49 protein-coding genes and 1 rRNA gene (1 of these 50 cut by a window edge) are annotated in these 53,607 nt (G+C 54.7%); 6 read left to right on the top strand and 44 right to left on the bottom strand.

The window, feature by feature from the left end:
- The 4 genes from GSF01_RS14695 to GSF01_RS14680 all read right to left on the bottom strand — a co-directional run.
- Positions 1-309 (bottom strand): 16S ribosomal RNA (locus GSF01_RS14695); the annotation flags it as partial.
- Positions 310-739: 430 nt separating this feature from the next.
- Positions 740-1,513, bottom strand: coding sequence for a thiazole synthase (locus tag GSF01_RS14690; RefSeq protein ID WP_159885248.1), 774 nt, complete (start codon positions 1,511-1,513; stop codon positions 740-742).
- A 73-nt stretch (positions 1,514-1,586) separates the two neighbouring features.
- A complete protein-coding gene (gene thiS, locus GSF01_RS14685) occupies positions 1,587-1,787 on the bottom strand; it encodes a sulfur carrier protein ThiS (RefSeq protein ID WP_159885246.1) in 201 nt (66 codons plus the stop codon).
- Between the two features lie 286 nt (positions 1,788-2,073).
- The gene (locus GSF01_RS14680) at positions 2,074-2,958 is read right to left on the bottom strand and encodes a nucleotidyltransferase-like protein (RefSeq protein WP_159885244.1); all 885 of its coding nucleotides are present in this window, start codon (positions 2,956-2,958) and stop codon (positions 2,074-2,076) included.
- Positions 2,959-3,090: 132 nt separating this feature from the next.
- Here GSF01_RS14680 and GSF01_RS14675 point away from each other — a divergent pair, with 132 nt between their 5' ends.
- On the top strand, positions 3,091-3,483 hold the full coding sequence (locus GSF01_RS14675; RefSeq protein ID WP_159885242.1) for a DUF2614 family zinc ribbon-containing protein: 393 nt from the start codon (positions 3,091-3,093) through the stop codon (positions 3,481-3,483).
- A 61-nt stretch (positions 3,484-3,544) separates the two neighbouring features.
- Here the strand turns inward: GSF01_RS14675 and GSF01_RS14670 are convergent, their stop codons facing one another.
- The 24 genes from GSF01_RS14670 to GSF01_RS14570 form a co-directional block, all read right to left on the bottom strand.
- Entirely contained in the window at positions 3,545-5,287 is a 1,743-nt protein-coding gene (locus GSF01_RS14670) for a glycosyl hydrolase family 18 protein (protein WP_159885240.1), read from the bottom strand.
- A gap of 115 nt (positions 5,288-5,402) precedes the next feature.
- On the bottom strand, positions 5,403-5,831 hold the full coding sequence (gene perR, locus GSF01_RS14665) for a peroxide-responsive transcriptional repressor PerR (RefSeq protein WP_159885238.1): 429 nt from the start codon (positions 5,829-5,831) through the stop codon (positions 5,403-5,405).
- 63 nt (positions 5,832-5,894) lie between these two features.
- Positions 5,895-7,151 (bottom strand): DUF4097 family beta strand repeat-containing protein, encoded by a 1,257-nt coding sequence (locus tag GSF01_RS14660; RefSeq protein ID WP_159885236.1) that lies wholly within the window; start codon positions 7,149-7,151, stop codon positions 5,895-5,897.
- Between the two features lie 12 nt (positions 7,152-7,163).
- On the bottom strand, positions 7,164-7,796 hold the full coding sequence (locus tag GSF01_RS14655) for a hypothetical protein (protein ID WP_235941510.1): 633 nt from the start codon (positions 7,794-7,796) through the stop codon (positions 7,164-7,166).
- Between the two features lie 13 nt (positions 7,797-7,809).
- Positions 7,810-8,307 carry a zf-HC2 domain-containing protein gene (locus GSF01_RS14650; RefSeq protein WP_159885234.1) on the bottom strand — a complete coding sequence of 166 codons (498 nt, stop codon included), beginning with the start codon at positions 8,305-8,307 and terminating at the stop codon, positions 7,810-7,812.
- Positions 8,258-8,860, bottom strand: a complete 603-nt coding sequence (locus GSF01_RS14645; RefSeq protein ID WP_159885232.1) for an RNA polymerase sigma factor — start codon at positions 8,858-8,860, stop codon at positions 8,258-8,260. The genes GSF01_RS14650 and GSF01_RS14645 overlap by 50 nt, the downstream gene beginning before the upstream one ends.
- Before the next feature lie 94 nt (positions 8,861-8,954).
- Positions 8,955-9,656 carry an MgtC/SapB family protein gene (locus GSF01_RS14640; protein WP_159885230.1) on the bottom strand — a complete coding sequence of 234 codons (702 nt, stop codon included), beginning with the start codon at positions 9,654-9,656 and terminating at the stop codon, positions 8,955-8,957.
- Between the two features lie 112 nt (positions 9,657-9,768).
- Positions 9,769-10,227: a GNAT family N-acetyltransferase gene (locus GSF01_RS14635; protein WP_159885228.1), complete on the bottom strand. Its 459-nt coding sequence runs from the start codon at positions 10,225-10,227 to the stop codon at positions 9,769-9,771.
- 57 nt (positions 10,228-10,284) lie between these two features.
- Positions 10,285-11,751, bottom strand: coding sequence for an Asp-tRNA(Asn)/Glu-tRNA(Gln) amidotransferase subunit GatB (gatB, locus tag GSF01_RS14630; protein WP_159885226.1), 1,467 nt, complete (start codon positions 11,749-11,751; stop codon positions 10,285-10,287).
- Positions 11,752-11,769: 18 nt separating this feature from the next.
- Positions 11,770-13,227 (bottom strand): Asp-tRNA(Asn)/Glu-tRNA(Gln) amidotransferase subunit GatA, encoded by a 1,458-nt coding sequence (gatA, locus tag GSF01_RS14625; protein ID WP_159885224.1) that lies wholly within the window; start codon positions 13,225-13,227, stop codon positions 11,770-11,772.
- 31 nt (positions 13,228-13,258) lie between these two features.
- Positions 13,259-13,546 carry an Asp-tRNA(Asn)/Glu-tRNA(Gln) amidotransferase subunit GatC gene (gatC, locus tag GSF01_RS14620; protein WP_159885222.1) on the bottom strand — a complete coding sequence of 96 codons (288 nt, stop codon included), beginning with the start codon at positions 13,544-13,546 and terminating at the stop codon, positions 13,259-13,261.
- A 279-nt stretch (positions 13,547-13,825) separates the two neighbouring features.
- Positions 13,826-14,203 carry an ATPase gene (locus GSF01_RS14615; protein WP_159885220.1) on the bottom strand — a complete coding sequence of 126 codons (378 nt, stop codon included), beginning with the start codon at positions 14,201-14,203 and terminating at the stop codon, positions 13,826-13,828.
- A gap of 267 nt (positions 14,204-14,470) precedes the next feature.
- Positions 14,471-15,673: a M24 family metallopeptidase gene (locus tag GSF01_RS14610; RefSeq protein ID WP_159885218.1), complete on the bottom strand. Its 1,203-nt coding sequence runs from the start codon at positions 15,671-15,673 to the stop codon at positions 14,471-14,473.
- 242 nt (positions 15,674-15,915) lie between these two features.
- On the bottom strand, positions 15,916-16,515 hold the full coding sequence (locus GSF01_RS14605) for a hypothetical protein (protein WP_235941508.1): 600 nt from the start codon (positions 16,513-16,515) through the stop codon (positions 15,916-15,918).
- Positions 16,463-16,888 (bottom strand): hypothetical protein, encoded by a 426-nt coding sequence (locus tag GSF01_RS14600; protein WP_235941506.1) that lies wholly within the window; start codon positions 16,886-16,888, stop codon positions 16,463-16,465. Before GSF01_RS14600 ends, GSF01_RS14605 begins: the two co-directional genes overlap by 53 nt.
- 59 nt (positions 16,889-16,947) lie before the next feature.
- Entirely contained in the window at positions 16,948-17,106 is a 159-nt protein-coding gene (locus tag GSF01_RS29340) for a hypothetical protein (RefSeq protein ID WP_201305397.1), read from the bottom strand.
- A gap of 3 nt (positions 17,107-17,109) precedes the next feature.
- Positions 17,110-17,286 carry a hypothetical protein gene (locus GSF01_RS29335; protein ID WP_201305396.1) on the bottom strand — a complete coding sequence of 59 codons (177 nt, stop codon included), beginning with the start codon at positions 17,284-17,286 and terminating at the stop codon, positions 17,110-17,112.
- 47 nt (positions 17,287-17,333) lie between these two features.
- Entirely contained in the window at positions 17,334-17,474 is a 141-nt protein-coding gene (locus GSF01_RS29330) for a hypothetical protein (protein ID WP_201305395.1), read from the bottom strand.
- 24 nt (positions 17,475-17,498) lie between these two features.
- Positions 17,499-18,461 carry a hypothetical protein gene (locus tag GSF01_RS14595; RefSeq protein WP_159885216.1) on the bottom strand — a complete coding sequence of 321 codons (963 nt, stop codon included), beginning with the start codon at positions 18,459-18,461 and terminating at the stop codon, positions 17,499-17,501.
- 47 nt (positions 18,462-18,508) lie between these two features.
- Positions 18,509-19,513 (bottom strand): type II secretion system F family protein, encoded by a 1,005-nt coding sequence (locus GSF01_RS14590; protein WP_235941504.1) that lies wholly within the window; start codon positions 19,511-19,513, stop codon positions 18,509-18,511.
- On the bottom strand, positions 19,498-20,952 hold the full coding sequence (locus GSF01_RS14585) for an ATPase, T2SS/T4P/T4SS family (protein ID WP_235941503.1): 1,455 nt from the start codon (positions 20,950-20,952) through the stop codon (positions 19,498-19,500). The genes GSF01_RS14590 and GSF01_RS14585 overlap by 16 nt, the downstream gene beginning before the upstream one ends.
- A 15-nt stretch (positions 20,953-20,967) precedes the next feature.
- A complete protein-coding gene (locus GSF01_RS14580; protein ID WP_159885214.1) occupies positions 20,968-22,239 on the bottom strand; it encodes an AAA family ATPase in 1,272 nt (423 codons plus the stop codon).
- Positions 22,236-23,168, bottom strand: coding sequence for a CpaB family protein (locus tag GSF01_RS14575; RefSeq protein WP_159885212.1), 933 nt, complete (start codon positions 23,166-23,168; stop codon positions 22,236-22,238). Before GSF01_RS14575 ends, GSF01_RS14580 begins: the two co-directional genes overlap by 4 nt.
- A gap of 115 nt (positions 23,169-23,283) precedes the next feature.
- Complete coding sequence (locus GSF01_RS14570) at positions 23,284-25,089, bottom strand: serine/threonine-protein kinase (RefSeq protein ID WP_159885210.1); 1,806 nt, start codon at positions 25,087-25,089, stop codon at positions 23,284-23,286.
- A 314-nt stretch (positions 25,090-25,403) separates the two neighbouring features.
- On the opposite strand from GSF01_RS14570, the gene GSF01_RS14565 reads away from it, so the two are divergent.
- From GSF01_RS14565 to GSF01_RS14550, 4 genes are all read left to right on the top strand, one after another.
- Positions 25,404-26,369 carry a carbohydrate ABC transporter permease gene (locus tag GSF01_RS14565; protein WP_159885208.1) on the top strand — a complete coding sequence of 322 codons (966 nt, stop codon included), beginning with the start codon at positions 25,404-25,406 and terminating at the stop codon, positions 26,367-26,369.
- Entirely contained in the window at positions 26,366-27,187 is an 822-nt protein-coding gene (locus tag GSF01_RS14560; protein ID WP_159885206.1) for a carbohydrate ABC transporter permease, read from the top strand. Before GSF01_RS14565 ends, GSF01_RS14560 begins: the two co-directional genes overlap by 4 nt.
- A gap of 107 nt (positions 27,188-27,294) precedes the next feature.
- The gene (locus tag GSF01_RS14555; RefSeq protein ID WP_159885204.1) at positions 27,295-28,698 is read left to right on the top strand and encodes an ABC transporter substrate-binding protein; all 1,404 of its coding nucleotides are present in this window, start codon (positions 27,295-27,297) and stop codon (positions 28,696-28,698) included.
- 322 nt (positions 28,699-29,020) lie between these two features.
- Positions 29,021-29,395, top strand: coding sequence for an IS3 family transposase (locus GSF01_RS14550; protein ID WP_159885202.1), 375 nt, complete (start codon positions 29,021-29,023; stop codon positions 29,393-29,395).
- 225 nt (positions 29,396-29,620) lie between these two features.
- On the opposite strand, the gene GSF01_RS14545 is transcribed toward GSF01_RS14550, so the two are convergent.
- The 5 genes from GSF01_RS14545 to GSF01_RS14525 all read right to left on the bottom strand — a co-directional run bounded on the left by GSF01_RS14545 (position 29,621) and on the right by GSF01_RS14525 (position 39,871).
- Positions 29,621-30,613, bottom strand: a complete 993-nt coding sequence (locus tag GSF01_RS14545; RefSeq protein ID WP_159885200.1) for a zinc-dependent alcohol dehydrogenase family protein — start codon at positions 30,611-30,613, stop codon at positions 29,621-29,623.
- 58 nt (positions 30,614-30,671) lie between these two features.
- On the bottom strand, positions 30,672-31,460 hold the full coding sequence (locus GSF01_RS14540; RefSeq protein WP_159885198.1) for a helix-turn-helix transcriptional regulator: 789 nt from the start codon (positions 31,458-31,460) through the stop codon (positions 30,672-30,674).
- A gap of 98 nt (positions 31,461-31,558) precedes the next feature.
- The gene (locus GSF01_RS14535; RefSeq protein ID WP_159885196.1) at positions 31,559-32,095 is read right to left on the bottom strand and encodes an MFS transporter; all 537 of its coding nucleotides are present in this window, start codon (positions 32,093-32,095) and stop codon (positions 31,559-31,561) included.
- Between the two features lie 3 nt (positions 32,096-32,098).
- The gene (locus GSF01_RS14530) at positions 32,099-33,532 is read right to left on the bottom strand and encodes an FAD-binding oxidoreductase (RefSeq protein ID WP_159885194.1); all 1,434 of its coding nucleotides are present in this window, start codon (positions 33,530-33,532) and stop codon (positions 32,099-32,101) included.
- A gap of 195 nt (positions 33,533-33,727) precedes the next feature.
- Positions 33,728-39,871 (bottom strand): alpha-amylase family glycosyl hydrolase, encoded by a 6,144-nt coding sequence (locus GSF01_RS14525; protein ID WP_159885192.1) that lies wholly within the window; start codon positions 39,869-39,871, stop codon positions 33,728-33,730.
- Positions 39,872-40,114: 243 nt separating this feature from the next.
- Between GSF01_RS14525 and GSF01_RS14520 the strand changes: the two genes are divergently transcribed.
- Positions 40,115-40,270 carry a hypothetical protein gene (locus tag GSF01_RS14520; protein ID WP_159885190.1) on the top strand — a complete coding sequence of 52 codons (156 nt, stop codon included), beginning with the start codon at positions 40,115-40,117 and terminating at the stop codon, positions 40,268-40,270.
- Positions 40,271-40,368: 98 nt separating this feature from the next.
- Here GSF01_RS14520 and GSF01_RS14515 read toward each other — a convergent pair whose 3' ends face one another.
- From GSF01_RS14515 to GSF01_RS14465, 11 genes are all read right to left on the bottom strand, one after another.
- Positions 40,369-41,142 (bottom strand): alpha/beta hydrolase, encoded by a 774-nt coding sequence (locus GSF01_RS14515; protein WP_159885188.1) that lies wholly within the window; start codon positions 41,140-41,142, stop codon positions 40,369-40,371.
- 576 nt (positions 41,143-41,718) lie between these two features.
- Positions 41,719-42,009, bottom strand: coding sequence for a hypothetical protein (locus GSF01_RS14510; RefSeq protein WP_159885186.1), 291 nt, complete (start codon positions 42,007-42,009; stop codon positions 41,719-41,721).
- A gap of 64 nt (positions 42,010-42,073) precedes the next feature.
- The gene (locus tag GSF01_RS14505; RefSeq protein WP_159885184.1) at positions 42,074-42,673 is read right to left on the bottom strand and encodes a TetR family transcriptional regulator; all 600 of its coding nucleotides are present in this window, start codon (positions 42,671-42,673) and stop codon (positions 42,074-42,076) included.
- Positions 42,674-42,805: 132 nt separating this feature from the next.
- Positions 42,806-43,978 carry a YhgE/Pip domain-containing protein gene (locus tag GSF01_RS14500; RefSeq protein WP_159885182.1) on the bottom strand — a complete coding sequence of 391 codons (1,173 nt, stop codon included), beginning with the start codon at positions 43,976-43,978 and terminating at the stop codon, positions 42,806-42,808.
- Between the two features lie 393 nt (positions 43,979-44,371).
- Positions 44,372-46,198: a hypothetical protein gene (locus GSF01_RS14495; RefSeq protein WP_159885180.1), complete on the bottom strand. Its 1,827-nt coding sequence runs from the start codon at positions 46,196-46,198 to the stop codon at positions 44,372-44,374.
- The gene (locus GSF01_RS14490) at positions 46,188-48,146 is read right to left on the bottom strand and encodes an AAA family ATPase (protein WP_159885178.1); all 1,959 of its coding nucleotides are present in this window, start codon (positions 48,144-48,146) and stop codon (positions 46,188-46,190) included. Before GSF01_RS14490 ends, GSF01_RS14495 begins: the two co-directional genes overlap by 11 nt.
- Positions 48,146-49,438: a hypothetical protein gene (locus tag GSF01_RS14485; RefSeq protein WP_159885176.1), complete on the bottom strand. Its 1,293-nt coding sequence runs from the start codon at positions 49,436-49,438 to the stop codon at positions 48,146-48,148. The genes GSF01_RS14490 and GSF01_RS14485 overlap by 1 nt, the downstream gene beginning before the upstream one ends.
- Positions 49,439-50,155: 717 nt before the next feature.
- Complete coding sequence (gene garR / locus GSF01_RS14480) at positions 50,156-51,037, bottom strand: 2-hydroxy-3-oxopropionate reductase (protein WP_159885174.1); 882 nt, start codon at positions 51,035-51,037, stop codon at positions 50,156-50,158.
- Between the two features lie 50 nt (positions 51,038-51,087).
- Entirely contained in the window at positions 51,088-52,608 is a 1,521-nt protein-coding gene (garD, locus tag GSF01_RS14475) for a galactarate dehydratase (RefSeq protein ID WP_159885268.1), read from the bottom strand.
- 34 nt (positions 52,609-52,642) lie between these two features.
- The gene (locus GSF01_RS14470; RefSeq protein ID WP_159885172.1) at positions 52,643-53,539 is read right to left on the bottom strand and encodes a dihydrodipicolinate synthase family protein; all 897 of its coding nucleotides are present in this window, start codon (positions 53,537-53,539) and stop codon (positions 52,643-52,645) included.
- A 46-nt stretch (positions 53,540-53,585) separates the two neighbouring features.
- A protein-coding gene (locus tag GSF01_RS14465) for a glycoside hydrolase family 88/105 protein (protein ID WP_159885170.1) crosses the window boundary here: on the bottom strand, positions 53,586-53,607 show its 3' portion. The gene runs 1,076 nt beyond the window's last position; only the last 22 of its 1,098 coding nucleotides appear in the window; the start codon falls outside the window, past its right edge; its stop codon occupies positions 53,586-53,588.

Below are 53,607 nucleotides of genomic sequence, written 5' to 3'. Positions count from 1 at the left end.
ATCACCCTCTCAGGTCGGCTACGCATCGTCGCCTTGGTAGGCTTTTACCCCACCAACTAGCTAATGCGCCGCAGGCCCATCTGTAAGTCATAGGTTGCCCCATGTTTCATGATCTCTCCATGCGGAGAAACCAGCTATCCGGTCTTAGCTACCGTTTCCGGTAGTTATCCCAGTCTTACAGGCAGGTTGCCTACGTGTTACTCACCCGTCCGCCGCTAACTTATCCCCGAAGGAATAAGTCCGCTCGACTTGCATGTATTAGGCACGCCGCCAGCGTTCGTCCTGAGCCAGGATCAAACTCTCCATTAAGGTAGTCTTCTCAAGCCGAAGGCCGAAATGACTACAAGGTTTGTTCGACTTGCTCAAAAGTTACTGCTAGCGAGAATTTTCATTCTCTATTAACACTCACTCGTTGTTCAGTTTTCAAAGGACAATTCTTTCTTCCAAAGACATGCGTGTAAGCATTCTTTGCTTTGTCGCTTGTTGTTACCTTGTTTAGCGGCGACCTTTATAAGGTACCACATTCACCTATAACAATGCAAGCACTTTTTATTACCAAATTTCATATCCACTTGCGCTGCCTGCCTCTTAAGGACAAGTCCTTCTCAGCGGCGAAGACTAATTTATCACAGACACCATATCAAAGTCAAGCCTGTATTTAAAATTAATTTCTGTACACTTTATAGAAGGGGCAGCAGCCTGCAGCTTGCCGCCCCCTCCCTTTCTTACAGCCACCTGATTATTCGATCATTCCCTCTTCCGGACTGCTGGCCGATGCATACCGCTTTTTAGCAATTCGACCGGCAAGGAAGCCTTTCCTGCCCGCATCTACAGCGAGCTTGAAAGCCTCCGCCATCAGAGCTGGCTGCTGAGCCCCGGAGACGGCTGTATTCAGCAATACGCCATCAGCGCCTAGCTCCATGGCGAGCGCCGCATCGGAAGGGCCGCCAATACCGGCGTCCACAATAATCGGCACTTTAGCTTCTTCAATGATAAAACGAAGGTTGCCCGGATTAACAATTCCTTGTCCCGAGCCAATGGGAGATGCGCCAGGCATGACAGCGGCCGCTCCGGCTTCCTGCAGCTTACGGGCCAGAATCGGGTCGTCAGACGTGTAGGGAAGCACAATAAACCCTTCATCAACCAGAATCTTCGTCGCCTCGAGTGTACCTACCGGATCCGGAAGCAAAGTTCTCGGATCTCCGATGACCTCGACCTTAATCATGTCACAAAGCCCGGTGGCTTTGGCCAGGCGGGCGATACGCACCGCCTCTTCCACCGTATAAGCGCCAGCCGTATTGGGCAGAAGCGTAAATTTTTTCAAGTCTAGCGTCTCCAGAAAGTTAGGCGCATCCGGGTTGTCGATAGGCAGACGACGGATGGCAAAGGTAAGCACCTCGGCGTCCGAGGCGCGCACGGCTTCCCCTTGGACGTCCAGGGACGTGAACTTGCCGGTACCTAGCAGCAGCCGGGATTTAAACGCATAAGGGCCGATTTTCAATAGGTCGCTCATGATATAGTTTCTCCTTCCGATGTATAGATCCAAACCTTCTGCCCCGATTCTTGCGAGCAGAACAAATCCGAGGCTAGCCCCCTCCTACAAAATGCACGATCTCCACTTGATCCCCTGCTTGAAGCTCTACGCTCTCATAAGCATGGCGGTCTACGATATTCCGATTTAACTCGACGACCAGTATTTTATTCTCCAGCTTATAGAAAGCCAGTAATTCCGCTACGGTCGCGACACCGCTGACTTCCCGATCTTCCCCGTTTACAACCAGCTTCAACACCGCTCCTCCTTCCTAATATTGCGCGATAGAACCACGTATGTCGGACGACATAGAAAAAGCCAGCCTGGGAGGGCCGGCTGACTTCATGATCGGTTGCTTTTCAAGGCGTTCGAGCACTCGTCCACTTCCCTACGCTGGCATCATCCAGGACAAACCCGCGGCCGGTCTTTCCTGCCGCAAATCCGTCAATACAGGTTCCAAGGGTCAAAGAACAGCTTCTTTATCTCAGCCCCGCATCTTGAGGCTCCCCTAGTGGCTTATGAAATTGTTCTACACGATTATATCATACTGCCTGAGGTTTGACATCCCGATAGCGCAGCTCAAGCAAGCTCAGATCAGGATCTGCCGTATGCACGACCTCCACGGCCAGCGCTTTCCTCACCAGCTTATTGAGCAAAAGCGGAAGCTCCTCCTGAACGTCGGACAGCTTGGGAAGCATCTGAAGCTCCTGAATGCTCCAAGCTTCCTCGCGGCTTGCCAAAAGCGTAAGGAGCAGTTTGCAGCAACGTTCCATCTTGGACATAACGGAAAACTCACAGGCAAGCAGGACAAGCTGCACGCGCTGCTTCAAGGTTTCATTGCTCAGCGTAAGCTCCTCATACAGCTTGTAGACGCCCGGGTTGATCAGCCGCACTTGACTCCACACCGTAATCTCAGGATGATAGCCCGCCTCGACGATAACGATCCGTGCCCAGTGCTGAAGCGCCTCTAAAATATTATTGTAAGCATCCAGCACATGTTCACCGGCCAAATATTCCTTACTTTGCAAGTAGCTGCGAAGGAAGTGGGAAAACTCGATCAACAGCTTTTGCTCTCTCAGTTCCTCGGGAAACTCCAGCACCCGATGCCGCAAGCCTTCCAGATACATCTCGCGATCCAAAAGTATCTCCCCTTTTAAGATCCAGTATAGAACGTTACGCTGCTTGCCATGTAAAATCAGGTCTTCAAGCATCTTCGGGGTGATCCATCTTTCTTGTATCCGCAGATGGTCTTTTATATAATGAGTTTGTTGGTCCGCCCGTTCGGCTTGACGACTGACGACCAATAGCAGATAATCAAAACCGTCGGTTACTGCTGAATAAAGCGAAGGATTGTCTACTGCCAGTACACCTAACACGGCTTCGTCGCGCCGAAGCCTGTCCACATGCTGCTTGTTTAGAGATTCCATGAATGAAAAGCCTCCCTGACCATGGAATACGTAGGTTATCTTTCTGTAAGAACTATTTCTACATGCAGGGGCAGTTTCCTGCAAATATTTTGTGCCAGCACTCACAATTCTTGAATGAAAGAAGTGACGATTGTGCGATTCAGATCAAGCAAGGCGAATGAATTCCGGCTCTGGGGCCTGCTGCTTACGATGGGCGGCATGCTGCTGATGATCCTGGGATTAGCCGGTATCGTATTCGAATGGGGAGCAGCCGGCAGGCTGTTAGCCGCGATCGGCATGGTGATCGGAGCTATCTTGATGCTCGCCAGCATGGGCATCTACTTTGCCGCCGGGATGATGTCGACAAGCGCTGTTGTCGTCGTCTGCCCGGAGTGCGGCAAAGCTACCAAGATTATCGGCAAGACGGACCGCTGCATGTTTTGCAAAACGATACTGTCTTTGGATCCCGCCCATGCGCCATCCGAAGGAGCCCTTCCAGCCGAACCTGCTAAGGCCGGGCAGGAAAGTGCAAGCACGACGCCTTAAAACACCAAAAACGGCATGCCCGATTCTTGACCCGGGACATGCCGTTTTTGGTTGTCTTTTGCTATTTGGCCAACTCTTCTTTAACCCAATTCCATGCCTCGGGCACCTCAAAGCCTCTGCGCCAAGAAGCCACTCCGGCGAGCTCATATTTCCTCACGAGCCCCATTCGAGCACGAACGCTTGTCTCATCCTCAATCCATATTTTATTCAGCTTTCCGTCTTCTTTGTATTCGATATAGTTTTGCCCGGTCGACTCCGAATAGGTCGATTTGAGCTTCTGCTCACGGATAATCCGCTGAGGCATCTCCATAAAGACAGCCCGGGAGCTCACTGACGGCTTACCGTTCTTCGTAACCTCCGTCCAGACACGGGTATAGAACGGAACCCCGAGAATCAGCTTGGAGGGCGGGATTTTATCTTGACGGAGCAGGCCCAGGATCGACTCCTCCACCCACGGCAGCGAAGCTACCGAGCCGGCCTTGGGGCTGCTTGCCCAATGCTCGTCATAGGCCATGAGCATCATATAATCGACGGACTCGATCAGGGCACTGCGGTCATAGAACATAGACCACATCTCATTAGTCGACTTCGGCGTAACATCTATGGATATGATAAGTCCCTGTTCGTGCAGTAATGGGGTGAGCTCGCGGACAAATTGCACAAGATTCTGCTTATCCTTCAGTTCCACGTTCTCGAAGTCGATGTTAATGCCTTCCAGCCCATACATCTGAGAAAAGCTGAGCAACTGCTTGATCATCTTCATTCTTCTGTCATAAGTAGACAACGCTTCGGTTGTCCGCTTCGGATCGAATCCATTACTGAACAAGGCCCAGACATGATACCCGTTGGAATGCGCCCATCGGACATAAGCCGGGTCGGCCAGATTTTGAAGATTGCCCTCGCCATCCTGCAGATGGAACCAGGTTGGACTTACTACATTCACTCCCGGCATATCCGCAATTTTGGACGTGTCCGGATTTTTCGAAACGACGTGCTCCCAGGTAAGATTTATTTTGCCGGTTATGGGTCGCTTAGGCTGAAAGTCCTTCTCCTCGGCCTTAGCCGGAATCTTTTCTTCCCGGTCAAATACCGCATCGCTTTTGCGCACATATCCCCTGTGTCCATTCGTTAACTGCACCCGATACCATTCCGTTTCCTCCCCCCAGGCAATCAGAGCTTCCCCCTGCTTAAGGTCTGCCAGAATCGGCGATTTGATGGAGGGGTCCCGGCGCATAGCGACGGTTTTCTCAGGTTTGCCTGCATAGGAGGCGGCCCGAAGCCAACGGATCGTCTCTCCTTCATTAAATAGAAGCACCGCACCCGTCTCTTCGGATTCCCGCAGGTCAATCTGATAGAAGCTGCGAAGCGGATCGATCGGCAAATACAGCTTGCCGCCCGATTTCTCCAGCGGGAACTTCAAAGTGAACGGCTTCTCATTCACCATGCCGGTTAGCTCGCTAGTCCTCAGGCGAACGACTTTATTTTGAGTCGTAATAATGGTGGATTCCGTTTTCTGCTCATACACGACCAATGGGTCGATCCGCTCCTGTACGGTATCGAAGGACAGCTTCAATGATTCTTTGCTGCCGACAGCCGGGTCTTGAAGCATGCCCCCTTGATAGAATACCGGCTTGGGATTTCCGTCAAAAGTAGGCGGCTCGTGCTTGCCGCTCGGAACATACAGCATCCAATAATAAGCAGTAAGCATACACGCTATGACAAACGCAAGAAAGAGCAGCACCCCTCCCAAGACTCGCCGCTTCCTGCGACGGCCCGGTCCTGGCGGGTATGGATTCACATTCATGGGTTCACCTCTGAGAGCTCGCAATTATAAGAAATATCCTAAACATAAAATAAGACGCATCCGATCCGCAAGATTCGCGTTACCGAACACGTCTACTATACCGGAATGGGTACTATCATGTCGTCTTGCTCATACAGTCCGAGCATGTGCCATATACCTCGACACGATGGCTTTTCACACGGAATCCGGTCATCTCCCCAGCCGCCTGCTCCAGCTCATCCAGGGGCTTATAAGCAAAATCGACCAGCTTGCCGCACTCTTCGCACAAGGCATGGTAGTGATCGGACAGATCGGCATCGAACCGGCTGGAATGGTCCCCGTAGGTCATCTCTCGAACCAGGCCCGACTCCATAAATACTTTGAGATTGTTATATACGGTAGCCACGCTCATGCTAGGAAACTGTGGCGACAACGCCTTGTAGATATCATCTGCCGTCGGATGCGACATCGTGTTCAACAAATACGACAGGATCGCATGGCGCTGCGGGGTCATCCGGACACCCATGTTCTTCAGTTTGTCTAGCGCCTGCACCAACGCACTCATGGTGATCACCGCCTAACCGGGTAGAGTATATCACTTTATATTACCCGCATGGCAGACAGATTGTCAATTCAGACGCTGAACAGCCAACGCCCCTTTAGTCTCAGCAAGCACTCGGTACGTACCGCCTCCAACCGTCCCGCTAATAGATTTTTTGTCGACGGTTAGCGGCAAGTCGCTTTGAACGCTACCAAAGCCACCGACGCCCTCAACGGTATAACTGCCATCCGATGGAAGCAGAAGATCAAGCTTGCCATGCTTCGTCATGACATCCCAATTGCCCCCAATTCGCGAAGCCGCGATCTTGACGGAAGCGCTGGAGCTTTGCGTTCGAAGCTGCCCAAGCTCGCCGTCCACCCTTATCGCTCCATTGGTCATGTCGATCTCTACGTCTCCGCTATGCCCGGTAATTACCGACTCAGCGTTCGTCGCCTTCAGCCGCGCGGCTCCCCGATGCTCGGATACTTCAAGCGAGCCATTCGTGAGCTTGAGCGATAGGTCGCCTTCCGTCTTATCGGCCTTTAATTGACCGTTAGTCGCTTTCAACTCCACGGTTCCCGCCAGCTGCTGCACGGAAATTTCACCGTTGACGGCTTCCGCCACGAATCTCTCCCCGAGAAGCAATCTTGAAGCAACAATTTGACCGTTGACCAGACGGACGTCCCAGTCGGCTTGGAGGTTAGCCGGCACCGTAACGGTCATATCCATCCGGGGCTTTCGTCTGCCCATAACCTTGAAGCCATATTCCTTGGGGACCGTCCTGATCTCAAGGGTATCTCCCTCAAGCTGGTGATCCATTCGGGATGCGTCCGCAATATCGGCAGCTTCCTCTGCATTATCGGTGTTCACATACACGCTGAGCGACACCTCGATCTGCTCGACATTGCCGGGCTGGATCTTCATATTGCCGTTCGTGTTCACGATTTTGATCTGCTTGACATCGGCCGCAGGGATCTTCGTTACTCCTTTGTCAAACTTCTGGCCATCGCTAAATGCCTCGAAGACGCCGGCAATACTCGTACTCCCCAGACCCCTGAACCCTTCGAGACCTTTCCATACGCCCGGACTCTGAACAGTGACAATGACGACAGCGGCTACCACGACGGCGAAAATGATCCCTCCCAGATCCAGCCGCAGCGGACGTTCTTCCTGGCCATGGCGTCTATTGCTCAGAATATACTCGAATCCCAGCATAATGAACAGAACCGGCCACCAATGTACAAGCTTGGGAATCAGGCTAGTTCCAGCGAGCTTATCGGCCATCACCGCTCCGCCCACGAGAACAAGCACAAGAGCCGCCGTATATCGCCCTACCTTTAACATACGTAACACTCCCTATTTTTTCATCGATTCCCTGAAGAAGAGGAAAAGGCCGAGTCCGATCAACAGCAGGGCTCCCAAGGTAGAACTCATAAATTCAAAGACCTGATCCAGCCATTCCGGCCGGCCGGCCGCCAAAAATAACACGATGCCCGCGATAATCAACAGATACCCGAAGCTGTTGCCTCTCTTTCGCTTACCCTTCAAGTGCCCGTGGCTTCCGTCCGTCAAATCAAACCCGCGGCCTTCCGGATAATCTAGAGGCTCGCCCCATCCATTGACACGATCCGTCTGCTGCAGCGCATCGAAAATATTGTAGAAATACATGATCGGAAGCAGCAAGGAAAACAGCACGATGAGCGGGATGCTCTCACTGACAGCAAAATAGACGATGGCGAAAATGTCCAGCATAAACAACACCATGATGCCGAGTCCTCGCTGCATCAAGCCCAGATATAGCTGCCCGGTGCCCGGTATCATAAACGATAAAATCCCCGCAACCCATTTGCTCTTGCGCAGACGCATGGCCATATAGGGGTCGAAGGGCCGCTGCGCACCTTGACCCCAGCGCTCCATTCGTTCCCTCAGGAATTCGTCCTCGCTCCTGTCATCCATTGTATCCCTGCCGTTACCTTGATGATGTTCCATACCGCACCCCTCCTTAGGACAACAAGTGGCGAGAAACTGTCTCCACCGCTTGATAGAGCTGGGCCGCGCCGAAGCGGACTCCGCTCTCCAGCTCACTTGTATTCAACGACCTGATCTTACCGATAATACCGGAGGCGATAAATAGGAAAGTTGCTGCGGCAGCTACCATCCCGTTGGTTAGCTCACGCCTCCACCCCTGCGCAGCTGCAGGCGAGGACGGTGCCAGCCTTGTCGCCCTTGTCGAGGAGGCCGACATGGCGCCCGCATCCGATTGCTCGTCCGGCTCATTTCCCAATCTCAAGTCCCCCAGCACGCGCTCGGTTAGCTCCCCCGGAGCCTTCAGCAGCGGGAGCTCTTCGAGCTCAAGCTCGATATCGAGAAGGGCAGACAGACTGCCTCTGCAGTTCGGACATCTGCTCAGATGCGTACGGATCCGCCTTGCGTCCAGTTCGGGACAACGTTTATTCAGATAGTGCAGCAGCTCTTGATCGCTCAGATGCTTGCCAGTCATGCCCGCCCACCTCCAGCCATTTTTGTTTCAGCATCGATTTCCCCCGGTAAAGCCGGGTTTCCACCGTCTTGATCGGCAAGCCCGTCGCATCGGAAATTTCTTGATACGATAACTGCTTGTAATGATATAAATAAAGGACAAGCTTATATTTATCGGGAAGTGCGGCCAGCAGCTTCTGAACGGTCTGCCTCTCCTCCCTTTCAAGCACCCTGGCTTCGGGTTCCTCCTTGCGGTCTCCGAGCCAGCCCTTTACTTTATCCAATATCGCCTCGTAAGGCTTACGCTTCCGGGAACGACGATAATCCGCCACCAGGTTAACCGTCAGCCTGTAGATCCATGTCTTGAGCTGGGAATCGCCTCGGAACCGTTCAACAGCCCGAAACAGCTTGAGAAATACCTCCTGAGTCAAGTCCTCGGCAGTTTCCCGATGTTCAACCATTCGGTAAATCAGCGTATACACATAATCCTGGTGGCGCTCCATCAGGATGCGGTACGCCGCTTCTTCACCTTGACGGATCCGGTCGACCAACTGTTCATCCGTCATGTTTTCCATCGATTCACCGCCTTGGCTCTTTCTCTTATTTATTTAGACGTTAGCGCAGCCAGCTACCCCTTCACATTCCGACAAAAAAGACCGCGGCCATCCTCTATTCCATAGAAACAGCTTTAATGCCCTCAATAGCCAGCAGCTCCTCAACAGTTTGGGGCGTATGCATTTGTTTGGCCAGACGAACTTCCAGCTTGATCTGAATCATTCGGGACGCCTCATCACCGGACCCAGGCATCTCCTCAACCGACCATTTTTTAATATCGCAGCCCTTGCTGGCCAGCACGTGAGAGACCTTCCCAAGCAAGCTCGGAAGGTCAGCCGCCTCGAGCCGAATGCTGCGTGTTTTTTTATGGGCCATGTACCGCTTCTCCACCACGTGAAGGCCGAAGAGACTTATCAGGGCAAACAAGCAGGCAAGGCCGGCCGCATAGTAAAACCCCGCGCCTATGGCAAGTCCGATCGCAGCTACAACCCAGAGCGATGCAGCCGTGGTTAGCCCTGTAATGGCCTTGCCCGTGTAGAGAATGGTGCCTGCTCCTAAAAAGCCGATCCCGCTGATGACTTGCGCAGCCAGGCGGGCCGGGTCTCTCTGGACATGATCGAGCCTGCTAAAGTCGGCAAAGCCATACATCGACAGCAGCATAATTAAAGTCGAGCCTAGGCATACAAGCATATGCGTGCGCAAGCCCGCTGCCCGGCTGCTCTGCTCGCGCTCGAAGCCGATGAGACCGCCTAGCAGCATAGAGAGCAGCAGCCTGAGCGTAATATGAAACAAATCTATCGTCCAAGGATCATTCATATCCCATATCTCCTCCTGGTCTTACCGGATGTGACCCTTATTTTACCACGAACTGCCGCTCCCCATTGCTATATCCCATAAAAAAAGCCCTCCATAAAAAAAAGCCGCGGAGTCAAGCCTCCGTCAGCTTAATAAATTGAGTCATTGTAATGCCTGGCGCGATCAGATGCATCCGGGCAGGCTCGAATCCATGCTTCTCATACAAAGAGACAGCAGGCGTATTGCCTGTCCCCGTCGAGACGACGATGGCGCAGCCCGGAATGGCAAGACTCTCGACATGCCGCAGCAGCTTTCCTGCAATTCCTTGCCTGAAATGTCCCGGATCGACCATCATCCGGCAGATCGTCAGCTCTCGCGCGTTTTGCTTGCAGGCGATCGCTCCTACAAGTCGCTCGCCTGAGTAATACCCGAAGAAAGATTCGCCCGACTCCCGCAAGGTTTGAGGCGAATCGAACAAGGGGGGAATTTCATCAAAGCCTATGAGCTCGGCCTCTATACGGTAAGCCTTTTGCTGCAGCTCCAGCAGCGGCAGCAATTCATGAAGATTTTCCAGATCGATTGGCCGGATCACGTGCATCCTCCCTCGCTTGCCCCAAGCAGGCTGAGCTCCCCTGGAAGCTTAACCCGATTAACGATTTAGGCGGTCCAATATTAGCTTGTTAACCAATCCCGGATTGGCCTTGCCCTTCGTTTCCTTCATAATCTGTCCGACCAGGAAGCCGACGGCTTTGTCTTTGCCTGCTTTAAAGTCCGCAACCGACTGCGGATTTTTTTCCACGACCTGATCGACGATAGCCGCGATCGCTCCCTCATCGCTAATCTGCACCAGACCCTGCTCCTCTACGATGGCTTGCGGGCTTTTGCCTGTCTCAAGCATCGACTTGAACACGGTTTTGGCGATTTTGCTGCTGATGGTGCCCTTCTCGATCAGACCGATCATCTCGCCCAGTCCTTGACCTGTGATGCGCACATCCGCAAGCTCCAGGCTGTTCGCATTGAGATAACCCAGAAGCTCGCCCATAATCCAGTTGGATACGGCCTTGGCATCCTGAGTAAAGTTAAGGCTCTCCTCGAAGAAATCCGCGAGCTTCATGGAAGAAGTAATGACTTCGGCATCATAGCTCGGCAGACTGTATTGTTCCATATAGCGCTTCTTGCGTGCGTCCGGCAGCTCCGGAATCGTACTGCGCACGCGAGCCTTCCACTCTTCGTCGATGTGCATGGACACCAGATCCGGATCCGGGAAATACCTGTAGTCATGCGCCTGCTCTTTGCTGCGCATCGTCAGCGTCTTGCCCTGCGCCTCATCCCAGCGTCGCGTTTCCTGCACAACCTCGTCTCCGCTGTCCAGCACGTCGGCCTGCCGCCATTCTTCATATTCCAAGCCCCGCTGCACGCCGCGGAAGGAGTTCATGTTCTTCAGCTCCGCCTTCGTACCGAACTTCTCCTGGCCGAATGGGCGCAAACTGATATTCGCATCGCAGCGCAGCGAGCCTTCCTCCATCTTCACGTCAGACACATCGCAATATTGCATAATCGCCTTGATCTTCTCCAGATAGGCGCGCGCTTCCTCCGGCGAGCGGAGGTCCGGCTCCGAGACAATCTCGATCAAAGGCGTACCTACGCGGTTGAAGTCGACCAGCGAGGCATACCCGCCATCGACATGCGTAAGCTTCCCGGCATCCTCCTCCAGATGGACTCGGGTAATACCGATCCGCTTCGTATTGCCGCCGACCTCGATTTCGATCCAGCCGTGTTCGCCTACTGGCTTGTCGTATTGCGAGATTTGGTAAGCCTTCGGCGAGTCGGGATAAAAGTAGTTTTTGCGGTCAAACTTCGTATCTGTCGCCACCTGGCAGTTCAGAGCCATCGAAGCCTTGATCGCGTATTCCAGCGCCTGCTTGTTTAGAACCGGCAGGACTCCGGGATGCCCGAGACATACCGGACATGTATGGCTATTCGGCGGAGCTCCGAAGGAGGTGGAGCAGCCGCAGAAAATTTTGGATTTCGTGTGCAGTTCGACGTGCACCTCGAGACCGATCACGGTCTCATACTTGCTGGATGATGCTTGCTGGTTACCGGTTGCCGCTGTCATGTGAGGTTGCTCCTTTCCTTAAAGCTGCGGACGCTGCTTATGAAACTCGGTATGCTGCTCAAATGCATGAGCCGTGCGCAGCACCGTCGCTTCGTCCAGCGCCTTGCCGATAATTTGCAGACCTATCGGCAGGCCGTCAGCCATGCCGCAAGGTACGCTGATAGCAGGAACTCCTGCCAGGTTGACCGGTATGGTCAAGATATCGTTCAGGTACATGGTAAGCGGATCGCTTGTCTGCGAACCGATCTTGAATGCAGGCGTAGGAGCCGTCGGCCCTATCACTACATCGTAGTTCTCGAACACTTGGTCAAAATCCCGCTTAATTAGCGTCCGAACCTTCTGTGCCTTCAAATAGTAAGCATCGTAATAGCCGGAGCTCAGCGCATACGTCCCCAGCATGATGCGGCGCTTGACTTCGTCGCCGAAGCCTTCGCTGCGGCTTTTCAGATAAAGGTCCAGCAGGTTTTTCGGATTCTCCGCTCTAGCGCCATAGCGCACGCCGTCAAATCTGGCCAGGTTGGACGAGGCTTCGGACGAAGCCAGCAGGTAGTACGTAGCGACCGCGTATTCCGAATGAGGCAGCGACACTTCCTCGACGACAGCGCCGAGACCCTCAAGCGTCTTGAGTGCGCTCTGCACCGCTACCTTCACCTTCGGATCAATGCCTTGTCCCAAATATTCCTTAGGTACGGCTACGCGCAGTCCTTGAATATCGCCCGTCAGCGCGCTCAAATAGTCCGGGATCTCCACATTCAGCGAGGTCGAGTCGGACGGATCATGTCCGGCGATCGCCTGCAGCAGGTAGGCGCTATCCTCCACATTTTTCGTCAGCGGGCCGATCTGGTCCAGCGATGAGGCGAAGGCCACCAGGCCATAGCGCGAGACAAGGCCGTAAGTCGGCTTCAGTCCGACCACGCCGCAATAAGAAGCCGGCTGGCGGATAGAACCGCCCGTATCGGAGCCCAGCGAGAAGAATACCTCGCCTGCCGCGACTGACGCAGCGGATCCGCCGCTGGAGCCGCCTGGCACATATTCGGTATTCCACGGGTTGTAGGTAGGATAGAAGCTGGAATTCTCATTGGAGCCGCCCATAGCGAACTCGTCCATGTTCAGCTTGCCGATGGTGACCGCTTCGGCTTCCTGAAGCTTCTTGACCACCGTAGCATCATAGATCGGATTGTAATTACGCAAAAATTGGCTGGCGCAGGTTGTCGTCAGCCCTTCGGTTACGATATTATCTTTAACCCCGATCGGCAGCCCGAATAGCAGACCCCGGGAATCGGCGGTACCCAGCTTCTCGTCAAGCGCCCCGGCCTTGGCAAGCGCGCGCTCTTCATCCAAGGCCAGAAACGCCCGGACCTTGTCGTCCACCTCGGCGATCCGCTTGAACGATTCGTTCACCAGATCGGTGACGGTAATTTCTTTGGCATGCAGCTTGTTATGTACTTCCTGTAATCGCAGATTAAGCAGAGACAAGCGTGAATCCTCCCTTCAAATGTCGCGTTTCCTATTCCAGTACGGCCGGAACTTTGAATTGTCCGTCCTCTTCGTCCGGCGCGTTCAACAGCACTTTGTCGACGCCCAGGGACGGTTTAACCGCGTCTTCACGCATGACATTGACCAGAGGCATCGCATGGCTCGTCGGCTCCACATCATCGGTGTCCAGCTTCCCGAGCTGCTCCGCATAGTTAAGAATCGCGCTCAGCTGCTCCGCAAACTTCTCTTTCTCCTCTTTGCCCAGCTCCAAGCGGGCCAGCGCCGCTACATGCTCGACGTCCTTTACTGTAATACTCATTTCCTGCACCTCGCTTCTTGGCTGATCATTCCTATTATTATAGCTCAGTTACCTGTTGAACTCAATGTATAGGCGAGCGCGTCCAGCTGTTGCTATAATGGATTAAGCACCGCTAAAACCCGCTTTACCGACAGGAAAGCAACAGGATAAATTGCCCGCCATGCAGCTATGTTCCCTTCGGCTAAGCCGCTGTGTTTGTATAGAACGAAGAAGCCGGTCCTTCCTCGGGAAGGGACCGGCTTCTTCGAGCTGCCGCTGAGGCTGCCTTTTCTATGCTTATTAAATCCAGGCTTTCAAGTGAATCTGCCGGATGAAATCCTGATCGGACTGGACATCCTTGCTGGCCTCAGCCTGAACCTCTTCGACTTCGCCAGTCATGATCCGGTGAAATAACGCAGAATTCTTCGTGGCAAGCGCAAAATCAATCAGCGCCTCCCGCTCGATCCGGTCGGCCTCCAGCTTCAGCAGCGTCTCCTCCAGCTCCACATCGGCTCCCGGCACAAAATGATGCTTGTTGGTCTTCGGAACGCGTACGACATAATCGAACACATTGTCCGCATTGCGATCGTAAGCGATGATGTAACCGTATTCGCCGACAGGAAGATTTTGCTCGAAGCTGTCTCCGACTATAATGACTTTTTGCCCTAAACGCAGCATGCTTGTTCCCCTTTCGCTCATCCGTTCCCTGCTTGTTGATTCATGCTAGTACCGGCGCGATTGCTATATAGATGACTAGTGCGTATTCGTGTAGGAATAATTCATGAATCCAGCTTTCAACGTGTAAGTATCTATCATTTAATTCTACTAATCATATCATTTTTTGACAGGGTAAGCAATGAAATCGACCAAGCATTCGACAGCTAGGATAGAAGGCCGCAGCCGGGCTTGAGGAGCGCCTCTTCGAGCGGTTAACCATGGGGATGGCTACAGACGAATCAGCCCTTCCCGCGTCACGCTAAGCTTCTCGAAGCCGCTGTCCGTCACCGCATAGCTGTTCTCGATACCGACGACCCCGCGTCCCGGAAATGTAAATTTCGGCTCGATCGCAATGACCATGCCTGGCTGGAGCGCATAGCGGAAGCCTCGGGCCAATACAGGCCACTCATCGATTTCCAGGCCGATACCATGTCCAAGAAATCGGACCTGATCCGCTCCGAATCCCATGAAATGCTCGGACAAACCCGCTTCGTCCGCAAGCTTCAGCGATTCCGCGTACAGCTGCTCGCAGACCTCGCCCGGCCTAAGCATCGACTCCGCTTGGCGAATAATACGTTCGGAATGCCGGTAGGCTTGATCCAAGTCCTCGTCCAGCTTGCCGATCACGACCGTGCGCGTCTGATCTATGACATAGCCCTCCACACAGCAGCCGATGTCGATCAGGATCGGCTCATCGCGCTTGATGGGGCGAAGACTGACGCTTTGCGGACAGAAGGGTCCGAGGCCAAGCCCGCCTGCCGGTCCGTCGAAGTAGGTAGGTACCGCCGCTGCAGGTCCTGCTCCGATCATGCCCGTGATCACGGCCTGGTTGAACCCGCGCAGCCGCATGACGCCAATATGTCCCCTTTCGCGCATATAAGCCTCGATCCGGCTCATCATATCAAGCTCGCGGAGGCCGGGCTGCAGCCAGCCGAGGGCGTCCTCGAACGCTTCGTCAACCAGCCTCGCTGCCTGGCGGATATGGGACAGCTCCGCTTCCGTCTTGATCATGCGCAGCTCCCTGATCAGGGCGGAGCCGTCCTTCCACTGAACCGCAGGAAGCGCCTGCTGCAAACGCTGGAATTGCTGAACCGGCAGCACGTCGAACTCGGCGGCCAACAGCACCGCCCCATCCCCGAAGCCGGCGGAAAGCGCTGGGAACAAGCTGCCCAGCTGAACCGCCAGCTCGCGGAGCGAGCCGAGCGTCGCTACGGGCCAGACCGATTCTTCCATCGCCCTCGCTACGCTTCGTCTGACGAGATAGCGGGGTTCTCCCGCTGCCGGAACGACCAGATATCCGGTTTGCATCGACCCGGTTAAATAATACAGATCTACATTCTGCGCGATGAGCATGCCATCCAGTCCGCTTTCCTGCAGCTTGGCCTGCAGACGGTTTACCCGCCCCTCGTATTCCTGCTTATTCGTCCTCATCCTATGTGCCACGCCCTTCATCCGAGCCCCCGCTCAGGCGGGAAACCGTTCTTTTTCTTTACATTACCGGGTGCGGGGGCAAAATGCAAAGGACGAAGAAGCCGTTGTCGGTTCCTTCGCCTTATGTTGATTTCTGAGAATGGCCGTCCTGTACACGCGGTCTAATCAAGTCACCCCCCACGAGCATCCGCGAGTCACTACGAGTCCCGCGAGCGATTCCCGCTAACCTGCGAAGGGTTTGCCTACCGAAAGCGTACGCTGGCTACGCTGCTAATCACGATCGGCTCTTCGCGTCCCTGACCGAGCTGAGGCCGTCCGAGCTCAACGATCGCAACGACGGATGGGCCATAGATCGTAGCCTGTACGCTTCGCGTCGTCTGGCGAGAGGTTCCCGCATGTACCGTAATCGTCCGCGACAAGGTGTAGGGATAGGACGTGTGGGTTACAAACTCAAGCCGGTGAACGACAGGGGACGACTCCAGCGTACTTCCGGGCAGCGGCGTCAAATCGGCCGCCAACTTGAAATTGAGCCTGAGGTACTTGAAATAATTGTCTCGTCCTGCCGCCTCATCCCAGATAATTCGGCCCAGCGCGGCCTGTGCCGGATCGATGTTCATCGAAGCCGCTCGTGCCGCCTGGTCCAATCTGGGCTTCGATTTGGAGATGGTATGTGCGTGAAGCAGCCAGTTCCAGGCGAGTCCCCACAAGAGAACGGCCGGGATGATCGCAAGTAAGGCGGCGAGCAGTACGTGTACGCCGCCCCGTTCGCTATGGATGACGCTTTCCAGCCTATTCATACGCCTCGCTTCGGCCGTACAGCACGATGTGATAGAACCCTTCATGCTCGGAGGCCCCCCCTCCTCCCCGAATCGCCCGGACGATCCGCGTCATGTTCGGAGCCGGGTAGGTCAATTCCAGCCTCACGGTCGGATCGGCCGCATCTCTTCGAACCATTGTCGCGGTACTGCCTGTGTAAGAGGGATAGCCTGCCCCGTTCACGCTCACCGGCCCCATTCCCAGGCTGGCCAGCCGCCCGTTCAAGCGGCTGCGAACCTCGCCGCTGACATAGCCTACAGCTTCGGCTTCCTTCAGCGCATGATTGGCCAAGGTATTCAAATGGTTCGCCTTCATCGCGAACACAAAGAACGGCACGATGGCAAAGGAAAGAAACAACAGCACCGGCATAATCATCAGCGTCACCAGCACGTTAGACATTCCTTGCTCGTTTTTATGGAATCTCTTGACCGCCAACCGGGCCTTTGTCATCGGCTTGTTCAGTTGCTGACATAATCGAAGCTTCGGATTTTCCGGGTCATCGTGGCATGCCCGTCTCTCAACTGCTCCTGAACGCCGCCCTCGCCCGGCTTGAATATGAACAGGCAGATGCCAAACACGAGCACGACGAGCAGGCACATCGTAACGAGCTTGCTCATCGGTTACGGAGCGGTCGCGGTTACGCTGCCATCCGTCTGACTGACGGTTGCCGTTGAAATGCTTGTGTTGAGCGCGGTCCCCTTCGTACCAACCGCCGGACCGACTCGCGTTCCGGCCACAAACATAGCTGCTCCTCCAAGAAGAACGGTCAGCAGGCATGCAATCACTAATTTCCCCATAGATTCTCATCCTTTCGAATTATCCTTTTACTTTAGATTGTTGTTCATCATTCAAATGCATCTTGGATGCGCAATTGCGTTCGGCTGCCGGCCGAGCCCGCCGCCGGCGCCAGTTGGCCGCCCACTACATACAGCACGGTGCCTCCCAGCAGCACCGCGAGCAGGATCGCAATTACCAGTTTGGACACTTCACCACACTCCGTTTTCTCTTCTTAGCCTTCGAAGCTGGTCATCAGCTGTTCCGAGATGGTAATCAGCCAAGGGTAGAGGAACAGCATCACAATAACCGCGAAAGGCACCATAATATAGAAGCTGATCCATACGGGCGCATTCTCCAGCTGACGGTCGCGCTCGGCGCCAAGCGTCGCTTCGATTCCCGCGGTTTGTTCCTTTAATACTTTGGCTACCTCATGCGAATCGGCTCTGCTAACCGCCTCCAGCGCATTCACCAACGGGAAGGCTTCGGAAATGCCGACACGTTCGCGAAACTTACGAATAGCAAGCGTCCGATCCTTGCCCCACATCACCGCCAGCTCCTGCAGAGGCGGCTGGAGCAGCACTAGCGGCCGACCGGCGCGAACGAGCAGCTCCCGCATATCGGACCGCTCGCTGACACATACGGATAAGCGATGCGACAGCTTGGCAATCTCCATCAGCAGCCTGGCTCTCCGCGCCCGGACCGCTGCGGCCAGCCACCAAGGGGGCAGCAGCCACCCGGCCGATCCTGCCAGCAACAGCTTCAACAGCACGCGCCATGATCCGCTGGCGGCACCGGATACCGGCGCAAAGCCCGAGGGTGCAAGCAAGCCTTGCGAGAGCACAGCCAAAGCCAGCAGAGTCAGCGCCGACAGCAGCTGGACTTGTCCAAAACGCTTCCTTGTCCAGTATGCGGACAGTCCGGCAAGCCGCGCTTTCTCGTTGTAAGCCCGGGTCTGCTGCGCACGTTTTATCGAGGCTTGATTGAGCGATCGGCTCCGGGCAACGGGAGCTCTTCGCTCCCACCGCTCCCGCATGAAAATGAGCCGACTGCCATCAAAGCGGCGAAGCGAGCCGGCAGCCGTAAAAGCAAGGAGGCCGCTGCCAACCGCGAATAAGACCAGCCAGGCATAGCCGAAAAGCCCACCGGCCAAGCTCCAGTTCTGCACAGCACCGAGCGCTTCACCGCTTGCCCCCATGCGCTCACCTCCCTCCTAGGCAGATCGTGCATCCGACAAGCGTAGGCCTAATAGGCTCTTCTCCCTGTGCGGATGACCAGTACCATCGAAACAAACATAACGGCGAAAGAGAGCAGCAGCAGCAGCTTTCCCCCTGGCTCTACAAAATAACGGATGTAATTCACCGGATCGGCATATACGTTGAAGCCTATGACGAAGAAGGCGAATGCCACCATGAATGTCGTTCCTAGCCGGTACACCGTAATCATCGCCAACCGGTTTTCCTCATGGCGCTTGGACGCCTGCATTTTATTGACCAGATGATGCAGCGATTCGGTCATATCCGTCCCGTACTGCGCCCCGATCAACAGCAGATCTGTCAGGTCATGAGCCCATTCGTTATCCACGCGTCCGGCAAACTCGTACAGCGCCTGATCGATCGACTTCATATGCAGGCCGAGCTCCAATCGTCGCCACTCCGCACGCACCTCATCGGGCATCGTATCCGCACTGCTCACGATCATATCCGCAAGCGTCAGACGCGGACGGTAATGGCCGATCAGATTCTGTACAAGCATGATCATCCGCATGGCAATCCGACCTCGCTTGCGCATCACGCGGAAACGGATTAGAAAATAGGGGACGGAACCCGAAATAATGCCCACCATGCCGCTTAGCGACCAAATATGCGTACCCTGCAGCGGCAAAACTCCGATGGACAGCTGCCGGGATAAGCCCTGCAGAAGTGCGTCCGAGCCGAAAAAACCAACGAGCGCCAGCAGCCCCATCGCCAGCAAGACAGGCTCCACGCTAAGTGGAAGCTCAGCCAAATCCAGCTCTTCCCGTATATGCCGTATAGGCCGGGAAGCCAAGACCGATAAGCCCCGCCGGTCCTTCTTATGTCCTGTGTACCGGTATAGCGAGGGATGACGACGATGGTAGGTCCAGGCCGACATCAAGACACGGGCAAGCTGAAGCGACAGGCCAAGCGAGCCGATGATCCAAATGCCCAGCAGTGCGGGCTTCACCGATTCCATCCAAGCAAGCGGGTCCCCGGTCAGTCGTTCCAGCATTCGTTCCAAACCCCCAGCCCTTCGAAATCTCTGGCATCCGCCCCGTTGGCAAGCAAATGGTCAGTCAGAGACCGGCTGAACCGTTGACCGGTAAAGCTCCACGTCTGCTTCCGGTAGTTCCACTCGACGAGCGGCCGGACGGACACCTCTTGCCTCTCATCGACGGAGAGCTCCGTGATTTCTGTCACGACACGAACCGGCCGATCTCCTACCTGAACGATTCGCAGGAAGATCAGGATGTTGAAGGCCCGGGCGACCCGCCTCATCGTATCCCCGGTATCGTGATGTCGGCCATCCTGCTTGATCATGTCCACCACATCGCTCAGGAAGGAATCCCGGTACTTCGTATGCATCGTCCCCATCATATCGTGTCCGCGAAGCGCACCCTGCACCATCTGCGACACTTCCGAGCCCTTGGCTTCGCCGACGATCACCCAGTGCGGACTCATGACCAGCAGCGGCTTGAACGACTCCTCCATCGTTAACCGGATGTCCTCAACCTCCCGGACGGCCAATATATTTCTTGCTCCTCTCAGCCGTTCGCGAAGCGCAACCTCGAACTCCTTCTCCAGTGTCCGTATTCGTTCATGCTCAGGAATTTCGGCCGCCAGCGCAAACAAAAACGTGGTTTTGCCTGTAGCCGTCCCCCCTCCTATTAGCAAGCTGGCGTGATGGCGAACCAGCAGCCTCAGCAGCTCCGACATCCGTTGGTCCACCGTGCCGAGCGCGACAAGCTGACTTAACGAAACGTCCTTAACGATGAAATTACGGATATGAATGCTCGGCACGTCCGAATAAGGCGGACGGGTCATGACAAGCCGCGAGCGATTCCACATGTAGGACTGGACGAAGGGCTGCCTCTCATTGATCGGCTTCCGGCCGCATAAAGCGAGCCGGTCCTGCAGCCTCAGCACATCGTCAAGCGAGCGGAACGTTCGGGCGTGGCGCTCCATTCGACCTCCTTTCAACAGGAAGATGTGCCGCCCGATCACCTGTACCTCTTCCACATCTTCCAGCCGATACAGATCCTCGATCAAGCTGGTGCCGCATGTCTCGGCAAAAATGCTCTCGGTAGGCGTCAACGGCTGGATAAGCGTGGTAGGCATCACCTGGAGCCGGTATTCGGCGAGCAGCGTTTCGATCATCGCCTTCATTCTCCACTGCGCGCGAGGCTCCCCGAGTCCTGCCTGAATAATGTCCTCGTACAGGGCCTGATCCGACTTGGAGCGTTCCGTCAGATGCTCGTACAGAATGGCTGCAGCTTCGGAAAGAGGCAATCGCCTTTCGCCCGGCTCCGCCCCTTTTATACCCGCGAGCGGCTCGCTTCGCAGAAAAGGCATCCCCGCTTGAGTTAAATCCTTCATATAACGGACGGCATCGAAGCGATCGCGCGGACGCAAGCGGAGCTCCATCTCCCGCTCCGATATTCGCATAGACATCCTGTGTCCTCCCTCCTAACCGAAGCGTGCCGTCAACCTGTCCAGCCACCCGCGCTTGAGCCCCGACTGGATATGCGACGATGCCCGGACCGGATGCGCCTCATCCTGCGGGCACAAGGCGGCCGCCAGCCGATCAATCTGCTCCGAGAACGCGGCTGCCTCCGGACGACCGTAAAGCGGTACGCCTTCATCGGCAGCTCTTAGGCCCAAGCCTCCCGGCACATTCGGTAACGCAGCCGCCAGCGGCATGCCGAGATAATCGGCGATCCGCTCCGGCCTATCCGCTTGAACGGAGCGATTGACGATCAGCGATATATCTTTCGGGGCCAGGCCGCAATAAGACCAGAAGCAGGCGAACCATTCTCCCCAAGCGGTACGGTACGAAGCATATTTGTTCTGAACGACCAGCCAGCGCTGGTCTGCCTCCCTCACGGCACTGATGGTCGCTGCATTATCCGGGCAGCCGCTCACATCCAGAAGCGTAACGTCGAAGGCGCTGCGCGCTGCCGCGATCAGATGCTCCATCATCTCCGGCGTCATATCCCCAGCCATATCCCTGCGAGGCGAGCCCGGAAGAACATGAAAGGCTCCCCGCTGCCTATATAGCCTGCATGCCCCGAGCAACTCCTCCCTTGTGAGTCTTTGCGTCTGAAGCTTGGCGCGCAGCGCGAAGGCCGCCGCCCCATTCGTATCCAGATTGAGATAAGAATGGACCTCGGGATTGCGCAGGTTGACATCCAGTAGTCCGATGCTCAATTTCCCTTTAGCCGCCAAAGCTAGTGCGGTATTGACGGCCGTTGTCGTAGCTCCATCCTTGGCTGCCGCGGACCAGACCGCGATAACGCTCCCTGTTCCTCCAGCCCCCGCTCGGCCTTGCTCCGCGTCTGCCGTGTCCGTCATGGCGCCGCTTCTGACAAATTCTCGGAACGTCTCTATGATCTTCTGGCGGCTGGCGCCAGCAGGAAGAACGGCGATATCCAGTGCCTCTCCAAGCCGGTATACGGCCTCCATCATGAAGGAGTCGTATACCGATTCATCCAGGGCTACCATCAAACGGGCGTCAGGCTGCTTGCGGCGGAGCATAGGCATCCATTCCCAGGGAAAGCGGTCGTACCAGATTCCCGCGTGTACGGCAATGGCTGCCAGCGGTTTATCCAGGCGAGCCAGCAGCGCCTCACGCGTGGTGACATAGGTCAGTTCGCTGTCTCTGCCGGGCTCGTAGAAGAGCGGATCGGCCGCAGCCAAGCCGCTATCGCGATCGCCCGGGACAGCTAATAAGTAGTTCATCGCTTGTTCTCCTCTCTGAACGCTTCCGTACCTGCTGGCTTTCCAGTGGTTTCGGGTGCAGGCGGACTTGTCTGGCCAGCCGCCTCCGCCGGTCTCGTCTGAGAGCCGGGAAGCTCGGAGCCTACGCGCACCGGCTCCTTCTTAACGGAGAAGGCATCCGCTCCCTTGAGCAGCGTAAACAGCTCCGTCACCTTCCCCTCGCCTTCCCGCTCTTCCCGGGAGGTGAGGTCGGGCAGGGCCAGCTTAATGTTGCCGGCAATTTTGCCCAGTACGAAAGCTTCGTAGACCTCGTCGCTCATGATGTACGTATTCGTCTCAGGCTTTCCGCTCGGCCGGGCCCTTGCCTCCTGCAGAGACGTCTTGTCCGATAAGACGATGGCTTCCATCGTCCCCGTATCTACGACCTCTGCCCCCTCGGCCGTTTTGACGCTGGTCACAGGCAGTCGCTCGATAATTTTTATAGCTCCGATGCCGGTCGGCTGGAGAGAACCCGTGTCGACCATAAGAGGCTTGTCAAACTCTACCCATACGTCCACCCTGTCTCCGCGCCGCACCATATTATTGACATTCATCACAGTATCGGTCTTAAAGCTGAAATATCTTTCAGCCGGCAGCGGCGTTACGCGGATATCGGCCAGCTTCCAATCGCTTAGCTCCTCCTCGCTTGAGATGGGTATAACAACCCGCCGCCCGATCAAACGCTGCGGATCGGTACTGGCCCGAGGATCGTGCGCGGCCTGCGCGATGCGGACTACCCTCAGCATAGTCGCATCGATAGCCTCACCGCTGTGAAGCAGCCTTACCGGCTTGACCGTTTCGATCGTATGAAGCGAGATTTCCGTATGCTTCATAAAGTACCAGTAACCCGCTACCGAGCCGGTCATCAGCAGCGCTCCCAGCGCTCCGACCATCCAAGGCTTGTGCAGCAAACCCAACTACCCCCTCTTCTCGCTAGGCATCAGACTGGCGTCAACCGGTACGGATGCCGGTAAGCTCTCAGCAGATTTCTCACCATCTTCCTTAGCCGGTGGCGATAACGATTGATCATGGCGAATCCTCCCTTCTCTGACTTGTTCGCAGCGGCATAAACCACTGCATGCACCGTCGGTACAGCGACGTTCCTCCCCGTTGTCGATCAAAGTCGTTTCCCAGCTCTACCGGAAGGCTTCGTCTTACCCACTGTTGTACTTGATAACGAACAGCATTCCAGATTAGCGGATGCTCCGTGGGCAACCGTCCGTTCCAGACAGCATCGGCCGCCAGGCTGAAATCCACCAATGGCAGTATGCAGCCGACCGGTTCGGGAAGCAGCTGAAGCCAGGAACGGCGATCCGCTTTGCCCGTGAACTTGTTCGCGAAGGCATGCCGACGACAGCCGGGCTCTATCCCGTCCAGCAGCATCCCCAAACGCCTCTCGCTGGCCGCCATCTGCAACTTGTGGATCAACGGATCGACTACATAAACGATATCCGTCGCCGTCTCCAGCAGGGCGGCCGCCTCCGGCTCCTCCCAGCGGTCGCCGATATCGACGATGGTCACTGGCCTGCGGAGCGTATGAATCAGCTTGAACCATGCCCCCGCTTCGCCAAATGCCATAGGGACAGTACCCGGGCTTCCGGTCGTCGACAGCTGACCGAATCCTGACCTCGATGTCGAAGGCAGACCCGTATCGGAGGCTGGCAGCCAAAGGGTGTAGCCTCTCTCCCACCGGATCTCCTCGCTATACAGCCCCCCTTGCCGGGCGGCCTCATCGTAGTAGCGATAATTCGGGGGCTCGTTCTTAACCGCGAACAATAAGGCAGCAAGCTCCGGCCTCGGGGACGGCGGCTCGATCAACGCATGGGGCACGCCGCTTTCCTCCAAAGCCTGGGCCAGCGCCAGCGCGACGAAGGTCGCTCCCGCTCCTCGATACAGCGAACCGACGACGATGACAAGCGGCGGTCTCCAGACAGAGCCGGAAATCGTTCCCGCGTCGCCTGCAGCGGGCCCAGCGGCACGGCGCCTGTCCGCGAGCCAGCCCCTCAGCGCAGCCGCCGCGTCCCGTGCCGTTGCATAGCGCTCGTCCGGAGCTGCCCGCAGCAGCCTGAAGATGATCGGCTCTAGGTCCGGAGGCTGCAGCCTCTGCAACCGGCCCTGCTCCAGCGGATCATAATAGGCTCCCCCGCTGAGCAGGTAATACATCAGCGCCCCGAGTCCATACAGATCGGTGCGGGGATCGCTCTGCCTGCCGTCATACTGCTCCGGCGCAGCGAAGCCTATCGTGCCGAGGTTAACGGTATCTCCAGCCCCGCCCGGCTTGAATCGACGGGCAGTGCCGAAATCGATCAGCCTCACCCGTCCATTCGCATCGATCATCAGGTTGGCGGGCTTCAGGTCGCGATGAATAATAGGCTGCGGCCCTGAGGTATGCAGATAGTCGAGCAAAGCGCATAGCTGAAGCGCCAGCTCTACTACCGGCTCCGCCTCCATTTTTCCCCCAACTCGTACAAAGCGCTCCTGCAGCGTCTCCCCATCGATAAACTCCATAATCAGATAAAGAAAGCCTTCCCGGTTCATAGGCACGATGTCGACGATATCCGGCAAGCTCGGATGAGCCAGACGGCTCATCGTCTCCGCTTCCTCCAACATCGCCTGCCTCAGCATGACCGAATCCTCGACATCGCGGCCGCTCGGCCAACCGCCCGCTGCCTCCCCGATAGGCAGCTCTTTCACCGCCCACCGCTTTCCGGGCAGCTTCTCATCCTCGGCAAGCAGAACCCGGCTCGTCCCCCCGCTCCCCAGCGGGGCTGCGATCCTGTACCTGCCCGCCAGCAACTCTCCAGCCTGGATGCCGCGCGGCGAATTCCGCATCGTTATCGTTCACTCCCTTTCACGCCAAGACAAAAAACCGCCCGATCATGCCAAACAGGCATGATGCAGGCGGTTCCTCCGCACATTTCATTATATCCCGGTAACCAAGCAGCGGTTCGCCGGAAGCTTGTAATTTGATATTAAATTATCACAATATTTCCAAATATGCAAGCCTAATCTTTGTCGTCTAATACTAATTAATTGTGAATATCGGTCTCCGTCTCCACAATTCCTTTAGGTGCCGCTAACATGTCGTTAACAGACCGTCCTTATAATGAAGAACGTTCGACAAGTTACCTCAGGAGGTCCGTGCCATGTCCGCCATCAAACCGGCCGCTCTCTCACGACTCAAGCAGGGCGGCAAAACATCGACGGCAAGCGTCGTCCGTTCGCAGTCGCTCCGCTCCGTAAAGCTTCGGGAGCATGCGCTGGCCTATGCTTTTCTACTTCCCTCACTCGCCCTGTTCGCCGTGTTCTTGTTTTATCCGCTGTTCAAGTCGGTCTACCTGAGTCTTCATCTGACCGATCCAAGGGGACGGATAGCCGCTTACGTCGGATTGGATAACTTCAAAGAACTGTTCGCCTCCGAGCTGTTCTACAAAAGCCTGGGCGCGACGCTATCCTTTACGGCGTGGACAGTCCCTACGGGCATCGCCGCCGCGCTCCTGCTTGCCGCTCTTTCCTATAGGCCCATGCGCGGCATAAAGACCTTCCGCTTCATCTTTTCGCTGCCTGTCGCTATCTCCGTCGGCACCGGATCGGTCATCTGGATGATGCTCTTTCATCCTACGCTCGGAACCCTGAACTATTTGCTTACCGTCGTCGGTCTTCCGCCCGTCCAATGGCTGACTGATCCTTCCTGGGCCATGCTGTCCATTTCCATCATGACCGTCTGGATGAATCTGGGGTTTACGTATATCGTGCTGCTGAGCGGGCTGCAGAGCATCCCCGAGGATATCGGGGAGAGCGCCAAAATCGACGGTGCAGGCCCGATCCGAGCCTTCTTCCGCATCATGCTGCCGCTCGTATCGCCATCCCTCTTCTTCTCGGCTATCGTATCGGTGATCGGCGCGTTCCAATCCTTTGGACAAATTCATATTTTGACCAAAGGCGGTCCCATGAACAGTACGGATGTCATGGTATTTCATATTTATCGGGAAGCTTTCGTCAACTTCCGGTTCGGCAGCGGCAGCGCCATGGCGCTTGTGCTGTTCGCCATCGTCTTCCTACTGACCATCATCCAATTCCGCTTCTTGGAAAGGAAGGTGCATTACCAATGATCGCACGCTTGCAGCGCGTACTTGCCTTCCTGCTGCTGATTACGGCCGCGGCCGCCGTCCTGTATCCCGTCCTGTATGCGATCTCGGCTTCCCTGATGACGAACGCGGAATCCATCTCGTACCCGCCGACGTTTATTCCCGGCAGCTTCAATCTCGCGAACTTCATAGAGGTCGGAGAGCTTATTCCCGTAGGCCGGTTTATTCTCAACAGCTTTCTCGTCTCTACCGCCATCATGCTGGGTCAGCTGCTGACGGCGAGTCTGGCTGCCTACGCGTTCGCTTACCTGCGATTTTTCGGCAAAACAGCGCTCTTCGCGCTCTTTCTCTCCACGATGATGATTCCTTGGGAGGTCACGATCATCCCCAATTATCTCAACGTTAAAAGCTGGGGCTGGCTCGATACCTATCAAGCTCTGATCGTGCCGTTCCTGGCGACGGCGTTCGGCACCTTCCTGCTGCGCCAATGGTTCCTGCAGCTGCCCAAGGAGCTGTTCGAGGCGGCCAAAATTGACGGCTGCGGACATATGCGCAGCTTCACCAGGCTGGTGCTTCCGCTGTCGAAGCCCGCGCTTGCCACACTCGGCGTGTATTCGTTCCTGACCCACTGGAACATGTATCTGTGGCCGCTGCTCGTGACCAACGGAGAAGAGCGGCGCACCGTACAGATTGGCATCAGCATGCTTCAATTTGAGGAAATGACCTCCTGGAATCTGGTGTTGGCCGGCGTGGTCCTCGTCCTGCTCCCCTCCCTGCTGCTGCTCCTTTTCGGCTTGAAGCAGCTGGTGGGCGGCATGACGGCCGGAGCATTGAAGGGGTAACCCCCCTGTCCCCCCGTAATAGCGCGCCCCTTCTGCCGGTTAACTGCCGGCGACGGCGCTCTATCCTTATAGATAATAAGCGAAATCAAAGGAGAGAATCCAAGATCATGAAGCTTCTGAATTCGAAAGCAGCACTTCCCCTCGTTCTGTCCGGCCTGATGGCTTTAACCGCCGCTTGCGGTGGCACTACTTCACCTGCGACCGGGGGTCAAGCCTCATCCGCCGAGCCTAAGCCGACTACTGAGGACGCCAAGCCAGCACCGGCGCCAGCCAGTACGCCCGTTAAGGTGGTCTGGTGGCACTCGATGAGCGGCGAGCTAGGCAAAGCCGTGGACAAGCTGGTAGCCGACTTCAACGCTTCACAGAAAGACGTGACGGTCGAAGCTGTATTTCAAGGCACCTACGACGAAAGCTTGACCAAAATGAAAGCCTCGATGGATTCCAAGAGCGGTCCTGCCCTCATTCAGGTGTATGAGATCGGAAGCCGCTTCATGATCGACTCCAAGGCCATCACGCCGGTTCAAAACTTTATCGATAAAGAAAAATACGACATCTCGTCGCTCGAAGACAATATTTTGAATTATTATCGCGTGGATGGCAAGCTCTACTCGATGCCTTTCAACACCTCTAATCCGATTCTGTACTATAACAAGGATATGTTTAAAGCCGCAGGTCTGGATCCGGAGAAACCACCGGCTACCTATGAGGAATTGGCTGCTGCCGCTAAGAAGCTGACCAAGGATGGACAAGCGGGCGGGTCGTTTGCTATCTACGGCTGGTTCATGGAACAGTTTTTCGCCAACCAGGGAGCGGAGCTGCTGAACAACGGCAACGGCCGCGCCAGCCTGGCAACCGAGTCGCTGCTCGCTTCGGATGCAGGAGTGAAGACGCTCACTTGGTGGAAGCAGCTGGTGGATGAAAAAAGCCTGCTGAATCTGGGCCGCAAAACCGACGATACGAAAAAAGCGTTCGCTGCCGGTCAGATCGCCATGACCCTCGATTCCACCGCTTCGCTGCGCGGCATCGTCAGCTCCGCGGAAGGCAAGTTCGAGGTCGGCACCGGCTTTCTTCCCAAGCCTGCCGATGCCAAGGACGGCGGAGTCATCGTCGGCGGAGCCAGCCTGTATATGCTGAACAACCGCTCCGATGCCGAGCAGCAAGGCGCCTGGGAATTCATCAAATTCCTGGCCGATGCGAAGCAGCAAGCTTATTGGAGCGTGAACACGGGCTACTTCCCTATTACCAAGAAGGCGTATGACGAGCAATTGGTTAAAGATAACCTGACGAAGTATCCGCAGTTTAAAACCGCGATCGATCAGCTTCATGCCACGAAGCCTAACCAGGCGACCCAAGGTGCGGTCATGGGCGTCTTCCCTGAGGCGCGCCAATTGACGGAGACGGCCATCGAAGAAGCATTGAATAACAAGAAACAGCCGAAGGAAGCGCTGGAGGGCGCAGCCAAGGAAATCAGCAACAAAATCGGGCAATACAACAAAACGGTTGCCAAGTAGGACGAAGCTTGTTGAACATACGAGAGGAAAAGTCTGGCCGCTGGCCGGGCTTTTTCGCATTCCAGAGCTTTTCCGAGGGCGCTATGATCTCGCACGCTTGCCCTCGGGCTTACACGTGTACCTCCGAGTCCGCATGTGCTCTCAGTTCGCTACCGTGCTCCCTACTCCCCATCGCTTAATGCTGGCCAGTTATCTCACCCTTCCAATGCCTGCAAATCCACATCAATTTAGGCCCAAAATGAACAACGGACCTGAAATTCCCGCATTCGTGCAGGCTTTTTTTCACATTCCTCTACCTTGGGTCCCGTCAGGAAGCAAATGGATGTACGTGCTCCTAAGCATCTTAGAAATCAACGAATCTACGTACTATGACCGTCGGAAACGAAAAACTCAGGATGACCGCCCTTCAAAAAACAGAAAAGGACGTCCGGTTCCTGGATACTCCCGTACACATTCGGGTGAGGAAGTTCAGGACAAACAGATCAAGGAATGGTTAATGGAGCTTCTTGAAGGTGAGGAGCACGTCTATGGTTACAAACTTCTTGCCCAGCATCTACGTAAGGAACGTGGCTTGATTCTAAACAAGAAAAAAGCGTATCGTCTATGCAAAGAATTAGGCGTTCTTCAGCAGCAACGAAAAAGACGAGCAAGTTCCCCGCAGACTTCCGAGAAATCGCACGATGATCGGGATCAATGAGCTGTGGCTCCATCCTCATTGCTCCCAGTAGCCAAGTCCTCCACTCGCTTAGTCGGGCAGGGGAAGTGATGCGCCGAGCTTACCTCCCTCAGCAGAGAATCTGCCCGACCCTCGCCGAATTGAGCACAAAACACAAATGACCCGGAGTATGGGCACTTTGAAATAAGCGCTACCCTCCAGGCTACAGCCCAAGGAATGTTGAGGACAGTCCTTCCGACGACAGACTCATCCGCTTGTCAAAAAAATTTTGGCTCCCTTCCCCGATTCGGCGGCACTTACGGCTTCGTGTACGGCCGATAGAGGATAGCTGGCCGCTGGCTTTCTGAACGTCATGCTGCCACTGCCCAGCAAGCCGATGATCTGATGAAAGATGTCCTGCCAGGCTTGTGTCGTAGCCTCCTTGTTCCAATGCCGTAGATGAAACAGCTTCGCGCTCACCTTGGAGGTCCGCATCAGATCTGCCCAATTGATCGGCTCGCCCGATAAAAGCCCGATGGTAACATAGCTGCCTTCAGGCTTTAAGCAGCTCGCAAGCTCCAACCCGGCCGAGCCTCCCACTGAATCTACGGCGGCATCCGCTCCGCGGCCTTTCGTTATCTCCATAACCGAAGCGTGCAAGGAGCACCGGGATGTATCGATGACATGCTCGGCTCCAAGCCTCAGCAGCTCTGCCGTATGCCGGGAGCTTCGCGTCACCGCGATCAGGCGGAAGCCAAGCACCTGGGACAACTGCGTATACAGCCTGCCGATCGCAGAGCCGCAAGCGTTGACCAGCAGGGTTCCTCCGGTTCCTCTCAGCGCGAGCACTTCGGTACATGTCAGCCATGCCGTTACAGGGTTAATGTACAATTGGGCGGCTGTATAGTCCTCCACGGCATCGGGTACAGGAACGGCCCACGCTGCCGGAGCTTTCACATACTCCTGCCAGGTCCCTTCCCCTCTCAGCGGAAGCACGCGTTTCCCCAGCCATTCCGATGCAGCAACGCCCGGTCCTACCTCCACGACCGTTCCCACTCCCTCATACCCGGGAATAAGAGGCAAAGTCATACGGTGAGCGTAGGCCCCCCGAACCGGAATAAGATCAGAAGGATTGATAGGAGCGAGAGTCATACGCACGACCAATTCGCCGGGCCCCGGTCGCTCCGACCGTCTGCACTCAATTTTAAGGACATCCCGAGGGTTGCCATATGTGTAATAGGTTATGTATGTGCCTTCCACCCAAGCCGTCTCCTTTGTCGCGGTCGTTATGCCCCGAAACCCATATTATATACGGAAATCAATGGACCGGCACCCGATTGAGGAAATTATTCATCAATACGGGTAGGGAGATCAGGATCGGGGGATCATCAAGCCGGGGAAGATGAAGCGTGACCTGCTGGTGAGGAACCGGGGAGTATGGCTTAACCCGTATCGGCTCTCTCGATCGGGTCCGCAGCGTGGTCTGTGGAAGCAGCACGTCCATCGCCTGCATCCCCCACGCTACCGATGTAGCCATCAAATAATAAGTACCCGGCTTAACGCCCGTCAAACAGAACGTTCCAAGCGAGGACAGCAGCGTACCGTATAAAGGGAGCCCTTCGGGTATCGGCTTGGCGAACAGCCCCAGCAGGATGAAGCCTTCGAATGGAACCTCCGCTTCGATGGTCCCTTCTATCCGGGCATGTGAATGCAAGGCAGGCTGCAAGGAGCGCCAGTCGTCGAGCTTCTTCAAGGTAGTCAGGTATGTATCCGTCTGCTGGGCCGAATGGCGGAATTGCGAAGGCGTCATCCCTACCCGCTCGGTAAATCGGGACGTAAACGTCCCCAGACTTTGCTGCCCGATCTCCAGACTGATATCGCGTATGCTCAGATTCGTGCGCAGCAGCAAATCCTTGGCCTTCTGAAGCCGGAGGGAGGATACGTAATAAAGCGGAGGAAGGCCGACCCTTTCTTTGAAAATGCGCGTGAAATGGTACGGACTGTAGCCTGCAAAATCGGCCAATCGGGAGAGCAGAAGCGGCTCAGAGATACTTTCATGGATATAGGAAATCACTCCGTCTATTTCTGAATACCGATCGTTTGTCATGCCTGTACCTTCTTTCCGGATCTTTGTGGATGGAACAGAACAAAAGTTCGTATTTATTTTACCACATTTTTCTTTATCCGGATACGGTAATTTTCGAATCAGGAACGAAGCCATCCACGCCGGATCATCCAGGCGCTTATCCCGTATAGCAGGGCGCTCGTATAAAATAAAGCGTCGATCGTAAGCCAGTCCATCAAATATCCGCCAAGGATGACAGCGAACCCGGAAGCCGCAGAGGTCCAAAATTGATGTGCGCCTATCGCTCCCCCGCGTGCGCCTTTTTCCGTGATATCGGCGAGCAGCAGCCGCTCACTCATTTTTTGCATGGCGCTGCAGGCGCCCATGGCGACCTGAAGAACCAGCACCCAGATAAAGGATTGCACCCATGGAAAAGCTAACATGACCAGCATCATACCGAGCGATCCGGTTAGCAACAGCCGCTGGCCATACCGGTCCAGACGGCCGCCAAGCCAGCTTGAGACCGCAGCGGAGCTGATGGTGAACACCGCGAAGGCCAAGCCGTATTTGGAGTAGCTGTTGCCCAGGTTTTTCAGAAACAGCAGGTAGTACGGATACACCATGCCTGCGGCCAGCGTAGCTATGCTTTGGGACTGGATCAGCCATTTCAGCTTCATCGGCTACTCTCCCTTGTATTGGTCATAGAAGTCATTCATAAACAGACGCCCAGGGTCCAGCAGCTCCTTCTGCAAGAAAAACTCGCGATGTCTTGGATAGACGATCTGGAACTGCTCTTTGCCGGGATAGGCGGCATAGGGCAAGTAGTACGACCCGCGATGCCGGATCACGCTGTCGATGATCCGCCCGACGCCTTTACGGAACCTGAGCTGTCCATCGTCGGAGAGCGGCGCATGGAATAAGCAGACCAGAGCAAACATATCCTCCTTGGCATACGAAAGCACCGCCTCCTCATCCCGGTTCACGTAACGGACCGTAATGTTCAATAGATTCAGCTTCTCCTCCTGCGCCACCGTCCGGAGGCTTTTCACGAAGCTGGGAAACTGATCCAGAGGAATGAAATATTCCTGAAGCAGGTCATTTTTCCCCGGGGCGTGGTAGACCATAAATGCCGACTCCGAGCGCATCGCATTATTACGGCTGATGATCTCGCCCTGCTGCGTGGCAAAGTACTTCTCCTGCCAGGTCCAGAACAGGTTTTTTCCCCAGTCGGAGGCACGATTCAGCTGAAAGGCCAGCTTGGTCGGAATGACCCAGGCCTCGCGAGTCGATAGGCTCCGTTGTTCCTGAAGGGGAATGGTAGAGTCGACCCTATAATTAATGGCATACATATCGGTCAGGAAATGGTCCGGAGCCACAGAAATACGGGACATATGCATATGAATATCCGGGTCAGACTGAACCTCTTGCCTGAAATACTGGGGATAATCCTCCACTTTGATCTGCTGCATGCCCGTCCTGTATACCTCGTCGTCCGTAAGTGTCAAGGTCACATCCAGAATGATGCCGAACAAGCCGTATCCGCCTAGAACCAAAGGAAACCACACCGCATTCTCTTCCCGACTCACCTGCTTGATCTCGCCCTCCGCCGTCAGCAGCCGGAACGACTCGACGCTTTTGATCAGCGATCCGTTGCGGATATCCCGGCCATGGGCATTGACGCTGATGGAGCCGCCTACGGTAAAAATATTTTGGGATTGCATGGTTTTAACGGACAGCCCGTAAGGGTTTATATGGTCCTGAATATCCTTCCAGGTAGCTCCAGCCTGTACGCGTATCGTTTTCCCCGCCGGGTCGAAGGACAGAATTCGCTTAAAAGAGGTCATGTCCAGAACGATGCCGTCCTTGTAATACGTATGTCCTCCCTGGCTGTGCCTCTGCCCCGCGATCGATACCGTCAGCTTCCGTTCCCGAGCCTCTTTCAACAAGCCGATCAACTGCTCCTCCTCCCGCCCCGCAACCACCTTCTCCACCTTGACCGGGTGCAGACGGCTGTAGTCGGTAATGAGGAACGGATCTTGATCGGGCGTATCGTATCGAACATATTGCCATATGCAGACGGCTGCCAATAGCAGGAGCGCAAGCGATTTTTTCATGGCTGTCGGTCCTTCCGCAAAATAGGGCTTCTCCAGAGCCGGTTATTAGCTCCATTTTACCCCCGGACGGCTGGGCGACGTAGTACTAACTTTATGTAGTACCGGGGTTCCGACTGCCAAGAAACCAAACAACCCTCCGCGCGCAGAGTGCGCACGGAGGGTTGCCAGGATGATCTCGATGAAGAAATATTCCGCTTACAGGTTGTTTCCAGCCCGAAGCTTCAGCAGGTTCCAGATGACCTGCGCACTCTCAGCCCGGGTCGCAGGCCCTGACGGGTCGAATACCCCGTCACCCTTGCCCTGTACCAGACCAAGCCCGGCTGCGGTGCTCACATAAGGCTTAGCCCACTCGCCGATCAGCTGCCCATCGGCAAAAGGAGCCTCTCCCCCCGCAGACAATGGCGCTTCGCCTTCCGTCAGCAGTCCGTAAACGCGGACCATCATGACGGCCATCTCCTCCCTCGTGATCCGCTCTTCAGGAGCGAAGCTGGTTGAGGAGCGGCCGCCTGCTATGCCCAGCCTGACCGCTTCGCTAACGGCAGGCGCGTACCACTTGTCACCGGCCACATCGTCAAACGCGGCCGTCTGTCCCTGCTCTCGTGCGATGGCGGAGGTATCGCCTAGCGAACGAACGAGCATCGCCGCGAATTCCGCCCGGCTAACCGTCCGCTCCGGAGCGAATCGGAGCTCCTCATCGCCGCTGACGATATGCTTCGCCGCCAGCTCCTTGATCGTACGGGACGCCCAGTGGGCAGCCGTCACATCCTCGAAGCGCTTGTCGAACTCCAGCGCCGCATAAGTACCGAAGCGGCTCACGCCCGCTGTCAGCTTGCTCTGGCCTCCCGAGCCGCCCAGGTATTCGAGCTCGCCCCTGTCGCCCAGGAGGTAGATGCCGACAAGCGGCCCGTCGCTGCCCTTGGCGATGTCGAAGGTGAGAAGCGCCGGCTCCTTGAAGCTCTCCAGCTTCACGGTGCGGCCATCCCCGGCTACAGCTTCGATAGTGAAGCGGTACAGCGGCCCTGCCGCCTTCAGTCCCGCAGCTGCCTTGTCTGAGCTTTGCGCCAGAAGCGACGCGGTGCGGCTCTTGTCGACCTGCTCCACGCGGATAGCGATATGCGCATCCGCTGCTTGGTCAGCTGTCAGCAGTTTGCCGGCAGCCTGGAGTACCGAAGCGGGAAGCTGAATGGCAACGCCCGCTCCCTTGATCTCAAGCGAGGCTGCGCCTACAAGGTCTCCCGCATCGTACGGAAGCCGCAGAGCGGTATGCCCCGCTGGAAGCTCCAGCGTTACCTTGCCTCCGCTGGCAGTCGTCAGCTCCGCTTCGCTGACGACTTTCGTTTTCCCGCCAGGCGCAGAGCCTGTGCCTCCTGCTGCCGGGCTCCCGCCTGAGCCGGCGCTCTCGCTGCTATTGCCGCCGTCTCCACTACTGCCCGAGTCGTTCCCTCCCCCGCTACCCGGATCGGTCGGGTCTGTGCCCCCTCCGCCTTCGGGATCGGTCGGATGCGAAGTCCCGCCGGACGTGCGAGTAATGGTCATCAGCACGGTCTTCGTCGCCTGGCTCTTGCGTCCCTTATCCGTATACCACGGCTGGCTTAGCGTTTCCGCTGTCGGTTCGATATGGAGCTCGAACGCATTGGGCCCCGGCTTCAGCGGCAATCCCGCAAGCTCGACACGGCCGTAAGCGTCCATAGCCCCCGGCGGCAGCGGCTGTCCGTTGATCGTAAAAGCAACGCCGTAAGGAACGTCGGCTTTGAGGGTGAAGCTCTCGTCCTCCGTCGAGAAGCTGATATCTTCGCCGTAAGAAATGCGTGGCATCGACACGATCAGCGGCATATCGACCCAGCGCAGCACGTAGTCGTCGACAATCATCTTGTTGCCGCCCTGGTTTGCAATCGTAAGCTGCATGTTCGTGTCCGTCGAGCTGTACGCCCAGTTGCCGAGGTCCGTCGTGTCGTTCGACTGCCTGCTGTGGCTCGTAAGAGCCTCCGTGTCCCAGGAGCCCCGCGTATATTTGTAATCGATCGACTTGCCGGCCATCATCTTGAAGGAATACTCGACCACATTGCGGTCGGTCGCTCCGCTCGGTACGCTGAGCTTCGTGCCGCTCGAATTCCAGCCGTTCAGGCTGCCTGCGATATAAATATCATCGCTGGTCGGCGTGTAGGGCGGGATATGCAGGCGAAGCGTTACATCCACCATCACCAATCTCGGCGTCACCGCCTGCTCGGCCGAGAAAGCTCGGTTGTAAGCCTGGTCGAATGCGGCAACCCGGTACACATAGGTCGTGTCGTTGCTGACCGCATAATCGATATAGCTAACCGCCGTTTTATCCAGCGTCGCTATTTTGCGGAACGTCGTCTCGCTTCCCGCCTTGCGATAAATGTCGTAGCCTGCGGCCGTGTCGTCCGATGGCGTCCAGTTCACATGCGCCCGGTTCGATTCGACTGTAAACGCGGCAAGCACAGGGGCTGCCGGCGGCGTCGTGTCATCCGGATCGGCATATACCTCGAAGGTCACAGTCGGCGAAACCGTGAAGCGCTCGCCCTGGTCGGTCGAAGCCTTCGCATAGTAATGGTACACCCCGGCCTCCGTCGGCTCGAAGGCCGCCTCATATACTTTGGACCGCCCGCTGTCCGACTGATAGCGCAGCTTCGTATCCTGCGCGTCGGCAGGATCGGTCCCTTCCTTGTAGTAAGCCAGTCGGGCCAGCAGTCCCGGCGCTTCCTTGCCCGCATAAACGGGATTATCCGTAAGCCCGTATACGCTGATGCCTACCGTGATCGGTCCGGTCGTCCGACCGATACCGGCATACACCGCAGCCGTCACCGCTGAAGGGGCTCCGACTCCATTCACGTGATAGGCCGGTGTCGCCGAAGCCGTGTCGCTCAGCAGACTCTCCCCGCTGCCGATCGCAGCCGTTACCGCATAGTAGTACTTCGTCCCGTTGACCACGGACGTATCCGTGAAGCTGACGCCGGCCGTCGTACCGGCCAATATCACCGGACCGCCCTCGATCGCCGCCCGGTACACCTGGTACTGCTCGGCGCCTGCGACGGGCTGCCAGGACAGCTCCACGCTGCCGTCGAGGCCCTGCGCGCTCAGCCCCTTAACCCGATCCACGGTCTGAAGCTCGCCTGTCGATACCAGCATCAGACCCGTCTGGGCCGGCACGGTCAAGCTCGCCTTGCCGCCGGCAACCGCTGCCTGCGCCTCGCCGTGCAGCCGATCGCTCAGCAACAGTCCGTTTGGCAGGAAGCCTGCGACATCGGCCTCTATCGTCTGTGCCGTCTTGCTGCGGTTGATGACGAGCAGCGCCCCCTTCTTCTCGTTCTTGCGGGCATAAGCGATCGTATCTCCCTTGGCATAAGCCAGCTTCAGCTCGCCTGTGCGGAACACCGGCTCGCTGTGGCGGATCTCCGCGGCTTTCCGGTATGTGTCGAACAGCTCCTGGTAGACGCCCTCTGCAGTATAAGCGCCGCCGCCCAGCTCCTTAACCCGCTCCCAAGGGAAAGCGCGCCGCGAGTCCGGGTCCTTCGTTCCGGTCATTCCGACCTCATCGCCGTAATAGATGGTCGGCGCACCCGGGTAGCCCAGTTGAAAAATGGCTGTGAGCGCTTGCTGCCTTAGCGCGTTGGCGCTGGCCTCCGGCGCCTTGATCAAATGCTCCTCTTCCCATTCCGGGTGATCGTACTTCGTAATGGACCGGGTCGTATCATGCGAGCCGACCAGGTTCATCATCGCTTGCCAGGCCTCCGCCGGGTAATCCTCGCGGATCGATTCCAGCGCCTGATGGAAAGTTTCGGCATTGCCCGATTCCATGAAGCTCTGCAGCGCTCCGCGGAACCGGTAGTTCATGACCGAGTCGAACTGGTCGCCGAGCAGATATCGGGTGGCGACGCCCCACTCCTCGCCGATCAGCACAGGGTCCGGGATGCTCGCTCCGTTAGCATTGCTCCGGCCTGCCGCCGACTTGACCGCCTCGCGGAATTTCTGCCAGGTACCGCCGGATACGTCCGGCGCCACGTCCAGCCTCCAACCGCTCGAGCCCATCCACAGCCAGCGCTGCGAGCCAACCTCCTGCATCAACAACTGCGCCTCGCCGTCCGGCTTCCCGGACAGATCGTGGCCGATCACCTGATCGCGGTAATGGATGCTGTTCCACTCATGCTGGCCCGGAAGCGCAAGCGTATCGGCCGGCAAATATTCCGTAGGCTCCGTCTGAGGCTCCTTGGCGTCCATGACCGGCAGCGAGTCGTAGCCCCACCAGGCATCGTACTTGTAATGAAGACCGTCATCGTCGCGGTTCTTCACCTTCTGCTTTTCCACCGTAAACCAGGTCACGTAACGGAAATCCTCCGGCCAGCTGTAGTTGCGACCTGTCAGCGGATTGAGCTGGCTGGTGAAGAAGTCCCGCACAGCCACCTCGGCCTCCGCTCTCGACTGGCCGGTGGCATCCATCCGGTCATACACCTTTTCCCAGTACTCGTAGGCCCCGATCTCCGGGTATTTCCCATAGCGGTCGAAATAAATCGAGTCATCGCCGACATGATTGAATACGCCGTCATTGATGAGATGAATCCCCGCTTCGCGCGCCGCCTCGGCAAATGCCTGGAATACCCGATCGGACGCCTCCCGCGTCTTCGCATAGTCAAGCCCTGAAGTCGGATCGCCCGGGCTCAAGTACACCGGCTCGCCGAACATCGGATCGAGATGCTTGTAATCCGTCGCATCGTACTTGTGATTGGAAGCCGCCCACGCTACCGGATTCAGATACACGGCCGTAACGCCAAGCGCCTTCAGATACCCCAACTTCTGCTGGATGCCCTGGATATCCCCTCCATAAAATTCATTCGTCCACGCTCCGTCGGATTTCTCCCCCGGATAATAGGGCGCATTCTCCGGCTTCAGGCGGTCCGGATTTTCCGGTATGGCGTTCCAATCGCCCCATACCTGCGAAGCCGCCGGATCATCGTCCACGCCTCCGTCAAAGTACTGGAGCTTCTGGCCGTTCTTGACCGTCGCATAGTCCGGGCTGTTGGCACCGCGCGAGCCGTCCAGCAGCTTTGCCCGGTTATTGGCCTTGTTGCCGTCGAAGAAGCGGTCCGGGAAAATTTGATAAACCACCGCGTGCTTGATCCAATCCGGCGTCTTGAAGTCCGGATCGTAGACGGTCAGATCATAGGGAACCGCTCCTTCGCCGCTAACGATACCGGTGCCGCCGCGGTTGCCGTCGTCACCGTACTCCACCTTGGTCGGGCCGTCAACGAGCGTAAAGCTGTAGCCCCATATGCCGATCTTGCCCGCGAACGTACTTGATGGAATCGTCACTTCAAAGTAGTCCCGATCCTCGACGCTCGTTACCCGGCGCATCGGATACGAGGCCGATAATCCGTCCGGCGCCTTCAGTTCGGCCTTGGCCGTCTGAACGTCATCCTTCTTGGCGGCTATCCTCAGCGTCACCTCCTGCCGGCCGGCAGCAATAGCGCCAAACGGCTTCTTATAAGTAACCGAACGGCTGTCGAAGAACAGGCCGCTCCTGTCAATCTCCCCGTCGTAGGAGCCGTCCCTGGCGATATAATTATGCTTCAGCACTCTTGAAGCGGCGGCATAATCGATAGTGAACGTGACATCCGCGGGGTCCAGCGTCACCAGCTTGAGATTTTGGCCGCCCTCTGCCCCATAGTCGTTTTGGTTCCAGTCGCTGCCGAATACGACCTTAGCCTCGTACGAGCCTGCCGGGAAAGTCCGCTGCAGCTTGTAGACTGTATTATTAAAGTAATAATCGATGAAAAACTGCCGGGCTTCTCCCGGCGACCATTCCGCTTCCCCCCACAATGGCTGCAAGCTGCCGACAAGCCGCGGACGCTGCGAGCTGTCCAGCGCGGGCGTATAGGACGCCAGACCCCGGACGTTCGGCAGCGAGATTCGTGCTTCTCCCAGCTCTTCATTGATATAGAAACGGACTAAGGTCGGTGCGTCCAGCTCGAAGCTGAAATTATTGCCGTTGTCGCTGAAGCCGTCCCATGTGCCGCTGCGGACTAGCTTGAATTCATGTCGTCCCGCTGGAAGCAGCTGATCGTATTCATAAAAATCGCCGACCAGATGCTTCATTCGAGTGTCGGCCGAATCATTGGACCAGCCCTGGAAGCTGCCGGCGACTACCCATCTGGTCTTCCCGCCCGGCTGTTCGGTCTCTGCCGCATCGGCTCCGTTAGCCTCGGCGGCCGCCCATGCCGAAACAGGGCTAACCGACATACCGATCAGCAGCTGCGCGAGCAGAAGGATGCTGGTAAGGATGGCCAAAGCCTTCCGGCCCGTATGGCTTCGATGAAGTGACATAGCTCGTGTTTCCCTCCTATGACTCATATTGATATCCCGCATAGCAGCCGATATACGCTGAAAGCTCGAGCTGGAGGTGTCTTGATGCATAGCGCAGCGATAGAGGTCACTATACATATACAAGCGCTTACAAAGTGTCGTGCAAACGATTGCATAATGTTCTGCAAGGGATATATGTTGTCATCATAGCAAGGGTTTCGCCAGACGAACAGCGGAGGAAATTGACCATCTGGGAGGAAAATATTGACTTATCGCGCGCAGCAGCGGAACCATGTTGCTCCCCCCACAGGGATGCAAGCACGGATCATGAGCTGTATGGGCGGGATTACCCGATATGGAGCTATGGAGCTGATCTTACGTCCTTACGTGTACCTTATTCAGGGGCCGTTAGACGGCTGAATTCGTTATCCATCGGCCCCTTGCCTATACCTATACCATCCTTTGGAGGCCGCTGCTTGACACAAGCCCGGGGGTCGGATTCACGCGGAGCCTGAGCACTACCCCAAAGGCAGCCAGCTCAGCACCCGCTGAATCGCCGCGTCCCAATAGGCCCAGTTATGATCGCCCTGGCTCTCCTCGTACCTATAATCCAGCCCGAGCTTCTGCGCCGCTTCCTTGAATCTCTGGTTGTCGGCGTACAGAAAATCCTCCGTGCCGCAGCACTGGTACAGCTTCGGCTTCGGTCCCGCGGCCGACTCCAGTCCGCCCAGCAGATGGAATAAATCCCGCGAGCTGCCTTCGATCCCTTCAGCTGGGCCGAACATCGCAGCCGCTTCCGCAGGGTTCAGCCACTCCCGTGCCAGCCTGGCCGCATCCAGCGCACCGGATAGGCTTGCCGCGGCGCTGAAGCGCTCCGGATACGTCAAGCCGAGTCTCATCGCCCCATAGCCGCCCATCGACAATCCGGCGACAAACGTCTTCTCCCTTTCCGCCGCCAGCGGGAAGAAGCTTCTCGCCAGCTCCGGCAGCTCTTCGCTTATGAAGGTCCAGTAGGCCAATCCATGGGCCATGTCCTGATAAAAGCTCCGGTTCGCATTCGGCATGACTACAGCGAGGCCGAGAGACGATGCGTAGCGCTCAATAGACGTGCGCCGCAGCCATATCGTATGATCGTCGGATAGCCCGTGCAGCAGGAACAGCACCGGGTGCTTGTCTGCGCCGCTTTTGCCGGCCATGCCGATCTGACTGCGGGTTTGCTGCGGCAAAATGACATTCATGGATGTGGACATGCCGAGAGCTTCGGAGAAGAAATGGCATTCCATTAACGCCATAGAAATCGGCCCCTTTATACAAGAAAATGAGGAGCGGAACATTCCCCGCCCCTCTCAGTATAAGTCGGCTTGCAGTCGGTTGCCAAGCGGAGCCGCATTCAGAAGTCGGAGCGCCGCCGCTAAAGTACAGCTTGAGGTTGTCGATTCATTGTGAGTAACTGAGTTGAAACGTTCTGCTTTCGTTAACGGACCCTAGAGTCTCTATATGCAGCATTTTCGCGATATTGAAAATCTAACGGACTCAGATGACGCTATTTGGTGCATTTCCGCCCATTCTATGCGGTTTTGACGTAAGTAAGGTCGTCTGTGTCCGTTACAATTTGAACAGGCCCCATTTTTGTGAAATAGCGACTGTGGTGTCCGTTACGTTCAGCCTTTACTTAACTGCGCTGCCGTCCACAATGAATCGACAGCCTCAGCTTAGCAGTCTGACACGGAAGCGGAGGCTGTTCGGATCGCGCCCTTTCCGTCCGCGCCGCTCGCGTAAGCCCGCTTCTTGACCGCAGGTCCTCGGCTTGTACCTGGCGCTTACTCCATGCGCCCTCGCCTTATTCGGCAGAGGCCGGCCTCCCCCTTTCAACGCCTGCCCGTCGTAGCCCGTCGATAGACCGAACGCCGGGCACGGGGTTTGCGTGCCTTCTGCGGGACGCCGTCCGCATCGCTTAACCGTATCGGCCGGCTGCTTGAAGGACCTGCAGAGGCCGCTTTCTGCCGCACCTCGGCGACCATCTGTGCAATCTGCTTCAGGACTGGCGACATCTGCTCGGCTGTCTGACAGAGCGAATGCATCTTATCGATCGTATCCCGCAGCTCGTCGAGGCCTTCATTCACATGCCGGATCACACCGGGAAGCCTGCTCAGCATCATCGCTCACCCTTTCCTCTGCGGATTTATAGACTAATATAGGGTATGCGGCATCAGCCCGCTTGGTTTAGGCGTTTGTCCCGGGTGCGCGCAATGACGTCAGCATCAGCTTGACGATGTGGTCGGCAGCCGTACGCGGCTCATGGGCCGGCTCGGTTAACAGCCCCTGATGAACACTTAGCTTCTTGAACGATAAAGCGGCTCCCATCACGAACATTAGGGTGTGATCCAGCGAGTCGAACTGGAAGGAGCCTTCCGCACGCCCTTTCTCCAACAGCTCGCGCACCTTTCTCCACACCGGTTCTATAAAAGCAAGCACGATAGCGGTACGAGGAGAGCTTAGCTCAAGCTCCTGCTTCACTATTTTGCTAAGCTCGGGGTCCTCTAGACCGAACAAGATGATCTCCCTGATGAGCAGCGTCAGCCCTCCAACCGGCGCCTGGAGTTCTTCCTCAAACTCCGACATCCGTTTGCCGGGGAAAAATTGGTCAAATATCGCGCGCAGCAGGTTCTCCTTGCCGCCAAAATAATAGGAGATCAGGGCCACGTTCGCCCCCGCCTCCTCGCAGATCTGCCTGACGCTTGTCCCGTCGTAGCCCTGCCGGGCAAATAGTTTTTTGGCCGCATACAAGATGCGCAGCCTCATGTCCGTATCCCCTGTAGACATCCTGCATTCCCCTCATCGTTGATTCTATTCATTCTATTATGGGATGTGTCTTGTCTTTAGGCAAGTTAAGGGCATGCGGAAGCCCGGCTTCACAGAGGCGGCATTCGCGAAGCCGGGCGATCGGGGTGCCGCTCAGCCGGCCGGCAGCGGACCGCCCGCAGGTGCCGCAGCAGAGCCCGGCTGGACCGCTTCCTTGCGCAGTCCCGTCGCAGCCAAGCCGACTGCGGCGCAAACGACCAGAATGATCGCCAGTGACAGCGCATCCCCCATCACGCTCGGACCGCCGAAGAGCAGATTCATACCGCCGTCTACCGCATAAGTCGCCGGCAGATACTGGCTCAGGCCATGATAGAAGCTACCCAGCAGCTCACGCGGCACCATAGCGCCCGAAGATACCAGCTGAAGCGACAGCATGGCGATATTAAGCAGCATGCCTGCCATGCCGAAGACGATCAGGAACATCTGAGAGAAGAACATGAAGGTGAGCAGGAACAAAGCCTGGTACAGCCAGACACTGACAAAGCCGCCAGCGTGCTGTCCTCCCAATGCGACCACCAGAGACGTCCCTATCAACGCTATCACGACAGAAGAGCAAATATTGATCAGCACACGGGCGCCGAACTTGCTCCATCTGGAGATGCCCGATCCCAGCATCCCGGTCGCCTGCTGGAGGTTCATGCCCATGATCATGGAGCCTACATAGGAAGCCAGTACCAGCATCATCGGCACCATCTGGTTATTCATCCCCTGGACCGGGTTGGTGTAAGAGATCGTCGACTTCACTTTATCGGTGATCCCCTGGGCGATAGCCTGCGCCTGAGGAGCGGGCATATTCGCCTGCTTCAAAACAACCTCCGTCCCTTGAAGCGCCGCCTCCCTGCCAACGGAAGACGTGATGCCGGACGCCACGCTCTGCATCATGTTCTTGATCATCACCGGATTCGATTCATTGATCGTATAGCGGAGTTCTGCCTGCTCGCCTTGGCTCTGCAGCCGTTTAGAGAAATCAGCCGGCACGTGCAGCACCATCTGCACCTCGCGCTCCTCCAGCTTCGTCTGCGCCTCCTCCAGGCCGATCCCGGTTATCATCCGGAAAGGCAGGGAAGCAGCGAGCTGCTCCCCCAGCTTCTGCCCGGCACCTTGCTCGTCGCTGACAACCGCAATCGCCAAGTTGCCTGTATTGTCAGCAACTCCGCTATAGCCAGTCATCCAGATCAGACTGAAAATGATTTGAAACATCATGGCCGTTAAGATTCCGATCTTCGTAGCCGACTGTTTGAAATAAGCTTGAAAAGCAAGCAGCATGAATGATTCTCTCCCCTATATGTAAGATCTGCTTAACTTAAACATTCGTTTAAATTAAACGTTTGTTTGAATTATAGCCCGGATTTCTATCTTTTGTCAATCCAATGGGGAGGTCAACTTCTCAAGTCCAACGGCAAGAAAATACTTTCATTAACGAAAAAAAGTCCAGAAATGTATAGAAACCTTTCTCTTGCGACTTGAAAACACCTTCAAACATGGATTGCATGCGACATGAAAATACTCTCAATATTAACAGTCCTCGGATAAATTTTAGTTCTAGTTCAATTGAGGACAAAAAGGGCAGCCGTTCGGATTGGACGGCTGTCCTGATTCACGTTATAGTCCCTTTTAATTGCTTTGTTTTGCTTCTACCTTATGTCGAGGCAATAATTATTATTTCGATGAATCTGTGTATTCCTTCAACCACTCATGTATTTCTTCCTTAAGTTCTCTGTATCCGGTTAGATGGTTCTGATCAATCTCCGGGAATAACTGGATGAAAACAATTGGCAGTTCCTCTTTTTTTATCGGCGCTTCTCGATCCCGCGAATAAACGCAAAGCACGCTACTGACAACCGGTCGTCGGCGGCTTGCAGTGGTGTGTTCTCCGCGGTAAAAAATTTGGGCGTATCTTAACATCTGTGAAGAAACATTGCTTGTATAATTTTCATTATGTAATGATTTATATCGGCGGTGTTTGGCATCCATGGCGAGAGTAGACAGAAACACGGGTTGTTCTTCTTTTTTGTACATATCAATGCGGATATCGGGTTGAATCAGCCGTGATGAAAAAAACATATCCCCAGAGGCAATAGCGTCTTCTTTGATGTAGACATGTTTGTCATACCATACATGCAAAATAGTTCCATCATCCTCAAGTTCTATGCAATGGCCCGATGCCATATCTCGCAAACTCTCCGCATCGCAGGAAGGTCGAACCGAAAAACCGCATTTGCGCAAGATATCAATGACTTGGAAATAGACAAATTGTTCGTATATTTTCCATGTCGGCTTTAAGATAGGAACCACATGATTGCTCTTACTGCCTCCGATCAGTGAAATGCTACTTTCTTCATAGAGCTCGGTTAGCTTCCTGTAATTTTGATCCTTCAAATGCGGTTTGCGACGAGCTCTTGTGACCATGGATAGCTCAGTGGAGGAAAGCAGATATCCAAAACGACCAACGAGGTTTTTAACGAGTTGATTCCAACGGGTCAGGATGTTGTACTGACGTTCCGCTTTTTTTATGTCAGCCTCAATCCGATACATGATCGATCTCATCGAGTCTCTAGATTCCTGAGAAAGTTCACGATCACTCCACCAATTCCGTTTTCTTTCCTCGTTTGAACGCCGTTCCTCTTCCTTGGAGCGGATGAGTAACTGAAGCTGCTTACAGTCCTCATCGATATCTTTTTCTATATGAGCAAGATCTTGTTTCCAAAAGTACAGAACATGTTTGATCCACTGATTTGCCGGGATATCGCAGGTGAGAGTTTTTTTCTTGTTTAAGCAGAATGACTCCCCCCGCAATGCTTTCCAGCGTAGGCTCTTATTATCGATCCTTCCTTCAAAAGGACCTTCTTGGTAGTCTGTTTTGACCTCGCTGATTAAATTTCGTTGGAGCGCGTAAAGAGCAGCGTCGATATGGTCCTTTTCATTCATCAGCCGTAGCATGTAATCGTAATACGATTTTGAGTCCAAAAATTCATGTTCATTGCTGGTTGACCTGATTGTATAGATCAGATCATAGCAAATACCCTCAACTTCCTGCTCCAAAAGTAGATGCATGTATTGAACTTGACTGGTAGATAAATGGATCGGCGTTACAAAGATAGCAGAGCAATAGATCGCATCATTATAATGAACTTCAAAAAAATAGACCCCCAGTCGCCAAGGGAAAATTTGATTTCGCTCATAGTTAAAAATGTACTCTATACATCCTTGGCTAGCGATGGGGATGTTAATCTCAATTTGCTTTCCTTCTTCATCATACGTGCCAGTTTGGATGACAAGTCTAGCCTTGTCATCCTTTTCAAAACCATCTTTGGTAAACAACCGGGCACCAATTTGGATCCCCTCCTTGATGCTCACCAGATGATCAATCGACTTTGGAGAAACCGCACCACGGCTCCAGAACTCATCTACCTTCTGTGTGTTAGTGGGTGTAGCATCCGTATAAAATTCGACCTCAAAAGGGATTGAATCAGCACTATAACGCATACCCGTTCCTCGTTATCTCCTTGGCTTTTTGCTTTAAGAAATTGATGGATGATTTAAATTCTTCTTCACCATCGCCTTCTTCCATTAGCAAGCGAGCGATAAGTCCAGGCTGATATTTATTGCTGTCTAGCTCATACGTGCCGACCAACTCCTGGATTTGTTCCCGATGACCACGGATTTTTGTGAGTATGCGCTGCTTAATTTGGTAATCGAGACCCGTTTGTCTTGTAACGAATGGATTTCCTTCACTCACTTCTGGAATATTCGAAAGATACATACCGATTCCTTTAGCGATTCGGAAACTTACTCCGGTCTGACTGTCGTACTCCTTCATCAACTCATGGAGCCGATCCAAGAGAGAGATTTCATGTTCCTCAAGGGAAGCAGGTTTGGACACCCAGTCTTCACGGTAGATTTTGCGGTTTACTTTTGTTTGTTTATCAAAATCCTTCTTCTCAGTTTCTTTCTCCAATGAAGCGCCAAAACCAAGCTTTTCTAGAAAAATTACGTTCATCCGATCAAGCATACGGTTGGAGAAATCTTTTGTCGTTTCATCAAAATTCGCCGTCCCCACAAACAGGATGTTATCATGAATCGGAATAACACGATTCTGATTTTTATTGTGGCAAATCGCATCTTTACTAAAAAGTTGCAATTCTCTCTGATCTTTAGGCATCTCGAGCAAGGATACAAACGGAGAAAAATAATGCTCCACCTGACCCAAGTTCATCTCATCAAAAAGGACCATGTGTAGTTCGTTTTTATGTAGGCTTGCTCGCTCTAAAAAAGAAACCAGGCCTGTTTCGCTTTCCATATATAATCCCATTTGATGATTGTGATACCCAAGGATATCTGATGGTTCCGTGTAAGCTGGTGAAATTGGCACAATGAGCAGGTTTTCGTCTTTCTTCAGCCCGAGCGCTTTTGCATAGAGAAGTACTAGCTGAGTTTTTCCTGTACCGCTCATGCCTCCAAGCACCGCCATATTGCCTGTTTTGAGCGCTGTATGAAAGTTGACGAGTGCTTCCTCTTCCTGATAAATGAGTTCTTCTTCTTCAGCAAAGAATTTAAGCCGAGAAATGAAGTCAGATTCACTAAGCGTCTCAGGCACTTTTGGCTTATCTTCCTTTTTGGGGGCTGTCGCAGGCGCATCCACATGAACAATTGATTTTCCTTGATGATGGAATTTATCACGCAAAAGGCTAGCATATTGATCAGACAAGAACCCTAGTTCCCGGTACGCACACTTCATATGATCCCAAAAATCTTGAAGGTCGCTAAGTGGCAACTTTTTTATTAGATGCGGTTTTCTAGCGTAATACAAATTGATGTTATTTCCGGTCTCCAAAATATCCTGCTCTGGAATAAAGTATAGGTGACCATCACATAAGATAAATTCTGGAACCTCCATATAGCTTGGATACTCAGGCAGTTGAACCGGCGATTTATCAAGCAAGGATCTTTCAAACCTCGCTGCAGGTACGCCCTTTTTAACTTGCGGTACCGCGACATAATAGTTATTCTCCGCGGTATCATCCGAAACCAGGACAATTTCAAAATTGTAATGATAGCGGTGACCCGTGTTATCATTTCGCACCGACAGCTTGGGTTTGAATAATATCAGCTTTCCTTCCAGATGCTCACGCAGGTAATGTACTTTGTCGGTTTGGTCATAGTATTTAATACTCTGCAGATACCGGTAATTTCGGTCATCAAAAGATACATAACAATCTTTTTGTTGCTTCTCCAGAGTATTTTTCAAAAGCTTTGGCTCGTCACTTACTGCCTGCAAATAAAACACGATTACATCATTTCGATGGCTTTTGGTAACTGATTTTCGATCAACCCCAAGAGCTGGGATATGATCAGGGTCAGATTCATCGGCTAGGCGTCCTAAAATGTAACAGCTATTGATCTCTCGTTTTGTTTTTTCGTCTATTAAGGTCATTAGTTATAAACCTCCGTATCATCACTTTGAATCACATGCAAGTAGCGTTTAAGTAATTCCAGGTAGTCGTTATATTCCTCATAGAAAAAGCCGTTTTCGTCTAGAAACTGTTTCAACTGTATCCATTCCCTTGTACTTCGAAATGATTGTCGATCAATGAACCAAATCTTTGATTGTAAGTTATGTATGTTACCGTTTTGCTTTTCTTTTAAAAGGAAATTTTTAGAGAAAATATTTTTATTGAAAACTTGTTTTATTCTCGGGTCCGGCTTATCTGTAATAATCATAGCCTCACTTGATTGAGGTACCAGTTCCTCAAATAGCTCCTTAACTAGTTCCGCGTTTTCTCTTGCTTTCCGTTGCTCTCCCAGTTCTTTGTTAAGTGCATACTCACGTTGTACATCCTCTTCCCCCGCGTCTGTTAACCTTTTAATTTCCACTGTCAATATTTCTATTTGCTCATTTAATTTCTTATTTTCGTCTATTTGTTCATCGAGCTCTTTGGTTAGTTTTGTCACTTGCTGCGCTGCGGCAGCTCCTTCGTCCTGAACATTTGTATATTCACTTTCATATACTTTCTCTCGCTCAATTACGTACAGGTTGTAAGCAACTGACCGTAACGGTTCGTAGTCGTCTATTACTGCGACAATTCCCATAAATCGATCAATTGAAGTTAGACCAGAGATATACATCAAGCGCTCGCGTTCCGTTTGTTTTGCTGCAAGTGTAGTTTTAATCTGTTCCCATCGCGGGGTCGCCCCGATATACTCAATGAATTGAAGGTATTCATCAAATTGGGTTAATTTTACGTCCTTATTCAGATCCTGAATGATGCGTTTGATGTAATCATCGTCATTTATTTTTGAAATGCCGTAAAACAATCCTTGGTTATTGATGACGTTTTGACGAATTATTTCTACTGTACCGGCGTATTTGTCGGGAAACCACTCACGAATCAAAGCTAGTTTTTGATAGGGTCGAATATTAACCGAAAAATCAAGTTCATCTACAGTGCTTTCAAAACTTAAATTTTTCCATTGAGGTTGGATCAAATTGTTCATCTCCTCAACGATTTCAGAAAAAAAGGTATCTAAGAGTATTTTACCTCTCTTATTTTTCTTGGCCCCAATGCCATTTTTCAGTGCTTGTGTGACTACAGATCTCAGTTGTTCTTCGGGTCTACTGGATAGCTTATCACTTCGAAATCCAGGTACGGACAAATTAAACAGGTTGCATATCTGCAGCAAATCCTGCTTGGATAATAGCCGCGGCAACCACTCGCTCTCATGCATATATACGCCTCCAGTCTATCCTACAATTCTATCATTTTCGTATACAGCGGACAACGAGAATATAGTTCTAATAACACACCTTTGAACATATAAAACCACTATTTTTTGATGTAATACATGAACAATGCACTATTGAAACCCAATAAAGAAACTTAATGTTTCAATTTTAAAAGACCAAAGCAGGTCTTGACTATCATACAAGAAAATACTCTAAAAAAGTTATGGTGAATCACCCCACTTTTTCTTTATGAATCCGAACAAATATAGAAAATCTTTCCCAATTAATAACTATCAGCACTAAAAGTATGGTTTCAAAAAACTGCGACAGCGCAATTAGCTAACAGGTTTCCCCTTGTCTCTTGCAAAAGTAAGTAGGTACTAATCCCTAAAGGAGCTGACTCCGCTTGCTTTCTTAATATCGATAAGTTGCTGCACCTAATATGTATTTCAAACCTGAACTATGTCATTGCCCCCATTGTGAAATAAAACCACGACGGTCTCATACAGCTTAGCACGAAATAATATCTACACTATACGCGTCATTGATCTACGGAGTTAGTCGATTGTGCTGTCATAGATTATTTAGCCACGAAAAAAACCCTTATGGTAGCAGGTTTTATTATTTAACCTATCTAGCCGTCAGGGGAGAATATCAGTTATACGCCAGCCTCGTGTTGCTGTTTATTTACTATCGTATCCGTACTATTGCGGCCAACCCTACCTCTTCACTTCCACCTTGGCAAGCTTCTCATAATAGCGCACCAAGCCTCCGTGGTCGCAGTCGCCGAGACCGTCGGCCTTAAGCGCCAGCATCATTTCCAAGACGCTAGTAGTGAGCGGAAGCGGTACGCCTACCTCCTGAGACGTCTCCAGCACATTATCAAGATCCTTAATATGCAGATTAATGCGGAAGCCCGGATCGAACTTGCGGTCCATCACAAGCGGTGCTTTCGCGTCGAGCACCGTGCTGCCCGCCAGCCCGCCGCGAATGGCCTGATAGACCAGCTCCGGCTGTACGCCCGCCTTGCTCGCCAGCACGAGCGCCTCGGACATGGCTGCGATGTTGAGCGCCACGATAATTTGGTTGGCCAGCTTCGTCACATTGCCCGCGCCGATATCCCCTGTCCGGACAACGGACGAGGCCATCGCCTTCATGACGTCATAGCAGCGGTCGAATACATCCTGCTTGCCTCCGACCATCACGGAGAGCGTGCCCTCGATCGCCTTCGGCTCGCCGCCGCTTACCGGGGCGTCCAGCATATCGATTCCCTTCTCCGCCAGCTGCCGGGCGATTGCCTGACTCGTCAGCGGCGCGATCGAGCTCATATCGATGACCACAGAGCCGGGCTTTGCCCCTTCGATGACCCCATCCGCGCCAAGCACAACCTCTTGGACCTGAGGCGAATTCGGAAGCATCGTAATGACCACATCCGATAGCTCAGCCACCGCTTTCGGCGTCGCTGCAACGGCTGCGCCAGCCTTTTCCAGCTCGGCCGCACTCTTATTTCTTTCGAGAACCACCAGCTCATAGCCGGCCTTCAGCAAGTTTTGGCTCATGGGCTTTCCCATAATGCCCAATCCGATAAACCCTACTTTCATGTCAGGCTCTCCTCCCTGTTCTATCCTCGATTACGATCCGGTTCCATGCTTCAGGTGACCGGCGCTGGGTTAAACAAGCACAGATCGTTGTGCAAGCCCCACCGGTCGGCCCACGTTGTCTTCTTCCCGCTCGCCACCTCAAGGATCGTATGGAAAATGGTCCAGCCCACCTCTTCGATGGTTTCTTCGCCGGTAGCTATCGTCCCTGCGTTGATGTCAATCAAGTCGTGCCACTGCTCCATCAAGGCGCTGCGTGTAGCCACTTTAATAACCGGCACGACGGCCAGCCCATACGGGGTCCCCCGGCCCGTCGTGAACACCTGCATGTTGACGCCGGAGGCTAGCTGCAGGGTGCCGCATACGAAGTCGCTGGCAGGCGTAGCTGCATAGAGCAATCCCTTTTGCTTCGCTTTCTCACCCGGAGACAGCACGCCGGCGATTGAGCTTGTGCCTGATTTCACAATCGAACCGAGAGCCTTCTCCACAATATTCGCCAGCCCGCCTTTTTTGTTGCCTGGCGTCGGGTTCGCGCTGCGGTCCGCTTGTCCCCGCTGAAGGTAATTATCGTACCAAGCCATCTCACGCAGCAAATCCCGGCCGACCTCTTCACTCACCACCCGCGGCGTCAACAGATGAACGGCGTCCCGCACCTCGGTAACCTCTGAGAACATGACCGTCGCACCGGCGCGCACCAATAAATCTGCTGCATAACCGACGGCAGGATTGGCCGTTACGCCGGAGAAGGCGTCGCTCCCCCCGCACTGCAGCCCGACGACCAGGTCCGAAGCCGGGCATGTGACACGCTGTCTCCGGTTCAAGGAAGCCAGCCGCTCCTCGGCTTGACTCATCACCGACTCTAGCATGCTGCGAAAGCCGTGATGATCCTGCAGCGTGATCAGCCTGCCTGTATCGCCGTCCGGTAGCAATCGCTCCGGCGCAAGCTTCTCGCAGCCAAGCCCGACGACCAGCACCTCGCCGCCAAAATTCGGGTTAACGGCGATATTCTGTATCGTCCGGATCGGGATGATGGCATCCGGCGCCTGGATGGCGACGCCGCAGCCGTAGTTATGGGTCAAGGCCACGACATCCTCCACGTTGGGGTATTTCGGCAGCAGCTGCTCCTTGATCTGCTTAACCGCGAATTCCAGCACGCCGGCCACGCATTGAACGCTCGTGGTGATGCCGAGTATGTTCTTCGTCCCGACGCTGCCGTCCTTATTCCGGTAGCCCTCGAAGGTATAGCCTTCGAGCGGGGGCAGCGGCTTCGGCACCGCGCTCGCGAGTGGCAGCTCCTCTAGTCTAGGCGGCGTCGGCAAAGTAACGAGCGACTCCTCTACCCAGCTGCCCCTGGCTATCGGTGCTGCCGCGCAGCCGATGATCTCGCCGTAACGGATGATCGGGTCCTCCTGGCGGAGATCCCTCAGCGCAACCTTATGTCCTTGCGGGATGCGCTCGACCAGTTCAAGCCCGCAAGGGAACACCGTCCCCTTCGGCAGCCCTCCGGTATTGACAATAATCGCAACGTTGTCCTTCTCGTTTACCTTAATGTACAGTGGCGTCTCATTCTCCATTCGTTCTGCAGCCGGCATAGCAACCCCGCCTTTTTTATGATTTGAGGGCACCCATCTGGTGCAAAATGTCGCGAAGCTTCTCGCGGTTGACCTCGGAGCACGCCGTATTCGGCAGAATAGAGGCTCCTACTTCTACGCCGACCATATTCATCGCTTCCTTCGTGATGACAGGGAAGCTCGCAAGATTGAAGGCCATTCTCAGCGGCGCAAGCTTGAACTGAGCTTCCAGCGAACCCGGCAGGTCGCCTTTCAAGAAGCGCTCGTAGATGTCCACCACTAGCGAAGGGACGATATTGGCCGTCGAAGCGACGCAGCCGACAGCTCCGTAAACTAGAGATCCCAGAATCATCACATCTCGCCCCGCCATGACGCGGAAGCCGCTGTCACGCGTTCGCCGGATATACTCGGCGGTCAACGTCAGGTCGCCGCTGCTGTCCTTCATCCCCACGATGTTCGGAACCGCAGCCAATCGCTCGATCAGCGAAAGCGATATATTGTTGCCGACCCGGTCCGGATTATTGTAGATTAGCAGCGGAAGCGGCGTCGCTTCGGCAACGGTAACAAAATGCCGGTAAAGCTCGTCTTCCGACGGAGTCAGAAACATCGGCGGGAGGATCGTAAGCGCCTGCGCCCCCAGCCGCTCTCCCATCCGCGCCAGCTTCACGCACTCCTTCGTCGTAATCGCTCCTATGCCCATATATACCGGCACACGTCCGCCGGCCTGGTCCAGCGTAATCGTAACCGCCCGTTCCTGCTGCTCATGATCCAGCCCGTAAAATTCCCCGTTGCTGCCAAGCGACAACAGCCCATGCACTCCTCCGGCCAGCACGTGCTCGACCACTCGCCGAAGCGCTTGCTCCTCCACGTTCTCCTGCTCATCCACCGGGGTGACAATCGGCGGTATGACCCCGCGAATCCAGCTTGTGTCCATATGTGCGCATCCTCCTCATAATACGAACCTCGTACCCCAAACCTCGTCAAAGCAGCTTGACTTCGTTA

Origin of the sequence: Paenibacillus puerhi, from assembly GCF_009846885.1 — a bacterium.
Taxonomy (GTDB): Bacteria; Bacillota; Bacilli; order Paenibacillales; family NBRC-103111; genus Paenibacillus_G; species Paenibacillus_G puerhi.
Note: the sequence above shows the minus strand (reverse complement) of the source record. Positions and strands in the feature narration are given on the sequence as shown.

Coding starts and splice junctions, on each gene's coding strand:
- GSF01_RS14690 (WP_159885248.1), bottom strand. CDS start 1,513: ATGAGCGACCTATTGAAAATCGGCCCTTATGCGTTTAAATCCCGGCTG.
- GSF01_RS14680 (WP_159885244.1), bottom strand. CDS start 2,958: ATGGAATCTCTAAACAAGCAGCATGTGGACAGGCTTCGGCGCGACGAA.
- GSF01_RS14670 (WP_159885240.1), bottom strand. CDS start 5,287: ATGAATGTGAATCCATACCCGCCAGGACCGGGCCGTCGCAGGAAGCGG.
- perR (WP_159885238.1), bottom strand. CDS start 5,831: ATGAGTGCGTTGGTGCAGGCGCTAGACAAACTGAAGAACATGGGTGTC.
- GSF01_RS14660 (WP_159885236.1), bottom strand. CDS start 7,151: ATGTTAAAGGTAGGGCGATATACGGCGGCTCTTGTGCTTGTTCTCGTG.
- GSF01_RS14655 (WP_235941510.1), bottom strand. CDS start 7,796: ATGGAACATCATCAAGGTAACGGCAGGGATACAATGGATGACAGGAGC.
- GSF01_RS14650 (WP_159885234.1), bottom strand. CDS start 8,307: ATGACTGGCAAGCATCTGAGCGATCAAGAGCTGCTGCACTATCTGAAT.
- GSF01_RS14645 (WP_159885232.1), bottom strand. CDS start 8,860: ATGGAAAACATGACGGATGAACAGTTGGTCGACCGGATCCGTCAAGGT.
- GSF01_RS14640 (WP_159885230.1), bottom strand. CDS start 9,656: ATGAATGATCCTTGGACGATAGATTTGTTTCATATTACGCTCAGGCTG.
- gatB (WP_159885226.1), bottom strand. CDS start 11,751: ATGACAGCGGCAACCGGTAACCAGCAAGCATCATCCAGCAAGTATGAG.
- gatC (WP_159885222.1), bottom strand. CDS start 13,546: ATGAGTATTACAGTAAAGGACGTCGAGCATGTAGCGGCGCTGGCCCGC.
- GSF01_RS14615 (WP_159885220.1), bottom strand. CDS start 14,203: ATGCTGCGTTTAGGGCAAAAAGTCATTATAGTCGGAGACAGCTTCGAG.
- GSF01_RS14610 (WP_159885218.1), bottom strand. CDS start 15,673: ATGAGGACGAATAAGCAGGAATACGAGGGGCGGGTAAACCGTCTGCAG.
- GSF01_RS14605 (WP_235941508.1), bottom strand. CDS start 16,515: ATGAAGGGTTCTATCACATCGTGCTGTACGGCCGAAGCGAGGCGTATG.
- GSF01_RS14600 (WP_235941506.1), bottom strand. CDS start 16,888: ATGTCTAACGTGCTGGTGACGCTGATGATTATGCCGGTGCTGTTGTTT.
- GSF01_RS29340 (WP_201305397.1), bottom strand. CDS start 17,106: ATGAGCAAGCTCGTTACGATGTGCCTGCTCGTCGTGCTCGTGTTTGGC.
- GSF01_RS29335 (WP_201305396.1), bottom strand. CDS start 17,286: ATGGGGAAATTAGTGATTGCATGCCTGCTGACCGTTCTTCTTGGAGGA.
- GSF01_RS14595 (WP_159885216.1), bottom strand. CDS start 18,461: ATGGGGGCAAGCGGTGAAGCGCTCGGTGCTGTGCAGAACTGGAGCTTG.
- GSF01_RS14590 (WP_235941504.1), bottom strand. CDS start 19,513: ATGCTGGAACGACTGACCGGGGACCCGCTTGCTTGGATGGAATCGGTG.
- GSF01_RS14585 (WP_235941503.1), bottom strand. CDS start 20,952: ATGTCTATGCGAATATCGGAGCGGGAGATGGAGCTCCGCTTGCGTCCG.
- GSF01_RS14580 (WP_159885214.1), bottom strand. CDS start 22,239: ATGAACTACTTATTAGCTGTCCCGGGCGATCGCGATAGCGGCTTGGCT.
- GSF01_RS14570 (WP_159885210.1), bottom strand. CDS start 25,089: ATGCGGAATTCGCCGCGCGGCATCCAGGCTGGAGAGTTGCTGGCGGGC.
- GSF01_RS14565 (WP_159885208.1), top strand. CDS start 25,404: ATGTCCGCCATCAAACCGGCCGCTCTCTCACGACTCAAGCAGGGCGGC.
- GSF01_RS14560 (WP_159885206.1), top strand. CDS start 26,366: ATGATCGCACGCTTGCAGCGCGTACTTGCCTTCCTGCTGCTGATTACG.
- GSF01_RS14555 (WP_159885204.1), top strand. CDS start 27,295: ATGAAGCTTCTGAATTCGAAAGCAGCACTTCCCCTCGTTCTGTCCGGC.
- GSF01_RS14550 (WP_159885202.1), top strand. CDS start 29,021: ATGTACGTGCTCCTAAGCATCTTAGAAATCAACGAATCTACGTACTAT.
- GSF01_RS14540 (WP_159885198.1), bottom strand. CDS start 31,460: ATGACAAACGATCGGTATTCAGAAATAGACGGAGTGATTTCCTATATC.
- GSF01_RS14535 (WP_159885196.1), bottom strand. CDS start 32,095: ATGAAGCTGAAATGGCTGATCCAGTCCCAAAGCATAGCTACGCTGGCC.
- GSF01_RS14530 (WP_159885194.1), bottom strand. CDS start 33,532: ATGAAAAAATCGCTTGCGCTCCTGCTATTGGCAGCCGTCTGCATATGG.
- GSF01_RS14525 (WP_159885192.1), bottom strand. CDS start 39,871: ATGTCACTTCATCGAAGCCATACGGGCCGGAAGGCTTTGGCCATCCTT.
- GSF01_RS14515 (WP_159885188.1), bottom strand. CDS start 41,142: ATGGCGTTAATGGAATGCCATTTCTTCTCCGAAGCTCTCGGCATGTCC.
- GSF01_RS14510 (WP_159885186.1), bottom strand. CDS start 42,009: ATGATGCTGAGCAGGCTTCCCGGTGTGATCCGGCATGTGAATGAAGGC.
- GSF01_RS14505 (WP_159885184.1), bottom strand. CDS start 42,673: ATGTCTACAGGGGATACGGACATGAGGCTGCGCATCTTGTATGCGGCC.
- GSF01_RS14500 (WP_159885182.1), bottom strand. CDS start 43,978: ATGCTGCTTGCTTTTCAAGCTTATTTCAAACAGTCGGCTACGAAGATC.
- GSF01_RS14495 (WP_159885180.1), bottom strand. CDS start 46,198: ATGCGTTATAGTGCTGATTCAATCCCTTTTGAGGTCGAATTTTATACG.
- GSF01_RS14490 (WP_159885178.1), bottom strand. CDS start 48,146: ATGACCTTAATAGACGAAAAAACAAAACGAGAGATCAATAGCTGTTAC.
- GSF01_RS14485 (WP_159885176.1), bottom strand. CDS start 49,438: ATGCATGAGAGCGAGTGGTTGCCGCGGCTATTATCCAAGCAGGATTTG.
- garR (WP_159885174.1), bottom strand. CDS start 51,037: ATGAAAGTAGGGTTTATCGGATTGGGCATTATGGGAAAGCCCATGAGC.
- garD (WP_159885268.1), bottom strand. CDS start 52,608: ATGGAGAATGAGACGCCACTGTACATTAAGGTAAACGAGAAGGACAAC.
- GSF01_RS14470 (WP_159885172.1), bottom strand. CDS start 53,539: ATGGACACAAGCTGGATTCGCGGGGTCATACCGCCGATTGTCACCCCG.